Origin of the sequence: Burkholderia cepacia, assembly GCF_001718835.1 — a bacterium.
GTDB classification, from domain to species: domain Bacteria; phylum Pseudomonadota; class Gammaproteobacteria; order Burkholderiales; family Burkholderiaceae; genus Burkholderia; species Burkholderia cepacia_F.
In genome coordinates this window covers 2,759,837-2,817,507 of sequence record NZ_CP013444.1, presented here as the reverse complement: position 1 = coordinate 2,817,507, position 57,671 = coordinate 2,759,837, and the positions used below count along the sequence as shown (strand labels likewise).

47 protein-coding genes (2 of these 47 running past the window's edge) are annotated in these 57,671 nt (G+C 67.7%); 24 read left to right on the top strand and 23 right to left on the bottom strand.

Features of this window, described 5'->3' with window-relative positions:
- Positions 1 to 1,658, top strand: the 3' portion of a protein-coding gene (gene sctC / locus WT26_RS32340; RefSeq protein WP_069271627.1) for a type III secretion system outer membrane ring subunit SctC. It extends 154 nt beyond the left edge of the window; 1,658 of the gene's 1,812 nt are visible here — the last part of the coding sequence; the start codon falls outside the window, past its left edge; its stop codon occupies positions 1,656 to 1,658.
- 57 nt (positions 1,659 to 1,715) lie between these two features.
- Here the strand turns inward: sctC and arcC are convergent, their stop codons facing one another.
- The 7 genes from arcC to WT26_RS32305 all read right to left on the bottom strand — a co-directional run bounded on the left by arcC (position 1,716) and on the right by WT26_RS32305 (position 9,165).
- Positions 1,716 to 2,654, bottom strand: a complete 939-nt coding sequence (gene arcC / locus WT26_RS32335; protein ID WP_069271626.1) for a carbamate kinase — start codon at positions 2,652 to 2,654, stop codon at positions 1,716 to 1,718.
- Between the two features lie 58 nt (positions 2,655 to 2,712).
- Complete coding sequence (locus WT26_RS32330; protein WP_059894540.1) at positions 2,713 to 3,723, bottom strand: ornithine carbamoyltransferase; 1,011 nt, start codon at positions 3,721 to 3,723, stop codon at positions 2,713 to 2,715.
- A 64-nt stretch (positions 3,724 to 3,787) separates the two neighbouring features.
- Positions 3,788 to 5,044 (bottom strand): arginine deiminase, encoded by a 1,257-nt coding sequence (gene arcA, locus WT26_RS32325; RefSeq protein WP_060030564.1) that lies wholly within the window; start codon positions 5,042 to 5,044, stop codon positions 3,788 to 3,790.
- A 16-nt stretch (positions 5,045 to 5,060) separates the two neighbouring features.
- A complete protein-coding gene (arcD, locus tag WT26_RS32320; RefSeq protein WP_060078845.1) occupies positions 5,061 to 6,524 on the bottom strand; it encodes an arginine-ornithine antiporter in 1,464 nt (487 codons plus the stop codon).
- 156 nt (positions 6,525 to 6,680) lie between these two features.
- A complete protein-coding gene (locus tag WT26_RS32315) occupies positions 6,681 to 7,013 on the bottom strand; it encodes a hypothetical protein (RefSeq protein WP_042588942.1) in 333 nt (110 codons plus the stop codon).
- A 348-nt stretch (positions 7,014 to 7,361) separates the two neighbouring features.
- Positions 7,362 to 8,867, bottom strand: a complete 1,506-nt coding sequence (gene glnA, locus WT26_RS32310) for a type I glutamate--ammonia ligase (RefSeq protein ID WP_059822101.1) — start codon at positions 8,865 to 8,867, stop codon at positions 7,362 to 7,364.
- A 94-nt stretch (positions 8,868 to 8,961) separates the two neighbouring features.
- Complete coding sequence (locus tag WT26_RS32305) at positions 8,962 to 9,165, bottom strand: hypothetical protein (protein ID WP_059489236.1); 204 nt, start codon at positions 9,163 to 9,165, stop codon at positions 8,962 to 8,964.
- A gap of 749 nt (positions 9,166 to 9,914) precedes the next feature.
- On the opposite strand from WT26_RS32305, the gene WT26_RS32300 reads away from it, so the two are divergent.
- The 3 genes from WT26_RS32300 (at position 9,915) to pbpC (ending at position 20,608) form a co-directional block, all read left to right on the top strand.
- The gene (locus WT26_RS32300) at positions 9,915 to 11,807 is read left to right on the top strand and encodes a DUF3857 domain-containing transglutaminase family protein (RefSeq protein WP_069271625.1); all 1,893 of its coding nucleotides are present in this window, start codon (positions 9,915 to 9,917) and stop codon (positions 11,805 to 11,807) included.
- A 341-nt stretch (positions 11,808 to 12,148) separates the two neighbouring features.
- Entirely contained in the window at positions 12,149 to 18,145 is a 5,997-nt protein-coding gene (locus WT26_RS32295; RefSeq protein WP_069274849.1) for an MG2 domain-containing protein, read from the top strand.
- Between the two features lie 54 nt (positions 18,146 to 18,199).
- Positions 18,200 to 20,608, top strand: coding sequence for a penicillin-binding protein 1C (gene pbpC, locus WT26_RS32290; protein ID WP_069274848.1), 2,409 nt, complete (start codon positions 18,200 to 18,202; stop codon positions 20,606 to 20,608).
- Positions 20,609 to 20,815: 207 nt separating this feature from the next.
- Here the strand turns inward: pbpC and WT26_RS32285 are convergent, their stop codons facing one another.
- The 4 genes from WT26_RS32285 to WT26_RS32270 all read right to left on the bottom strand — a co-directional run bounded on the left by WT26_RS32285 (position 20,816) and on the right by WT26_RS32270 (position 25,600).
- Positions 20,816 to 21,130, bottom strand: coding sequence for a high-potential iron-sulfur protein (locus tag WT26_RS32285; protein WP_069274847.1), 315 nt, complete (start codon positions 21,128 to 21,130; stop codon positions 20,816 to 20,818).
- A gap of 88 nt (positions 21,131 to 21,218) precedes the next feature.
- Complete coding sequence (locus WT26_RS32280; RefSeq protein ID WP_069274846.1) at positions 21,219 to 22,427, bottom strand: c-type cytochrome; 1,209 nt, start codon at positions 22,425 to 22,427, stop codon at positions 21,219 to 21,221.
- 69 nt (positions 22,428 to 22,496) lie between these two features.
- Positions 22,497 to 24,218: a methanol/ethanol family PQQ-dependent dehydrogenase gene (locus WT26_RS32275; protein ID WP_059730797.1), complete on the bottom strand. Its 1,722-nt coding sequence runs from the start codon at positions 24,216 to 24,218 to the stop codon at positions 22,497 to 22,499.
- A 404-nt stretch (positions 24,219 to 24,622) separates the two neighbouring features.
- Complete coding sequence (locus tag WT26_RS32270; protein ID WP_069274845.1) at positions 24,623 to 25,600, bottom strand: alpha/beta fold hydrolase; 978 nt, start codon at positions 25,598 to 25,600, stop codon at positions 24,623 to 24,625.
- A gap of 315 nt (positions 25,601 to 25,915) precedes the next feature.
- On the opposite strand from WT26_RS32270, the gene WT26_RS32265 reads away from it, so the two are divergent.
- The 6 genes from WT26_RS32265 (at position 25,916) to pqqE (ending at position 31,432) form a co-directional block, all read left to right on the top strand.
- On the top strand, positions 25,916 to 27,934 hold the full coding sequence (locus tag WT26_RS32265; RefSeq protein ID WP_069274844.1) for a sigma-54-dependent Fis family transcriptional regulator: 2,019 nt from the start codon (positions 25,916 to 25,918) through the stop codon (positions 27,932 to 27,934).
- A 300-nt stretch (positions 27,935 to 28,234) separates the two neighbouring features.
- On the top strand, positions 28,235 to 28,309 hold the full coding sequence (pqqA, locus tag WT26_RS32260; protein ID WP_006485436.1) for a pyrroloquinoline quinone precursor peptide PqqA: 75 nt from the start codon (positions 28,235 to 28,237) through the stop codon (positions 28,307 to 28,309).
- Between the two features lie 61 nt (positions 28,310 to 28,370).
- Positions 28,371 to 29,294 (top strand): pyrroloquinoline quinone biosynthesis protein PqqB, encoded by a 924-nt coding sequence (pqqB, locus tag WT26_RS32255; protein WP_069274843.1) that lies wholly within the window; start codon positions 28,371 to 28,373, stop codon positions 29,292 to 29,294.
- A 2-nt stretch (positions 29,295 to 29,296) separates the two neighbouring features.
- Positions 29,297 to 30,016, top strand: coding sequence for a pyrroloquinoline-quinone synthase PqqC (gene pqqC, locus WT26_RS32250; RefSeq protein ID WP_059730786.1), 720 nt, complete (start codon positions 29,297 to 29,299; stop codon positions 30,014 to 30,016).
- On the top strand, positions 30,013 to 30,294 hold the full coding sequence (gene pqqD, locus WT26_RS32245; RefSeq protein WP_059730784.1) for a pyrroloquinoline quinone biosynthesis peptide chaperone PqqD: 282 nt from the start codon (positions 30,013 to 30,015) through the stop codon (positions 30,292 to 30,294). Before pqqC ends, pqqD begins: the two co-directional genes overlap by 4 nt.
- A gap of 1 nt (position 30,295) precedes the next feature.
- A complete protein-coding gene (gene pqqE, locus WT26_RS32240; RefSeq protein WP_069274842.1) occupies positions 30,296 to 31,432 on the top strand; it encodes a pyrroloquinoline quinone biosynthesis protein PqqE in 1,137 nt (378 codons plus the stop codon).
- A 174-nt stretch (positions 31,433 to 31,606) separates the two neighbouring features.
- On the opposite strand, the gene WT26_RS32235 is transcribed toward pqqE, so the two are convergent.
- Positions 31,607 to 31,945 (bottom strand): helix-turn-helix domain-containing protein, encoded by a 339-nt coding sequence (locus WT26_RS32235; protein ID WP_069274841.1) that lies wholly within the window; start codon positions 31,943 to 31,945, stop codon positions 31,607 to 31,609.
- A gap of 79 nt (positions 31,946 to 32,024) precedes the next feature.
- Between WT26_RS32235 and WT26_RS32230 the strand changes: the two genes are divergently transcribed.
- Both WT26_RS32230 and WT26_RS32225 read left to right on the top strand, forming a co-directional pair.
- Positions 32,025 to 32,924 (top strand): hypothetical protein, encoded by a 900-nt coding sequence (locus tag WT26_RS32230; RefSeq protein WP_069274840.1) that lies wholly within the window; start codon positions 32,025 to 32,027, stop codon positions 32,922 to 32,924.
- Positions 32,925 to 33,189: 265 nt separating this feature from the next.
- Entirely contained in the window at positions 33,190 to 33,420 is a 231-nt protein-coding gene (locus WT26_RS32225) for a hypothetical protein (RefSeq protein WP_042588508.1), read from the top strand.
- Positions 33,421 to 33,559: 139 nt separating this feature from the next.
- On the opposite strand, the gene WT26_RS32220 is transcribed toward WT26_RS32225, so the two are convergent.
- The 3 genes from WT26_RS32220 to WT26_RS32210 form a co-directional block, all read right to left on the bottom strand.
- Positions 33,560 to 34,462 (bottom strand): alpha/beta hydrolase, encoded by a 903-nt coding sequence (locus WT26_RS32220; protein WP_069274839.1) that lies wholly within the window; start codon positions 34,460 to 34,462, stop codon positions 33,560 to 33,562.
- 124 nt (positions 34,463 to 34,586) lie between these two features.
- Positions 34,587 to 35,315: an alpha/beta fold hydrolase gene (locus tag WT26_RS32215; protein WP_069274838.1), complete on the bottom strand. Its 729-nt coding sequence runs from the start codon at positions 35,313 to 35,315 to the stop codon at positions 34,587 to 34,589.
- Positions 35,312 to 36,106 (bottom strand): DinB family protein, encoded by a 795-nt coding sequence (locus WT26_RS32210; RefSeq protein WP_069274837.1) that lies wholly within the window; start codon positions 36,104 to 36,106, stop codon positions 35,312 to 35,314. The genes WT26_RS32215 and WT26_RS32210 overlap by 4 nt, the downstream gene beginning before the upstream one ends.
- An 833-nt stretch (positions 36,107 to 36,939) precedes the next feature.
- On the opposite strand from WT26_RS32210, the gene WT26_RS32205 reads away from it, so the two are divergent.
- Positions 36,940 to 37,218 (top strand): hypothetical protein, encoded by a 279-nt coding sequence (locus WT26_RS32205; protein WP_042588505.1) that lies wholly within the window; start codon positions 36,940 to 36,942, stop codon positions 37,216 to 37,218.
- 117 nt (positions 37,219 to 37,335) lie between these two features.
- Here the strand turns inward: WT26_RS32205 and WT26_RS39215 are convergent, their stop codons facing one another.
- A complete protein-coding gene (locus tag WT26_RS39215; protein ID WP_415868249.1) occupies positions 37,336 to 37,401 on the bottom strand; it encodes a (2Fe-2S)-binding protein in 66 nt (21 codons plus the stop codon).
- Positions 37,402 to 37,585: 184 nt separating this feature from the next.
- On the opposite strand from WT26_RS39215, the gene WT26_RS32200 reads away from it, so the two are divergent.
- On the top strand, positions 37,586 to 38,281 hold the full coding sequence (locus WT26_RS32200) for a hypothetical protein (protein ID WP_059946444.1): 696 nt from the start codon (positions 37,586 to 37,588) through the stop codon (positions 38,279 to 38,281).
- Positions 38,282 to 38,333: 52 nt separating this feature from the next.
- Here WT26_RS32200 and WT26_RS32195 read toward each other — a convergent pair whose 3' ends face one another.
- Positions 38,334 to 38,768 (bottom strand): YciI family protein, encoded by a 435-nt coding sequence (locus tag WT26_RS32195; protein WP_069275219.1) that lies wholly within the window; start codon positions 38,766 to 38,768, stop codon positions 38,334 to 38,336.
- 253 nt (positions 38,769 to 39,021) lie between these two features.
- Between WT26_RS32195 and WT26_RS32190 the strand changes: the two genes are divergently transcribed.
- Entirely contained in the window at positions 39,022 to 40,557 is a 1,536-nt protein-coding gene (locus tag WT26_RS32190; RefSeq protein ID WP_069274836.1) for a methyl-accepting chemotaxis protein, read from the top strand.
- Positions 40,558 to 40,570: 13 nt separating this feature from the next.
- Here the strand turns inward: WT26_RS32190 and WT26_RS32185 are convergent, their stop codons facing one another.
- The 3 genes from WT26_RS32185 to WT26_RS32175 all read right to left on the bottom strand — a co-directional run bounded on the left by WT26_RS32185 (position 40,571) and on the right by WT26_RS32175 (position 43,876).
- Positions 40,571 to 41,998: an MFS transporter gene (locus WT26_RS32185; protein WP_069274835.1), complete on the bottom strand. Its 1,428-nt coding sequence runs from the start codon at positions 41,996 to 41,998 to the stop codon at positions 40,571 to 40,573.
- A 160-nt stretch (positions 41,999 to 42,158) separates the two neighbouring features.
- Complete coding sequence (locus WT26_RS32180) at positions 42,159 to 42,920, bottom strand: ABC transporter permease (protein ID WP_069274834.1); 762 nt, start codon at positions 42,918 to 42,920, stop codon at positions 42,159 to 42,161.
- The gene (locus tag WT26_RS32175; protein ID WP_069274833.1) at positions 42,917 to 43,876 is read right to left on the bottom strand and encodes an ABC transporter ATP-binding protein; all 960 of its coding nucleotides are present in this window, start codon (positions 43,874 to 43,876) and stop codon (positions 42,917 to 42,919) included. Before WT26_RS32175 ends, WT26_RS32180 begins: the two co-directional genes overlap by 4 nt.
- 323 nt (positions 43,877 to 44,199) lie before the next feature.
- Here WT26_RS32175 and WT26_RS32170 point away from each other — a divergent pair, with 323 nt between their 5' ends.
- The 3 genes from WT26_RS32170 to WT26_RS32160 are packed head-to-tail and all read left to right on the top strand — an operon-like array spanning position 44,200 to position 46,445.
- Entirely contained in the window at positions 44,200 to 45,342 is a 1,143-nt protein-coding gene (locus tag WT26_RS32170) for an MGDG synthase family glycosyltransferase (protein WP_069274832.1), read from the top strand.
- The gene (locus tag WT26_RS32165) at positions 45,339 to 45,833 is read left to right on the top strand and encodes a hypothetical protein (protein WP_069274831.1); all 495 of its coding nucleotides are present in this window, start codon (positions 45,339 to 45,341) and stop codon (positions 45,831 to 45,833) included. Before WT26_RS32170 ends, WT26_RS32165 begins: the two co-directional genes overlap by 4 nt.
- 6 nt (positions 45,834 to 45,839) lie before the next feature.
- Complete coding sequence (locus WT26_RS32160; protein ID WP_069274830.1) at positions 45,840 to 46,445, top strand: dual specificity protein phosphatase family protein; 606 nt, start codon at positions 45,840 to 45,842, stop codon at positions 46,443 to 46,445.
- A 91-nt stretch (positions 46,446 to 46,536) separates the two neighbouring features.
- Here the strand turns inward: WT26_RS32160 and betA are convergent, their stop codons facing one another.
- The 3 genes from betA to betI are packed head-to-tail and all read right to left on the bottom strand — an operon-like array spanning position 46,537 to position 50,352.
- On the bottom strand, positions 46,537 to 48,237 hold the full coding sequence (gene betA, locus WT26_RS32155) for a choline dehydrogenase (protein ID WP_069274829.1): 1,701 nt from the start codon (positions 48,235 to 48,237) through the stop codon (positions 46,537 to 46,539).
- A 28-nt stretch (positions 48,238 to 48,265) separates the two neighbouring features.
- Positions 48,266 to 49,735 (bottom strand): betaine-aldehyde dehydrogenase, encoded by a 1,470-nt coding sequence (gene betB / locus WT26_RS32150; RefSeq protein WP_027789748.1) that lies wholly within the window; start codon positions 49,733 to 49,735, stop codon positions 48,266 to 48,268.
- Between the two features lie 32 nt (positions 49,736 to 49,767).
- A complete protein-coding gene (gene betI / locus WT26_RS32145) occupies positions 49,768 to 50,352 on the bottom strand; it encodes a transcriptional regulator BetI (RefSeq protein WP_059525173.1) in 585 nt (194 codons plus the stop codon).
- Positions 50,353 to 51,080: 728 nt separating this feature from the next.
- Between betI and WT26_RS32140 the strand changes: the two genes are divergently transcribed.
- The 6 genes in view from WT26_RS32140 to WT26_RS32115 are tightly spaced (at most 47 nt apart) and all read left to right on the top strand, a layout consistent with a single transcriptional unit that may run on beyond the window.
- On the top strand, positions 51,081 to 51,983 hold the full coding sequence (locus WT26_RS32140) for an alpha/beta fold hydrolase (protein WP_069274828.1): 903 nt from the start codon (positions 51,081 to 51,083) through the stop codon (positions 51,981 to 51,983).
- A 47-nt stretch (positions 51,984 to 52,030) separates the two neighbouring features.
- Positions 52,031 to 52,600: a methyltransferase family protein gene (locus WT26_RS32135; RefSeq protein WP_069274827.1), complete on the top strand. Its 570-nt coding sequence runs from the start codon at positions 52,031 to 52,033 to the stop codon at positions 52,598 to 52,600.
- 17 nt (positions 52,601 to 52,617) lie between these two features.
- The gene (locus WT26_RS32130) at positions 52,618 to 53,922 is read left to right on the top strand and encodes a glycosyltransferase (RefSeq protein WP_069274826.1); all 1,305 of its coding nucleotides are present in this window, start codon (positions 52,618 to 52,620) and stop codon (positions 53,920 to 53,922) included.
- Positions 53,919 to 55,505: a DHA2 family efflux MFS transporter permease subunit gene (locus WT26_RS32125; protein ID WP_069274825.1), complete on the top strand. Its 1,587-nt coding sequence runs from the start codon at positions 53,919 to 53,921 to the stop codon at positions 55,503 to 55,505. The genes WT26_RS32130 and WT26_RS32125 overlap by 4 nt, the downstream gene beginning before the upstream one ends.
- Positions 55,506 to 55,515: 10 nt before the next feature.
- Entirely contained in the window at positions 55,516 to 56,454 is a 939-nt protein-coding gene (locus tag WT26_RS32120) for a glycosyltransferase family 2 protein (protein ID WP_069274824.1), read from the top strand.
- Between the two features lie 20 nt (positions 56,455 to 56,474).
- Positions 56,475 to 57,671: the 5' portion of an efflux transporter outer membrane subunit gene (locus WT26_RS32115; RefSeq protein ID WP_420480958.1), read on the top strand. 606 nt of this gene lie beyond the right edge of the window; only the first 1,197 of its 1,803 coding nucleotides appear in the window; the start codon lies at positions 56,475 to 56,477; the stop codon falls past the right edge of the window.

Here is a 57,671-nt window from a genome sequence, read left to right as displayed (position 1 = left end):
AGAACATCGCGGCGAACGTCGCGCCCGGCGTGGGCGGTGCCGTCAGCGGCAAGATGAAGATGTCGCCGCAGCGCTTCCTCGACACGCTCGCCGCATCGTTCGGCTTCGTCTGGTACTACGACGGCACCGTGCTGTACGTGACGCCCGCGAGCGACATGAAGAGCACCCTCGTCAAGCTCGAGCGCGCGAACACCGGCGACCTGCGCGACCTGCTCGAACAGATGAAGATCGCCGACCCGCGTTACCCGGTCACCTACAACGCGCAGCAGCGCACCGCGCTCGTCGCGGGGCCGCCGCGCTACGTCGAGCTCGTGACAAGCGTCGCCGCTCGGCTCGACGAGAATTCCGCGCGCACGGGCGGCACGCAGATCCGCGTGTTCTCGCTGAAGCACGCGTGGGCCGCCGATCGCGACGTGAACGTCGACGGCACGACCGTGACGATGCCGGGCGTCGCGTCGTTGCTGAACCGGATGTATCACCCGGGCGACGGCAAGCGTGCGTCGCAGACGACGGTCGGCAAGCCGATCAGCCGCGCCGCGCCGATGACGGACCTCGGCGGCGGGCGCAGCGGCACGCCGCCGTTGCCGCCGCTGCCGCCGTACATGCAGGGCGCGCAGTCGGGCGAAGGCGCGGGCATGCAGGGCGGCGGCCAAGGAGGCGAGCCGCGTCCGAGCGGCATGCTCGCCGCGGCGATCGCGAACTCGGGCGCGACGCGCGCCCAGGGCGGCGGCGTGCTCGATCCGCTCGGCGGCGCGAGCGGCGTGCCCGTGGGCGCGGGCGATTCGGCCGACCTGCCGGTGATCCAGGCCGATCCGCGCACGAACTCGATTCTCGTGCGCGACGTGCCCGAGCACATGGCGCAGTACCCGGACCTGATCGCGCTGCTGGACGTGAAGCCGCGCCTGATCGAGATCGAGGCGCGCATGATCGAGATCGACGAAGGCGCGCTCAAGCAGCTCGGCATCGACTGGCGCGCGCACAACAGCCATTTCGACCTGCAGACGGGCACGGGGCTCACGTCGCAGAATTCGTATGCGAACGGCTCGCTGAATCCGACCTTCGGCTCGATCTCGCTGTCCGGCAACGACTCGGTCAGCGTGCCGGCAAGCCCGCTCGGCCTGTCGCTGACGGCCGTGCTCGGCGACGCGGGCCGCTATCTGCTCGCGCGGATCAACGCGCTCGAATCGGCGAACCAGGCGCGCACCGACGCGAGCCCGAAAGTCACGACGCTCGACAACGTCGAGGCGGTGATGGACAACAAGAAGCAGTTCTTCGTGCGCGTCGCGGGCTACACGTCGGCGGACCTGTACAGCATCTCGACGGGCGTGTCGCTGCGCGTGCTGCCGATGGTCGTGGAGGAGGGCGGGCGCACGCAGATCAAGCTCGACGTGCGGATCGTCGACGGCGAGCTGTCGCGACAGACGGTCGACAACATTCCGGTGATCGTGTCGACCGAAATCAACACGCAGGCGTTCATCGAGCAGGGGCAGGCGCTGCTGATCGCGGGCTACAAGATGGATGCGCGCTCGAGCACGCAATCAGGCGTGCCTGTGCTGTCGAAGCTGCCGCTCATCGGCGGGCTGTTCCGCTCGACCGACAAGCAGGACAGCCACAGCGAGCGGCTCTTTCTCGTGACGCCGAGGGTGATCGAGCCTTGAGCGGATGTCGATCGGCCGGCGCATGCCGCCGCCGGCCGGGTGTTCGTCAGGCCGCCGTCATTGCGGCTTGCGATAGCGGATTCCGTCGACCTTCGTGCTGATGCGCGTGCCGACGCGGCCTTCGGTGATCGCGACGATGCCCGCGAGCGAGCCGATCACGGCGTCCTGCCCGGTCTCGCGCGCGAACTCGATCGCCGCCTGGACCTTCGGCCCCATCGAGCCGGCCGCGAAGCCGAGCCGCTCGAGCGCGTCCGGATGCGCGGCCTCGATCAGCGCCTGCGTCGGCTTGCCCCAGTCGACGTACGCGCCGTCGACGTCGGTCGCGATCACGAGCAGGTCCGCGTGCAGTTCGCGCCCGAGCAGCGCCGCGCACAGATCCTTGTCGATCACCGCCTCGACGCCCGCGAGCTTGCCGTTCGCGTCGTAGCGCGTCGGAATGCCGCCGCCGCCCGCGCAGATCACGATCGAGCCTTTTTCGAGCAGCCACTTGATCGGCCGGATCTCGAAGATGCGCCGCGGCCGCGGGCTCGGCACCACGCGGCGGAACTTGTCGCCGTCCGGCGCGATGCGCCAGCCTTTCTCGCGCGCGAGCCGTTCGGCCTCTTCGCGCACGTAGACGGGGCCGATCGGCTTGGTCGGATGGTCGAACGCGGGATCGGCCGGATCGACCTCGACCTGCGTGAGCAGCGTCGCGAACGGTACGTCGGACGGCAGCAGGTTGCCCATCTCCTGCTCGATCAGGTAGCCGATCATCCCTTCCGTCTGCGCGCCGAGCACGTCGAGCGGGTAGGGGGCGACCGCGGTGTAGGCCGCGCCCTGCAGCGCGAGCAGGCCGACCTGCGGCCCGTTGCCGTGCGCGATCACGAGCTCGTTGCCGGCCGCGATCTGCGCGATCTGCGCGACCGCGATCTTCACGTTCTCGCGCTGCTGGGTCTCGGTCATCGGCTGATTGCGCTGCAGGAGCGCATTGCCGCCCAATGCGATGACGATACGCATCGTGTTTCTCCTTGAAGGTGCGCCCGGCGCGCGGTGGCACGCCGGGCGCGTGGACGCGTCAGATGCCGCCGAGCGTCGACACGAGGACCGCCTTGATCGTGTGCATGCGGTTTTCCGCCTGCTCGAACGCGATGCAGCGCGGGGATTCGAACACCTCGTCGGTGACTTCGATGCCGTCCTTCAGATGCGGATAGCGCTCGGCGATCTGCTTGCCGACCTTCGTCTCGCAGTTGTGGAACGCGGGCAGGCAGTGCATGAAGCGCGTGCGCGGATTGCCGGTCGATTCGATCAGCTTGCGGTTCACCTGGTACGGCAGCAGCGCCTTGATCCGCTCGTCCCACGCGTCGACCGGCTCGCCCATCGACACCCACACGTCCGTGTGGATGAAGTCCACGCCCTTGACCGCTTCGAGCGGGTCCTCGGTCAGCGTGATCCGCGCGCCGCTTTCGGCCGCGAACGCCTCGCACTGCGCGACGAGCTCGGCGGACGGCCACAGCGACTTCGGCGCGCCGATCCGCACGTCCATCCCGAGCTTCGCGCCGATCAGGAGCAGCGAGTTGCCCATGTTGTTGCGCGCGTCGCCGAGATACGCGTAGCTGATGTCGTGCAGCGGCTTGTCGCTGTGCTCGCGCATCGTCAGCACGTCGGCGAGCATCTGCGTCGGGTGGTATTCGTCGGTGAGGCCGTTGAACACGGGCACGCCCGCGTGGTGCGCGAGCTCCTCGACGATCTCCTGGCTGAAGCCGCGGTACTCGATCGCGTCGTACATCCGGCCGAGCACGCGCGCGGTGTCCTTCATGCTTTCCTTGTGGCCGATCTGCGACGACGTCGGGTCGATGTACGTGACGTTCGCGCCCTGGTCGTACGCGGCGACCTCGAACGCGCAGCGCGTGCGGGTCGACGTCTTTTCGAAAATGAGCGCGATGTTCTTGCGCACGAGGCGCGGCTGCTCGGTGCCGCTGTACTTCGCGCGCTTCAGGTCGCGCGCGAGATCGAGCAGGTAGCGCAGCTCGCGCGTGTTGTGGTGCATCAGGCTCAGCAGATTGCGATTGTGCAGGTTGAAGCTCATCTGGTTTCTCCGCAGGTTGTCGGGGTCGGCGCGGCGCCGGGACGCCGCGGTGCTCGTGTCAAGGTCAGTAGTCGATCGGATCGCGCAGGACCGGGCAGGTCATGCAGTGGCCGCCGCCGCGGCCGCGCCCGAGTTCGCTCGAGCTGATCGTGATCACCTCGATGCCGGCCTTGCGCAGCAGCGTGTTCGTGTACGTGTTGCGGTCGTAGCCGATGACGACGCCCGGCTCGACGCACACCATGTTGTTGCCGTCGTCCCATTGCTCGCGCTCGGCCGCGAAATCGTTGCCGCCGGTCTCGACGGTGCGCAGCGCGTCGAGACCGAGCGCCTGCGCGACGACGTCGACGAACGGCTGGTCCTCGCGCACGATGTCGATGCCGCCGTGCGCGTCGTCGCCGGGGCGCAGCGTGAACGGCACGATCCGGTTCACGACTTCCGGGAAAATCGTCACGAGATCGCGGTCGCAGAAGCTGAACACGGTGTCGAGGTGCATCGCCGCGCGCGAGGCCGGCATGCCGGCCACGATCACGCGCTCGGCCGCGCCCTTCGCGAACAGCGATTGCGCGAGCTGGCCGATGGCCTGGTGCGACGTGCGCTCGCCCATCCCGACGAGCACGACGCCGCGGCCGATCGGCATCACGTCGCCGCCTTCGAGCGTGGCCATCCCGTGATCCCGGTCGGGATCGCCGTACCAGATGTCGAACTGCGCGTCGGCGAACGCCGGATGGAACTTGTAGATCGCGGTGACGAGCAGCGTTTCCTGCCGGCGCGCGGGCCAGTGCATCGGGTTCAGCGTGACGCCGCCGTAGATCCAGCACGACGTGTCGCGCGTGAACATCATGTTCGGCAGCGGCGGCAGCACGAACGACGACTTGCCGAGATAGTCGCGGAACAGCGTGAGCACCTTCGAGCGCTCGGCGCCCGGGATGTCGCTCGCCGCGACGCCGCCGATCAGGAATTCGGCGAGCGTGCGCGGCTCGAGGCTTTCGAGCCACGCGCGCACCTCGGCGACGAGGCCCATGCCGACGCTGTCCGGCGTGAGCTTGCGATCGAGGATCCACTTCAGCGCGGCCGGGTTCTTGACGGTCTCGGTCAGCAGGTTGTGCATCTCCAGCACTTCGACGCCGCGCTCGCGCATCTTCGACACGAAGTCGAAGTGGTCGCGCTTGGCCTGGTTCACCCACATCACGTCGTCGAACAGCAGGTCGTCGCAGTTGCTCGGCGTGAGGCGCTGATGCGCGAGCCCGGGCGAGCACACGAGCACCTTGCGCAGCTTGCCGGCTTCGGAATGGACACCGACTTGAGGAATGGCGTTGTTCATATGGTTACCTTTTCGATCAAAGGGTGAGGAGCCCGCTATGGAGCGCGTAGGCCGCGGCGAGCGCGGCGGCGGCCACCGCCGCGAAGATCAGCTTTTCGGCGGCGGTGAAGACCGGCTTGCCGAGCTCGCGCTTCGCCTTCGCGAAGAACAGCGCGCCCGGCGCATAGAGGAGTGCGGACAGCAGCAGGTACTTGACGCCGCCCGCGTACAGCAGCCACACCGCGTAGAGCACGGCGAGCGCGGCGACGAAGCCGTCGTTGCGGCGCTGGCGCGGATCGCTTTCGTAGGTCTCGCCGCGCACGGCGAGCAGCAGCGCGTAAGCGGCCGACCAGAAGTACGGAATCAGGATCATCGACGTCGCGAGATAGATCAGCGACAGATAGGTGCTTTGCGAGAACAGCGTGATCAGCAGGAACACCTGGACCATCGCGTTGGTGATCCAGAGCGCGTTCGCCGGCACGTGGTTCGCGTTCTCCTTGCGCAGGAACGCGGGCATCGTGCGGTCCTTCGCGGCCGAGAACAGGATTTCCGCGCAGAGCAGCACCCAGGACAGCAGCGCGCCGGCGAGCGACACGACGAGGCCGACGCTGATGAGGATCGCGCCCCAGTGGCCGACGACGTGCTCGAGCACGGCCGCCATCGACGGGTTCTGCAGCTTCGCGAGCTGCGGCTGCGTCATGATGCCGAGCGACAGCACGTTGACGAGCACCAGCACGAGCAGCACGCCGACGAAGCCGATCACGGTCGCGCGGCCGACGTCGCTGCGCTTTTCCGCGCGCGCCGAGAAGATGCTCGCGCCCTCGATGCCGATGAACACCCAGACGGTGACGAGCATCATGCTGCGCACCTGGGTCATCACCGAGCCGAGCGACGGATGCGCGCGGCCCCAGATGTCGGTGCGGAACACGTCGAGCTTGAACGCGAACACGCAGATCAGGATGAACAGCGCGAGCGGGACGATCTTCGCGACGGTCGTGACGAGGTTGATGAACGCCGCTTCCTTGATCCCGCGCAGCACGAGGAAGTGCACGGCCCACAGCAGCACCGATGCGCCCGCGATCGCGGCGGGCGTGTTGCCTTCGCCGAACACCGGGAAGAAGTAGCCGAGCGTCGAGAACAGCAGCACGAAGTAGCCGACGTTGCCGAGCCACGCGCTGATCCAGTAGCCCCACGCCGACGAGAAGCCCATGTAATCGCCAAAGCCGGCCTGCGCGTATGCGTAGACGCCGCCGTCGAGCTGCGGCTTGCGGTTCGCGAGCGTCTGGAACACGAATGCGAGCGTGAGCATGCCGATCGCGGTGATCGCCCAGCCGATCAGGATCGCGCCGGCCTCCGCGTTGGCGGCCATGTTCTGCGGCAGCGAGAAGATGCCGCCGCCGATCATCGATCCGACCACGAGCGCGGTCAGCGCGCCGAGTCGTAGTTTGTGCGCGGCGGCGGGTTTCGCCGCGACGGCTTCGTTTTGAGTGATTTCAGCCATGATGTTTCCTCTCGATCGCGTTCGCGCAGGATCGCGGCGTGCGCGCGGCCATCGCGCTGCCGCCGGGATGGCGGGCGCGGTGTTTTGCCGCTGGCATGCGCGGTCCGGTGGAACGCGCGTGGTTGGAAAGTCGAAGAAGCGTGCCCGTTTCGGGCGCTATCGGCGGAGCGTCGTCATCGGTGCGCTCCCTGCGGGTTGCGTCCGGGCTTCCCGTTGACGCCGCGCCTCGGCGGCATCGCTGCTGTCCCAGAACGAAAAGAGCCAGACGCCGAGCCGGCGCCGTTTCCAGTACATGCCGTTCAGACGGCGGCGGATTTCCGCGAGCAGGCGCCAGTTCGCGCCGTCGACGCCGATCAGCGCGCCGGGCCGCAGGCCCGATTGGCCGATGAATTGAATGTCCGTGAACTGCTTGCCGGTGTACTTGAGTAGAAAATCCTGAAGCTCTTCTTTCGTCACTTCAGGCTGGAGATTATCGACAAAGATTCTCATCGCACTGCCTGCCTTGTTGTTCAATTCCGTTCTCGACCGCTTGTGACGATCGAATTTGCACACGCTCAGGAATCAAGCTGTTTTCCCGATTCCCGCGTGCGAAACGAGCCGATCAAACCCACACCGAATCCGTCGAATTTCGTGTTTGAATGTGTGCTTTCGTTGATTCAATTCTTCACGATGGCGTTGTAATTTGAAACAATTTAAACCGCACTTTCTGTCGTGGATCAAAGAACGCGGGAAGGTGGACGGGGGGCAGGCGGAGGGGGGGAATGCGAGCGAAACGGCCGTGTTGAAGGGGGGCGAGCCCGGCGGGATCGACGGTATCGATCCCGCGGGTTCGTTGCTTCAGATATCGAAATACAGATAGAACTCCCACGGATGCGGACGCAGCCTGACCGGGTCGATCTCGTGCGTGCGCTTGTAATCGATCCAGGTCCGGATCACGTCGTCGCTGAACACGTCGCCCTTGCGCAGGAACGCGTGGTCGGCTTCGAGCGCCCGCAGCGACGCATCGAGCGAATCCGGCACTTGCCGGATGTTGCGCGCTTCTTCCGGCGGCAGGTCGTAGATGTTCCGGTCGAGCGGGTCGCCGGGATCGATCCGGTTCTCGATGCCGTCGAGCCCGGCCATCAGCATCGCCGCGAACGCGAGGTACGCATTGGCGGACGGGTCGGGGCAGCGAAACTCGACGCGCCGCGCGTTCGGCGAATCCGAGTACATCGGGATGCGCGCGGCGGCCGAGCGGTTGCGCTGCGACATCGCGAGGTTCACCGGCGCTTCGTAGCCGGGCACCAGCCGCTTGTACGAGTTCGTCGTGGGCGCGCAGAACGCCATCAGCGCGGGCGCGTGCTGCAGCAGGCCGCCGATGTACCAGCGGCACAGGTCCGACGTGAGCGCCCAGCCGGCCGCGTCGTAGAACAGGTTGCGCTCGTCGTCCCACAGGCTCTGGTGGCAGTGCATGCCGCTCGCGTTGTCGGCGTAGAGCGGCTTCGGCATGAAGGTGGCGACCTTGCCGTGCCGGCGCGCGACGTTCTTGCAGAGGTACTTGTAGATCATCACGTTGTCGGCCATCCGCGTGAGCGGGGCGAAGCGCAGGTCGATCTCGTTCTGTCCGGCGGTCGCCACTTCGTGGTGGTGCACCTCGACCTGCACGCCGGCCTGCTGCAGCGTCAGCGCGATCTCGGAGCGGATCTCCTGCAGCGTGTCCTGCGGCGGCACCGGGAAATACCCTTCCTTGTAGCGCGCCTTGTAGCCGAGATTGCCGCCGCCGTAGGCGCCTTCGTCGCGGCCGGTGGTCCAGTCGCCTTCGGCCGATTCGACGTAGTAATAGCCGCTGTGCTGATCCTGCCCGAAGCGGATCGAGTCGAATATGAAGAATTCGAGTTCGGGCCCGAAATAGCAGGTCGTCGCGATGCCGGTCTGCGCCAGATACGCCTCGGCCTTTTTCGCGACATGGCGCGGATCGCGCGAGTACGGCTTTTGCAGCACGGGATCGACGACGTCGCAGATCAGCGACAGCGTCGGCGTGCCGCACACCGGATCGACGAACGCGGTGGCGGGGTCCGGCCTCAGCAGCATGTCCGATTCGTGGATCTCCTGGAAGCCGCGAATCGACGAGCCGTCGAAACCGATGCCGGCTTCGAACAGGCCTTCGTGAACTTCGGGGAGCGTAATCGAGAAGTGCTGCCAGAGTCCCGGCAGATCGGTGAATTTCAGGTCGACGATCTGGATCGCGTGCTTGTGCACCAGATCGATCACGTCGCTCACGCTTTCGGGGCGGGCGACGCGATAGCTGCCCGCATCGACGGATACCGGGGAAGAAGCCCCGGGGCTGGCTTGCGTATCGGGCATGGACGTTCTCCTCTTCCGGCCCTTCGCCTGTATTCCTGACTTGGTCTGCCCGCGCGCGAAACACAGCACGGGTCCATACACGCAAGCGCGCGTGTTACCGGTCCTCCCTCATCCCGGCCAGCCGGGCTTCGCCGGCGTCCCGCGCGGCGGCGGCCGTGCCGAACGTTTCGTCCGACACGAGTGCGCGCTTCACGTGCTGCGCGTCGAAATCGACGAGCGCGATGACCCAGACGAACGCGCCCGCATGCTCCGCGGTCTGCACGAAGGCACGGACATTGCTGCTGGTTTCCGCATTCATGGCGATCTCCTGAAAAAGGGGGCACTTCGAGCGGCCGTCACGCGAGGCCGGTGGGTACGACACATTGATTGTAGGCAATGGGAACCGGCGAATCGGGTCGGTTTTTGCGGCGCAGCGCGGCGGCGGCGACATCTCGTCGCAGGGGCGGGCCCAGATGCCCGGGTATGCCGGGCACGACATCAGGCAAGATCGTCGAGTCGAATCCATTGCCAGTCTATTTAATATGTTATGCAAATTAATGATCGATGATTTGGACGGAATGCGAACGGTCGTATTTGACCTTGAAAGTACATTTTGATACGATCGTCGCGTTTTAAAATTTCATCCTGTTCGATCAAGCGAATACCCATAGCAGTTCTACGGAATCAATGCGCCGCTTGCCCGCTTCGTTGAAGGCGGGCAACCGCGATTCAACGTGATTGCATCGCCCGCATGCAATCGCCATCGGTACAGCGACACTCGCCACGAAGCCCGCACACCTCGTCATGCGGCGCGCCCCTCTTTAGCCATGTCGTCAGCGTCCGTCTCGACGCGCATCCGTCCGATGCGCCGAGGACCTCGGACATACCGCCCGGGCGCGCTTTTGCGCGCCTGATATGCCATTCCTGAATCGATTCGTTCGCCGCCTCGATGCGAGCGGCGACGGCATTCATGCAATCGGAAACGACAAGCCCATGTGAAATCAGCAGATCCGTTCGAAAGGAAAGCAGCGTTTCAACCAGTCACGACCATTTTGAGGAGTCCAACCGATGACCTTCCGAACCCGATCGAAACATGTGCGCAGCGGCGTCAGCGCGGGCGTCGCCGCGCTGCTGTGCATCGCGTCCGCCGGATCGAATGCCGCGCTGCAGCCGAGCGACGAAGCGCCGGTGGCGCGGCGCACCGACATGACCTGCCGGCTCAACCGGGATGCGAGCAAGGACTGCACGACGCACGAAAAGCTGACGATCCTGCGCCCGGCCGGGCGCGCACAGCTGTCCCGGCTCGATTTCGACTTCCTGGACAACGATCGCCTCGAGATCCGCGATGCCGCGGTGATCCAGCCGGACGGCCGGCGCGTTCCGCTGTCGTCGAAGCAGATCGACACGCGCACCGCGCCGAACCCGGAGGCCGGCTTCCACCGCAAGCGCCAGACGTCGGTCGCGTTTCCCGGCTTGCGGGTCGGCAGCACCATCACGTACACGCTCGTCGAGCACGTCGCCGCGACGCCGAATGCGACGGAATTCCACGAGCGCGCGGTGTTCGGGCCGATGCCCGTCCGGCTCGACGCGTACCGCGCCGCGTTTTCCGCCGACCGGCCGATCGCATGGCGCGGCGAGCAGCTCGACGCATTCGACGTCGAGACGTCCGGGCAGGACCACCGTCTCGTCGTCACGCTGAAGGCGCCGCGCTATGTCAACCTGATCAACGAGGACGGCACGATGGCGCGCCGGGTGCCGCGCATCGAGCTGACCAGCAGTCTCGACCGGCAGGCGCACTTCGGCCCGTTCGCGGCGCGCTACAACGCGATTCTCGCCGCGCCGCTGCCCGCCGGTGCGGCGGGCGCCGTCGCGGCGGCGCGCGGCAGGCCCGAGCCCGAGCGCGTCGCCGCGCTGATGAAGCACATCAGCGCGCACTATCGCTACATGGGCGACTGGCGCATGAGCGAGCGCGGCCTCGTGCCGTTCGATCTCGCGCAGGTCGAGGCGAACGGCTACGGCGACTGCAAGGATCTCGCGGTGCTGCTGGCGGCCATGCTCGACGCGAGCGGCATCGACGCGCGGCCCGCGTTCGTGTTCCGCGGCGTCGACGCGGGCCCGCTGCTGGTGCCCGGCCTCGCCGCGCCGAATCATGCGATCGTGCGCGTGGTGGTCAACGGCGAGACCTGGTGGCTCGACCCGACCAATAACGTCTATCTGCCGGGCATCATCCCGCCCGACCTGCAGGAGCGATGGGCGCTGGTCGTCGAGCGCAACGGCGCGGTCGACGAGGACCGCATCGCGGCGCAGGCGCCGCGGGTGATCTTCGACGGCACGTACCATGCGAGCGTGCGCGACGACGGCAGCGCGCGCGTCGATCTGCGCGTCGACAAGGACGGGAACCTGCTGTGGGCGCTGATGGACGGCGACTATGCGCAGGGCGCGACGGCCGTCGATCAGCACCTGTGCAACACATGGTTCAAGGAGCCGGTCGAATGCCGGATCGACCGGCCGGACACGAGCGCCGCCGGGTTCGGCCGCTACCGGATCAGTGCGCACGGCGTGGACCGGCGCGCGCTCGACCGGACGTCGAGCGGCTACGTGTACAACGGCGGCGCCGGGTGGCGCGACAAGTGGGAGCGGCTGGTCAACTACCGGCGCAACGGCGACGTCGGCGATCTGTATCTGGGCGACCGGGAGGAAAGCCGGGCCGAGGTGCGGCTCGACGGCGTGCGCGCGGAGCAGCCGCTGGCCGCCTGCAGCGTGCGGTCGCCGTGGTTCGACCTCGACGTGACGCCCGAGCCGGCGGCGCAAGGCATCGCGTATCGCCAGCGCCTCGTGCAGAAGGCGCGCTGGCTGACCCACGATGAACTGACGAGCGACGCGTTCGGGCGCTTCCTCGACGACGCGCAGCGTTGCACGAACGCGTTGCGGCAGACGGTGTCGGTTGCGTCGCCGGCATAGCCGCGTGCCGGGAGCAACCGGCCCCGGAGCCACAATCATTGACACATTCGTGTCATCGGCCGGCATGCCCCATTGCCGGCCGTTCCCGCCCGCCGCGGCTGGCGGGCTGCCCTCGGCCCGCACCGCGTCGACCGGCGGGCAAACGGCAACCGCGCCGCAACAGCTAGCGCGATCCACACACGTTCCGCGATAATTCAGCGTCCCGCTGCGCGCCGCGCGCGGCGGGGCCTGCATCACGCATACCAAGCATCCACGGCGCAACTGGGCCGCGCCGTCAAAGATAACGATCCGGGGTACGTCGCCGAAGCCGGCCGCACGTCCTTGAACAAGGAAATAACAACATGGATTTGCTGCGCTTCCTGCTGCTCCTGCCGATTCGCGCGATCGGTTTCGTCTGGCGTCTGCTCGGCCACGTGCTGAGGCCGCTGGTCGGCGACGTGTCGTGGACGGCGCCCGCATGGATGGGCATCACCGTCGCGGCCGTGCGCCGCCGCCCGTGGCATGCCGGCGGCCTCGTGCTGCTCGGGGTCGCGCTGGCGGGCGGCTGGCACTGGTTCAAGCACCGCCCGAAGCCGCCCGAACCGGAAACGGTCAGCTTCACCGTGAAGCCGCCCGCCGTCACGAGCTACGACACCGACGAAAGCGGCAAGCCGAAGGTGACGATCCATCCGCTCGACGTCGTGTTCGCGCAATCGGCCGCGCCGATCGAGCAGGTCGGCAAGCCGGCCGGCGAGGGCATCGAGATGACGCCCGCGCTCAAGGGCGCGTGGGCGTGGGTCGACGACAAGACGCTGCGCTTCACGCCGGCGGCCGACTGGCCGGTCGGCGCGCACGTCGAGGTGCGTTTCGCGGTGCACCGGGTCTTCGCGCCGCAGGTGACGATGCACGACGACCGCTTCGCCTTCGACGTGCCGGCATTCACCGCGCAGACGGGCAGCACGCAGTTCTACCAGGACCCGGAAAACCCCGCGCAGAAGCAGGCGCTGCTGCAACTGCGCTTCAATTACCCGGTCGATCCGGCCGAATTCGAGAAGCGCATCGGCCTCGTGCTGGTCGGCCGCGACGGCAAGCATGCGACGCCGCTGCGCTACACGGTCAACTACGACAAGATGAAGACGAGCGCGTGGGTCTACTCGCAGCCGCTCGAGATTCCGCGCGATCCGCTGGTCGCACGGCTCGACGTCGACAAGGGCGTGAAGAGCGCACGCGGCGGCAACGGTACGCCCGACGCGCTGCACGCGGCGGTCGACGTGCCGGGGCTCTACAGCCTGTCGATCGACAACGTCGCGCCGACGCTCGTCGACAACGAGCGCTACGAGCCCGAGCAGGTGCTCGTCGCGGAAGCGTCCGACGGCGTGCGCAGCGCCGACCTCGCGGCGCGCGCGAAGGCGTGGGTGCTGCCGAAGCGCAAGCCGGGCGTCGATCAGGCGGACGACGATCCGCCGTACGAATGGAACGTGGCCGACATCAGCGATGCGGTGCTGAAGCAGTCGAAGCCGCTGCCGCTCGAAGCGGTGCCCACCGAGAACGATTTCGCGACGCTGCAGAGCTTCAAGTACCACGCGACGCCGGGCGAGCGCGTCGTCGTGCGGTTCGAAGGCGACCTGAAGTCGGCCGGCGGCTACCTGCTCGGCAAGCCCGTGACGACCGCGTTCACGGTGCCGGACTATCCGAAGCTGCTGCGCTTCATGGCCGACGGTTCGCTGCTGTCGATGAGCGGCAGCAAGCGCTTGTCGGTCGTGTCGCGCAACCTGCCGGGGATGAAGGTCGAGATCGGCCGCGTGCTGCCCGACCAGCTCCAGCATCTCGTGAGCTTCAACAACGGCACGTACGCGCGGCCCGAGCTGTCGTATTCGTTCAGCGAGGATCACATCGTCGAGCGCTTCGTGCAGACACGCGCATTCCCGGCCGGCGACCCCGGCCGTGCGCATTACGAAGGCGTCGATCTCGGCCAGTACCTGAAGGGCGGCAAGCGCGGCGTGTTCCTGCTGCACCTGACGAAGTACGACCCGGCCGCCGAGAAGAAGCACGCGGACGCCGCCCAGGGCGACGACGCGGCGGCGGACGGCAACGGCGACCCGGATCATGCCGACAGCGCGGATTCGGGCGGCGACGGCAGCGACGACGACAGCGCGCTCGGCGATACGCGCCTGATCGTCGTGACCGATCTCGGGATGCTGGTCAAGAAGGCGCTGGACGGCAGCCAGGACGTGTTCGTCCAGTCGATCCGCAACGGCCGCCCGGTTGCGGGCGCAACGGTATCGGTGCTCGCGGTGAACGGCCAGGCGCTGTTCACGCAGACGACCGGCGCCGACGGCATCGTGCATTTCCCGGCGTTCAAGGGGCTCGACCGCGAGAAGCGGCCGCAGCTGTACGTCGTGAAGAAGGACACCGACCTGTCGTTCCTGCCGGTGACCGGCCGCGATCGCCAGCTCGACTTCTCGCGTTTCGACGTCGGCGGCGAGCGCAACGCGACGGGCCAGGGGCAACTGTCCGCCTACCTGTTTTCGGATCGCGGCCTGTACCGGCCCGGCGATCCGTTCCACATCGGCCTGATCGTGCGTGCCGCGAGCTGGGCGCGCAGCCCGGCCGGCGTGCCGCTGCAGGCGGAGATCGTCGATCCGCGCGGGATCACGGTCGAGCGCAAGCCGGTGGCGGTCGATGCGACGGGCTTCACCGAGCTCGGCTATACGACGGCCGAAACGGCGCCGACCGGCACGTGGACGGTCAACCTCTACATCGTCAAGGACGGCCAGCCCGGCGCGGAGCCGATCGGCAGCACGACGGTGCAGGTGAAGGAGTTCCTGCCCGACCGGATGAAGGTCGACGCGAAGCTGTCGCAGCAGGTCGTCGAAGGGTGGGTGAAGCCGAAGGGGCTGAAGGGCGTCGTCGACGCGCAGAACCTGTTCGGCACGCCGGCGGAGAAGCGTCGCGTCGCGGCGACGCTGACGCTGCGCCCGGTGTGGCCGTCGTTTCGCAGCTGGCAGGGCTATCACTTCTTCGACGCGCGCCGTGCGAAGGAGGGCTACACGACGACGCTGCAGGACGGCACGACCGACGAGCACGGCCATGCCGAATTCGACCTCGACCTCGACAAGTACGCGGACTCGACCTACCAGCTCTACTTCCAGGCGAAGGCCTATGAAGCGGAAGGCGGGCGCAACGTCGCCGCGAACGCGCAGACGCTCGTGTCGAACAACGACTGGCTCGTCGGCTACAAGTCCGTCGACGATCTCGGCTACGTGAAGCGCGGCAGCCCGCGTACGGTGCGGCTCGTCGCGATCGATCCGAACGCGAAGGCGATCGACGTGAAGGGCCTGCGCGCGCAGCTCGTCGAGGAGCGCTACGTGTCGGTGCTGACCAAGCAGGATTCCGGCGCATACAAATACGATTCGCGGCTGAAGGAGGTGCCCGTCGACGAGAAGCCGCTGACGATCCCGGCGGCCGGGCTCGACTTCACGCTGCGCACCGACAAGCCGGGCAGCTATGCGCTCGTGATCCGCAACGCGGACGGCGCCGCAGTGAACCGGATCGAATATTCGGTCACGGGCGACGCGAACGTCACGCGTTCGCTCGACCGCAACGCGGAGCTGCAGGTGAGCCTCGCGAAGCACGACTACAAGCCGGGCGAGCAGGTCGAGATCGCGATCCGCGCGCCTTACGCGGGCAGCGGGCTGATCACGATCGAGCGCGACAAGGTGTATGCGCACGCGTGGTTCCATGCGGACACGACGAGCTCGATCCAGCACATCACGGTGCCGGCCGGCTTCGAAGGCAACGGCTACATCAACGTGCAGTACATTCGCGATCCGTCGTCCGACGAGATCTTCATGAGCCCGCTGAGCTACGGCGTCGTGCCGTTCTCGGTGAACCTCGACGCGCGCCGCAATGCGGTGAGCGTCGACGCGCCGGCGCTCGTGAAGCCGGGCGACACCGTCAACTTCACCGTGCATTCGGCGAAGCCCGCGAAGGTCGTCGTGTTCGCGGTCGACGAGGGCATCCTGCAGGTCGCGCGCTACAAGCTCGGCGATCCGCTGAAGTTCTTCTTCCGCAAGCGGATGCTCGAAGTCGGCACGTCGCAGATCCTCGACCTGATCCTGCCGGACTTCGAGAAGCTGATGGCGATGGCCGCGCCGGGCGGCGACGCCGACGATGCGATCGGCCGTCAGTTGAACCCGTTCAAGCGCAAGCGCGACAAGCCGGTCGTCTACTGGTCGGGGATCGTCGACGTGAACGGCGACACGCGCCTGAGCTACACCGTGCCCGACTACTTCAACGGCAAGCTGCGCGTGATGGCCGTGTCGGTGTCGCCGGACCTGGTCGGCACGTTCGAGGGCGCGACGACGGTGCGCGGCGACTTCGTGCTGTCGCCGAACGTGCCGACGATACTCGCGCCGGGCGACGAGGCCGACGTCAGCGTCGGTGTCTCGAACAACCTGACGGGCGCCGGCAACCAGCCGGTGCCGGTCGCGGTCACGCTGAAGACGGGCCCGCAGTTGCAGGTGATCGGGCCGGCCACGCAGAACGTCACGCTCGCGCCGCAGCACGAGGGTGTCGCGATGTTCCGCGTGAAGGCGACCGATACGCTCGGCTCGGGCGCGCTGTCGTTCGGCGCGCGCTACGGCGCGAAGGGCGCGCAGCAGCGCGTCGACGTGTCGGTGCGGCCGGCCGCCGCGTTCCGCACGCAGCTCGACATCGCGCGGCTCGACCCGGGCAAGAAGGCGAGCGTGCCGAACCTGCGGTCGATGTACGACGCGTATGCATCGCGCGACGCGAGCATCTCGACCGCGCCGCTCGTGCTGTCCGAAGGGGTGGCGTCGTATCTCGTCAACTTCGAGCACTACTGCAGCGAGCAGATGGTGAGCGCGGCCGTGCCGCGCGTGTTCGCGGCGAAGTGGCTGTCGGTGCGCGCGCTGACGAGCGCGATGCATGCGGCCGACGCCGGCGCCGACACGACGAACGCGGCGGCGATCGCGCAGTTCCTCGGCGTGCTGCGCGGCCGGCAGAACGCGCAGGGCGGGTTCGGCCTGTGGAGCGCGACGCCCGACGCCGACCCGTTCGTGTCCGCGTACGCGATGCACGTGTTGCTCGACGCGCGCGAGCGCGGCATCGCCGTGCCGAAGGACATGCTCGACGCGGGCAACCAGTATCTGCAGAAGCTCGCGGCGAACGATTCGCTCGGTTCGCTCGACCTGCTGCGCCAGCGCGCTTACGCGGTGTACTTGCTGACGCGCCAGGGCAACGTGACGACCAACAGCCTCGCGGCCGTGCAGAAGCGGCTGCAGGACGCATATCCGAACGACTGGAAGAGCGACCTCGCCGCCGCCTGGCTTGCGGCGTCGTACCAGCTGCTGAAGCAGGACAAGGAGGCCGCGGCGCTGATCGCGGGCCCGCAGGCGTTGCTCGAACGCAAGCGCGCGTCCGACGGCGGTTACGCGACGGGTTACTACCTCGATCCGCTGACGCGCGACGCGAGCGTGCTGTACCTGATCGCGAAGCACTTCCCCGAGCGCGTGCGCAAGCTGTCGCCGCGCGCGATGGACAACCTCGCCGCGCCGCTCGTCGACAACCGCTACAACACGCTGTCGTCGGCGATGACGATCCTCGCGCTCGATGCGTATGCGGCGTCGAGCGCGGGCCAGCTCGACCAGCTCGCGATCGACGAGGTGCGCGCGGGCGCCGCGCCGAAGGACGTGTCGTCGATCCAGGCGAACCTCGTGCGCTCGGGGACGTGGGCGGCCGGTGCGTCGCGCGTCGACTTCGTGAACGGCAGCACGCTGCCCGCGTGGTGGATCGCGAGCCAGTCGGGCTACGACCGCGGCACGTCGACGACGGCGATCAGGAACGGCCTCGAGATCGTGCGCGACTACACCGACACGGACGGCAAGCCGCTCGCGAAGATCACGCTCGGCCAGGAGATCGACGTGCACCTGAAGATCCGGGCGACGGGCTCGGCGAACGTCGGCAACATCGCGATCGTCGACCTGCTGCCCGGCGGCTTCGATCCGGTAATCGCGCCGCCGCCCGTCGCCGACACGCAGGACGGCAACGGCGATGCCGACGGCGCGGATGCGGCAAGCGCCGCGAATGCGCCGTGGCGTTCGCCGATCGGCGTAAAGGGCTCCACGTGGCAGCCGCAGTTCGCGGACGTGCGCGAGGACCGCGTGGTGATCTACGGCACCGCGACGACGGACGTGCGCGAGTTCGTCTACCGGATCAAGGCGAGCAACGCGGGCCGCTTCGTCGCGCCGCCTGCCTACGGCGAGTCGATGTACGACCGCCGCGTGCAGGCGCAGGCGCCGGGCGGCGCAACGCTTACGGTCGGGCGCGCGCGATGATCGCGGTGTGGCATGCGATGTGTGCGCCGCGTTCGGCGGAAGGTGGACGCGTGCATGGCTGACGGGTCCGCATTCCGCCGGGCGCTGCATCGCGCAGGCCGCTGGCTGCATCGCTGGCAGAACTGGATCGCCGGCGTGCTGCTCGTGTTCGGTGCGCTGGCCGCGTGCCGCCTGTGGCCGCATCCGCCGCTGCGCGACTGGAAGCCGTCGTCGGTCGCGGTGCTCGACGCACAGGGCCGCTTGCTGCGGCTCACGCTGGCGAAGGACGACCGCTACCGGCTGTGGGTGCCGCTCGACCGGATGTCGCCGCAGCTCGTCGAGGCCGTGATGCTGCACGAGGACCGCTGGTTCCGCTGGCATCCCGGCTTCAACCCGTACGGCCTCGCACGCGGTGCGTGGATCACGTATGTGCGCGGCGGCAATCCGCAGGGCGGCTCGACGCTGACGATGCAGCTCGCGCGCTCGCTGTGGCGGCTGAACACGCGCACGCCGGCCGGCAAGCTCGAGCAGGTGGCGCGCGCGGTGCAGCTCGAGCTCTTCTATTCGAAACGGCAGATCCTCGAAGCGTATCTGAACGATGCGCCGTACGGCCGCAACGTCGAAGGCGCAGGCACTGCGAGCGTCGTCTATTTCGACCGGATGCCCGACGCGCTGACGCTGCCCGAGGCGCTCGCGCTCGCGGTGATTCCGCAGGACCCGGCGCGGCGCGTGCGCGGCGGCCAGGACGAGATCAACCGCGCGCTGGCCGCGTCGCGCAACCGGCTGTATGCGCGCTGGCTCGCCCGCCATCCGCGCGATGCGGCATCGAGGCCGCTGTTCGCGTTGCCGCTCGCGATGCGGCCATTGTCGGCGCTGCCTTTCGATGCGCCGCATGCGGTCGACCAGGCGCTGGCCGAGCGCGACGCGTGGCGCACCCGTGCGGGCGGGGACGATGATGAACGCGACGACGCGCGCGTCGTCACGTCGCTCGATCTCGACCTGCAGCGCACGCTCGAACGGCAGATCGCGCGTTATGTCGCGCGCAACGACACGCGCGGCGTGCGCAATGCGGCGGCCATCCTTGTCGATACGCGCGACATGGGCGTGAAGGCGCTGGTCGGCTCCGCGAACTTCTTCGACCGGACGATCGACGGGCAGGTGAACGGCACGCTCGCGCGGCGCTCGCCGGGCTCGACGCTCAAGCCGTTCATTTACGCGCTCGGCTTCGACCAGGGCGTGCTGCATCCGCAAACGGTGCTGCGCGACGTGCCGACCGCGTTCGGCCCGTATGCGCCGGAAAATTTCGACGGGCATTTCCTCGGGCCGATCACCGCGACCGACGCGCTGAACCGCAGCCGCAACGTGCCGGCCGTGTGGGTCGCGTCGCAGCTCAAGTCACCCGACCTGTACCGGTTCCTGCAGGAAGCCGGCGTGCGCCGGCTCGCGAGCGCGCAGCACTACGGGCTCGCGCTCGTGCTCGGCGGCGGCGAAGTGACGATGCAGGATCTCGCGGCGCTCTACGCGATGCTCGCGAATCGCGGCGAATTCCGGCCGCTGCGGCTGCGCGCGGACGAACCGGCGCTGCCCGGCCGGCGCCTGTTGAGCGCGGAGGCGAGCTACATGACGATGGACATGCTGCGCCAGCATCTGCGCCCCGACGAAACGAGCGGCGCGCAACCGTCGAGCGCGCCCGTCTACTGGAAAACCGGCACGTCATGGTCGTTCCGCGATGCGTGGACGGCCGGCGCGTTCGGCCCGTACGTGCTGGTCGTGTGGGTCGGCAATTTCGACAACTCGACCAATACGGCGTTCGTCGGCGTCGACGCGGCCGCGCCGCTGTTCTTCCAGGTCGTCGACGCGTTGAATGCCGAGCGCACGCTCGTCGAGCCGCCGCGCGCGGTGCCGCCGCGCCTGAAGCGCGTGCGGATCTGCCTCGCGAGCGGCGACCTGCCGAACGAGTGGTGCCCGCAGCAGGGCTGGACGTGGTTCATTCCGGGCACGTCGCCGATCCGCGTGAGCACCGTGCACCGGCCGGTCGTGATCGACGACGCGACCGGCCGCCCCGCGTGCCCGCCGTACGACGGCAAGCGCACGCATACGGAGATCTTCGAGTTCTGGCCGTCGGATCTGCAGCAGGTGTTCGCGCAGGCCGGCATTGCGCGCCGGCGGCCGCCGCAGAACGCGGACTGCCGCGACGCGGGGCAGGTCGACGGCGATCCGCCGCGCATCACGTCGCCGCTGCGCGGCAGTACGTATGCGATGCGCGTGAAGAGCATGGAGGAGACGCGCATCGCGTTCAACGCAACGGCCGATGCGAGCGCGCATGCGCTGTACTGGTTCGTCAACGATGCGTTCGTGGGGCGCAGCGCGCCGGGCGATGCGCTGTTCTGGCAGCCGCGGACGGCGGGCAGCTATACGGTGCGCGTGGTCGACGATCACGGCCGCAGCGATCAGCGGCCGCTGGCGGTAGGGCTCGAACAGTAGCCGGCGAGCCGCCGGCGCTCATTTCCACGCCGGCGGCAGCGCGGGCGCTTCCATGCGCGGAGCCGCTCATGCTCGCCGTCGCGCCGAGCAGCGCCACGCAGATCGTCCATGTCCTGCTCTTCATCGTCTGTCTCCGTGTTGTCGAGTGTCGTAATCGGTATGGCCAATCAATTCCGATGAGGCCGCGGCGCGGTGTCGTGCCCGCGCTCAGGCACGCTTCGCATAGACGTTGCACCAGCCTTCGGCGGCCACCGCCTTGCCGCCGAACATCGGACACGTGCCGGAGGATTCGCCGGCGCCGGCCTTGTAGAAGCGGCAGTTCGAGCACGTCTGGCCGGCCTGGTACTTCGGGAACTTGCCTGTGTCGACGGTCGTCGCCTTCGCGCGGTAGCCGAGCGTCTTCGCGGCCGCGTCGTTTTCGTCGACGAGCAGCGCTGCCGCGAATGCGCCGGTTCCGGCTGCGAGTGCGGCACACAGGCCGGCGGCCTGGACGATGAAGGTTCTGCGAGTTCGGGAGATCATGTCGTTTTCCTAAATGAAATGAAATAAGTCGCCCCGCCGCGCCGGAATGCTTGCCGGCGCGGCGGGTCTGCCGAAACGAAAGGGGGCGTTATTTGCGCGGGCCGGCGACGAGCGGTGCCTTCGACGAGGTGGCGACATCGGCGGTCAGCTTGCTCTTCGACGCGTCGTAACCGTTCGAATAGAGCAGGAACGCCATCAAGTCCTCGTATTCCTGTGCCGTCATCTTGCCGGGGCGATCGGCCGGCATGTTGTTCGACATGTACTGGAAGATGCCGCCGACTGTGATGTGCGACTTGCCCTCGGGCGCGAAGGACTCCCCGCTCAGCGCGGGGGCGGTATTGCCTTCGAGCTGGTCGCCGTGGCATTTCGCGCAGGCATCGATATAGAGCTTCTTGCCGTGCTGTGCCTGCGCATTGTCGAACGACGGCACGCCGCTGTCGTCACTCGCCGAGATCTTGATGAAGCCGCTCTTCGCCGGCTGCTGCCGGGCGGATGCGACCGCGCCGTCGAGAAACCGGCCGGGCGCAGGCGCCCCCGCTGCTTGCGCGACCGTCTCCGGCAGTGCCCAGCCGCGTGTGAGCGCGGCGATCCGGCCGTTGGCATTCAGCCGCGACAACGCCGCGTCGATGCGCTTCTGCAGCGCTTCCTTGCCTGGCCCGAATGCGAACGACAACTGCCAGTCCGAGTACGGCGACGACGTGGCCGCAACCTGGAACCGCTGTTGCGGGTGCGCGTGCTCATACGCCACGACGCTCGGATACCAGACGATCGCGCGCTGTGCGCGACCGGTCGCGAGCGCGTCGATGGTCTTCTCGGACGTGTTCTCGAGATCGAAGCGGGCGTTCGCCGCCTGTGCCGCGATCAGTTGCGACGGGCTGGAGTACGTGGCCGCGATCGTTTCCTTTCCGGTGGACGATGCGTGCGCGTCGCGCAGCGTCACGCTGACGTAGCTGGAGCGCAGATACCCCTGCGAGTACGTCATTCTGGACCCCGACGCATCGGCGATCGCCGAGCGCGGGAAGCCGGCGATCATGTCGCAGTCGCGTTCGAGCGATTGCTTCAGTTCGGCGGCGGAGATGCCGTCGTCGCCGCCGTCGTCGTCCACACCGCGCCGGTTGAACGAGGCGACGATGCCGGCGGTGCGGAACACTTCGCGCGCAACGGCTTTGTCGAGCGCCGTCGTCGGGCTGCCGGGCAGCGTGCAGATGCGTACGCCGGCCGACGCGGATGCCGGCGTCAGCGCCACGCCCGCGGCGAGCAGACTGGCGAGGGTCAGGGGAGCGAGTCGAGTCTTCATGGTCGTGTTTCCTGTTGAAGCTGTTGGGGCGTCGCGCCCGGATCGGGCGCATGCGGGCGCGACGTGCGTTCAGTCGAGCGCGAATACGTAGAGCGTGCCGCCGCGCGGAACGTCTTTCGCGACGTCGGCCATCGGGCCGCCCCAGATCGGGTTCGCGCCGCCGTATCCGGCGAGCACCGCGACGTATTCCTTGCCGTCGACCTCGAACACCGACGGCTGCGCGATGATGCCGCTCGCGAGCTGCGGGCTCTCCCAGAGCACCTTGCCGGTCGCCGTGTCGAAGGCATACAGGTGGCCGTCGAGCGAGCCGCTGAACGCCAGGCCGCTCGCGGTGGTCGCGACGCCGCCGTTCCACGGCTTCTTCGACCAGTGGCCCCACAGTTTCTTGCCCGTGTTCACGTCGATGGCCTGCAGTTCGCCATAACCCTGGCTGCCCGGTTCCGGCTTGATCTCGAAGCCTTCCCCGAGATACGGCAGGCCTTCCATGTAGCTGACCGACTTGCCGGACAGGCTCATGCACGCGTGAAGGGAGGGTACGACCGCGATGTGGCGCGCGGGGTCGTACGACACCGACCACCAGTTCTTGCCGCCGAGGAAGCTCGGGCACGTGTCGATCGTCGTGCCGGCCTTCGGGAACTTCGACGGGTCCGCGATGGGCTTGCCGTCGGCCGTGTAGCCGGTGACCGACGTCGCCGTGACGAACGGCTCCGCGTAGATCAGCTTGCCGGTCGTGCGATCGATCGCGTGGAAGAAGCCGTTGCGGTCGGCGTGAATGATCGCATCGTAGTCCTTGCCTTTGTACTTGACGTCCGCGAGGATCGGCGTGTTGACGCCGTCGTAGTCCCACGTGTCGTTGCTCGTGTACTGGTAGTGCCACTTCAGGTTGCCGTTCTTCGGATCGAGCGCGAGCAACGAGTCGGAATACAGGTTGTCGCCGGGACGCAGCGCCGCGAGCCACGGGCCCGGGTTGCCGACGCCCCAGTACAGCGTACGGCTTGCCGCATCATACGTGCCGGTCAGCCAGGCGGCGCCGCCGCCGTGCGCCTGCATCCCGTCGGGCCAGGTCTCCGCGCCTTTTTCGCCGGGGCTCGGGATCGTGTAGCGCTTCCAGACCAGCGAGCCGTCTTCGGGGTTCAGCGCGGCAATGTACCCGCGAATCCCGTATTCGCCGCCGGAGGTGCCGACGATGATCGAGCCGTCCAGCGCGAGCGGCGCGAGCGAGAACGCATAGCCGAGGCCCGGCTCGAACATCTGCTTCTTCCAGACGAGATTGCCCGTTTGCGCATCGAGCGCCACGACCTCGCCGCTCAGCATCGCGACGTAGACGTTCTTGCCGTACAGCGCGACGCCACGGTTGACGACGTCGCAGCAAGCGGTCTTGAACGATGCCGCGCCGAGCTTCGGTTCGTATTTCCACAGCTGCCTGCCGCTCTTCGCATCGAATGCGTAGACGTTGTCCTTCGGCGTGGTCACGAACAGGTAGTTGCCGTTGACGATCGGCGTGGCTTCGAAGCCCTGCTTCAGCTCGGCGGGGAACTTGTAGGCCCACACCTGCTTGAGTTCCTTCGCGTTCGACGCGTCGATCTGCTTGAGCGGCGAATGCGACTGGCCGTCGTAGGTGCGGTAATAGGTCAGCCAGCCCGGATCGGTGTGCGCATCGGTCAGCCGCTGGTAGGTCACGGCCGGGTAGTCCGCGGCCGCTTCGACGAGGCCGGGGTTCAGCGCGACGGCCGCCGCCGTCGCGATACCGATCGTCGCCAGCCGGCTCGCTGAAGCCGAGAGTTTCTTCATGGTTGTCTCCTTGGTCATTGTGGTCGCACCGCCGCGAACGGTTCGTCGCGCCGGCACGGTGGGGATTCCGGGCCGAGTGCGCTGCCGTTCACGCAAGTCGCATGCCATCGCGGCGCGAAGCCCGCGCGGTGCGGTATACGGGCGCATCGCGCGCTGCGCGGCATCGAAGACGCGGTGCGGCGGCGTCGACGCAGGTGTTGCATTCAGGTACACCCCCGCGCGCGCAGTGTTGCCAAACATGACAGGCGGCGGCTCGCCTGTGTCAGCGTGCCGCTGCGTAGATGCGTACCGCGTGGAACGGGTGCACCGTGCGGCAGAACACGAACAGGAGACAAAGGAGAATGATCAGGAGACCCAATGCATTGGGTCATGACGGTGCGAAGCGGGGCCGTCGGCATGCGCGGTCACGCGCACGGCATCGCCGCGAACATCGCATGGATGGCGCGGGCGATGCTGCGTGCCAATGCCGGGTCGCCCGCCAGATGCCCGGCCGGCACGCGCTCGATCCGGGCGGCGGGCACGGCACGCGCGAGGCGGGCGACGTTGGCGGCCGGGCAGACGGGATCGTGCATCCCGTGCGCGGCGAACAGCGGCACGCCCGCGTCTGACGCGCGGCATGCGAGCGCGAGCACGCGGCGCTCGCCTAGCCAGCAGTCGCGCCGCAGGTAATGCGCCTGGATCCGGTACTTGTCGATCAACCGGAGGACGTCCGGGTGCGAGCGGATCGTGCGCGCATGCGAACGGCGCGATTGCGGCGACGCGAGGATCGCGTCCTCGTAGGCGTGCCAAGCCAGCGCCACCGCCCGCTGCCGGGCCGCGCCCGCGCCGGGTTGCAGCCGCCGCGCGCAGCACGACAGCAGGCGATCCGGCTGGCTGCAGCCGGCCGCCGCGTACAGGCGTCGCCATTCGCGGGGCGCGCGTGTTCGCGACGTCGTGAACAACCGGCGGACTTCGCGTCGCGACGTCAGGAACAGCCCGCGCAGCACGACGCCGGTGACCCGTGCGGGATGTGTGCCCGCATACGCGAGTGCGAGCGCCGCGCCCCACGAGCCGCCGACGACGCCCCAGCGCGCGATGCCGAGCCGCGCGCGTACCGCTTCGAGATCGTCGATCAACCGCGCGGTGTCGTTGTGGCGCGTGCCGCCGCGTGGCGCCGACGCGCCCGCGCCGCGCTGGTCGACGAGCACGACGCGCACCCGCGTCAGGTCGAACAGCCGCAGGATGCCGGCCTGGCTGCCGCTGCCGGGCCCGCCGTGCAGCACCACGACCGGATGGCCGTGCGCCGCGCCGGCGACGGAGAACGCGATCGATTGCGCGTCGCAGCGGATGCGCCGGCGGTCGGGCGCCGCATGCGCGGCGGGTCGGAGCGGGGCAGGCGTCATGTCGGTTCGGCTCGGGAGCGGGTGTCGGGCGATGGCCGCGTGATCGGAATGAAGCAAAGCCAGAAACGCGCCAGCCGCAAAGATCGGGATTTGCACGAGTAGCGGCAGCGTTGCGATCGCGGTATCAGGAAATCTCACCCATCCGGCGGCTCGGCGCGCGACTCCCCGGATCACGCCTTACAACCGTCTTTCATGTATGGCCGCGAATCCGGCGCCGGACGTCCGTCCGCACCGCGACGATCGTGTGGCCCGATGCTTGCTTGCAATGACGGCAAAGAGTCCGGCAACTGACCGGAAGGATCCCCGGAGGAGACAATGCGCGATGACGTAGAGCAGGCGGCCGGATCGCGGGCCGCGCATCCCGCCGGCTGGCCCGCGCCGTCGATCCAGAAAGCCCATGAGCGGTCCGAGACGTTCGGCCTGCAGGTCTCGGCGCGCCCCGACTACGACGTGCTGTCGAGCGCGGCGCTGGTGCTCAAGCGCGAGCAGAGCCGCGTGCTGTGCGCGCATGCGATGCCGGTGATGGAGACGCTGCACGAGCAGATCGTCAACACGCAGAGCATGATCGTGCTGACCGATGCGCAGGGGTTGATCCTGCATTCGATCGGCGACGACGATTTCCTGCGCCGCGCGGAGAAGGTCGCGCTGCGCCCGGGCGCGAACTGGGCGGAGGATCGGCAGGGCACCAACGCGATCGGCACGGCGCTCGCCGAGCTGTGCCCGATGGTCGTTCATGGCGACCAGCACTTCCTGGCGGCGAACCGCTTCCTCACCTGTTCGAGCGTGCCGATCCTCGATCCGTACGGCGATGCGATCGGTGTGCTCGACGTGACCGGCGATCACCGCAGCTACCACCAGCACACGATGGCGCTCGCGAAGATGTCGGTGCAGATGATCGAGAATCATCTGTTTACGACGACCTTTCAGGAGACGCTGCAGGTGTCGTTCCACGGTCGTCCCGAGTTCCTCGGCACGCTGATGGAGGGGATCGTCGCCTTCACCGCCGACGGCCGTTTCCTGTCGGCCAATCGCAGTGCGCAGTTCCAGCTCGGGATGCCGCTCGCCGCGCTGCGCGCGCACACGCTGTCGTCGCTGTTCGACGTCACGAGCGCACAATTGATCGACCGCATGCGCGCGAGCACCGACCGGCACCTGATGCTGAACCTGGGCACCGGCGCCGTAGTCTGCGCGCGCGTGCATTTCCGGCGCGCGACGCTCGCCGAAGGCAGCCGGCCGACGGACGTTCACGATGCGGGCGTGCCGGCCGCGCGCGCGAACGCGGTGCCCGCGCCGGCGGCCGGCACGTCGGCCGGCCTGTCGCGGCTCAACTACCTCGATACCGGCGATCCGCAGGTTGCATGCGTGATCGCGAAGGTGCGCAAGGTGATCGGCAAGGACATCCCGATCCTGATCACCGGCGAGACCGGTACCGGCAAGGAGCTGCTCGCGCAGGCGATCCACAACGATTCACCGCGGCGCGATGCGCCGTTCGTCGCGGTCAACTGCGCGTCGATTCCGGAGACGCTGATCGAGTCCGAGCTGTTCGGCTATGAAGAGGGCGCCTTCACCGGCGCGCGCCGCAAGGGCTCGATCGGCAAGCTGCTGCAGGCGAACGGCGGCACGCTGTTTCTCGACGAGATCGGCGACATGCCGTATCCGCTGCAGGTGCGGCTGCTGCGCGTGCTGCAGGAGCGCCTCGTCAACCCGCTCGGATCGACGAAGACGATCGCCGTGGACATCGCGATCATCTGCGCGACGCACCGCGATCTGCGCGACATGATTGCGCAGAACCGCTTTCGCGAGGATCTGTACTACCGGCTGAACGGCCTCGTGGTACGCCTGCCGCCGCTGCGCGATCGCACGGATCTCGCGGTCGTCGTGCAGAAGATGCTGCAACGGGAAGCCTACGCGGGCCCGGGCCGGCCGCCGCTGTCCGTCGCGCCGGACGTGATGGCGCTGTTCGTGCGCTGCGCGTGGCCCGGCAACTTCCGCCAGCTCGGCAACCTGCTGCGCACGGCGGCGGCGATGGTCGACGACGACGGCGAGATCCGGCGCGAACACCTGCCGGACGATTTCTTCGACGACCTGCGCCGCGACGATACCCGGGCCGAGCCGGCCGCCCACGATCCGTCGGGCGCGGCATGGACCGCGGACGCGCTCCCGGCGGGCGACGCGCGGCTGCAGGATGTCGCCGCCTCCGCGATTGCCGCTGCGCTGGCGCGCCACGGCGGCAACGTGTCCGCGGCGGCGCGCGCGCTCGGCGTGTCGCGCAACACGATCTACCGGAAGATGCCGGCCGCCGACCCGCAGCGCCAGCCGCCCGACGAAAGCTGACACGCACGCTGAGGGCCCGCCTGTCACAGCCGGTGTGTCAAGTTGCAACACCGGTGTTCAACGATTCAACACCTGTCACCGCCCACGCGCATCGTGCGGCCGTGACGTCGAACCGCATTCGCGCCAATCTCGTAGGCAAATCGTAAGGATTCCGTCCCGATGCCCGGGCGAGGGCCGCGTATCGCTGTCCGGCCGTCGAAGCGCGGCCTCGGCACGCTCCTTGCTGAAGAGGAACCGACCGCTCGATTGCCGCGGTTGTTCTCACCGACGCAACTCATCAACTCGATCAGGAGACACATCATGCAGTGGACCACCCCGTCATACACCGACCTGCGTTTCGGCTTCGAAATCACGATGTACATCGCCAACCGCTGATCGCTGAGCGTGCCGCCCGTCTTGCCGTGATCGGCGCGGGCGGCGTCGGGAGCTGACGACCATGAAGATCAAGATACTCGGCTCGGGAGCCGGCGGCGGCCTGCCGCAATGGAACTGCAATTGCGCGAACTGTCGCCGCGCGCGCAGCGGAAGCGGCCACGTGCTGCCTCGCACGCAGTCGTCGATCGCGGTCAGCGACGACGGCATCGACTGGATCCTCGTCAACGCGTCGCCCGACATCCTTTCCCAGTTGCGCGCGGATCCGGAACTGCAGCCGGCGCGCGCGATGCGCGACAGCGGCATCGCCGCCGTCGTGCTGTGCGATGCGCAGATCGATCACGTGACGGGCCTGCTGATGCTGCGCGAGCGCTCGGCGCCGCTGCCGCTCTACGCGAGCGCGCCGGTGCTCGACGACCTGTCGACCGGCTTGCCGCTCGTGCCGCTGCTCGGCCATTACTGCGGCGTCGACGCGTACACGATCGCGCTCGGCGAGCCGTTCACGGTGCCGGCGGCGAGCGGCATCCGCTTCACCGCGATTCCCGTCGACAGCAAGGCACCGCCTTATTCGCCGCGGCGTGCGTCGGCCGCGCCCGGCGACAACATCGCGCTGTCGATCGAAGATGTCGCGAGCGGCCGGCGCGCGTTCTATGCGCCGGGGCTCGCGGCCGTCACCGACGACGTGCGCGCGGCGATGGTCGGCGCCGATCTCGTGCTGGTGGACGGCACGTTCTGGCGCGGCACCGAGATGATCGACCTCGGCCTGTCGGGCAAGCACGCGGCCGACATGGGGCACCTCGCGCAGTGCGCGGAACCCGGGCGGCCCGGCATGATCGACTGGCTCGATACGCTGCCCGCGCGCACGCGCAAGGTGCTCACGCACATCAACAACACGAACCCGATTCTCGATCCGCATTCCGTCGAGCACGCGCACCTGCGCGCGCATGGCATCGACGTCGCGCATGACGGCATGCAATTCCAGGTCTGACCATGAACGCACCGATTCCCGCTACGGCATTGCATCCGACGCCCTGGAGCGCAGCCGAATTCGAGGCGCGCCTGCGCGCGCTCGAATCGCGCTATCACATCCATCACCCGTTCAACCGCCGGCTCAACAGCGGAGCCTGTTCGCCCGCGCAGATCCGCGGCTGGGTCGCGAACCGCTTCTACTACCAGATCAACATCCCGCTCAAGGATGCGGCGATCCTGTCGAACTGCCCCGACCGCGACACGCGGCGCCGCTGGATCCAGCGGCTGATCGACCACGACGGGCAGGGGGACAACGAAGGCGGCATCGAGGCGTGGGTGCGGCTCGGCGAGGCGTGCGGTCTCTCGCGTACCGAATTGTGGTCGCTCGAGCACGTGCTGCCCGGCGTGCGTTTCGCGGTGGACGCGTACGTGAATTTCGCGCGGCGCGCGCCATGGCAGGAAGCCGTATGCTCGTCGCTGACCGAGATGTTCGCGCCGCAGATCCATCTCGACCGGCTCGCGGGCTGGCCGTCGCATTACCCGTGGATCGAGCCGGGCGGGCTGCATTACTTCCGCAGCCGCGTGCCGCTTGCACAGCGCGACGTCGAGCATGGGCTCGCGGTTACGCTCGCGCATTTCACGACACCGGACGCGCAGCAGCGTGCGCTCGGCATCCTGCAATTCAAGCTCGACATCCTGTGGTCGATGCTCGACGCCGTCGAAAAGGCCTACCCGCAATGAACGCGATCGAAGCTGTCAGCGGCGTGCCGCTGCGCCCCTGCCTCAGGGGCATGTACCGCCTGCAATGGGAGGCGGCCCAGGATGCGTACGTGCTCCTCTATCCGGAAGGGATGGTCAAACTCAACCCGAGCGCCGGCGAGATCCTCGCGCGCTGCGACGGTACGCGTGAGCTGGACGACATCATCGGCGAACTCGAGCGCCTGTTCAGCCAGTCGGACCTCGCGACCGACGTGTACCGTTTCCTCGATCATGCGCGACTGCGCGGCTGGCTCGACTGACATGGCCCCCGACACTCCCCGTCCGTCCGCACCGTTGTGGCTGCTCGCGGAACTGACGTACCGATGCCCGCTGCACTGCGCGTTCTGCTACAACCCGGTCGACTTCGCGACGCACGGCGCGGAACTCGACACCGATGCGTGGCGCACGGTCATCGGCGATGCGCGCGCGCTCGGTGCCGCGCAGATCGGTTTCTCGGGCGGCGAGCCGCTGCAGCGCGACGATCTCGAGACGCTCGTCGCGCATGCGCGCGGGCTCGGCTTCTATACGAACCTGATCACGTCGGGCGTCGGGCTGAACGTGACACGCATCGAGCGGCTCAAGGCGGCCGGGCTCGACCATATCCAGCTGTCGCTGCAGGACTCGACGCGCGAGCTGAACGATTTTCTGACGAGCACGCGCACGTTCGAGCTGAAGCGCGGCGTCGCACGGCTGATCAAGGCGCACGGCTACCCGATGGTGCTCAACTGCGTGCTGCATCGTTACAACCTGCCGCACGTCGGACAGATCATCGAGATGGCGCTCGACCTTGGCGCCGATTACCTCGAGCTCGCGAACACGCAGTACTACGGCTGGGCGATGGTGAACCGCGACCAGCTGATGCCGACCGTCGAGCAGGTGCGCGAGGCCGAGGAAACGGTCAACCGCTATCGCAAGCTGATCGGCGAACGCTGCCGGATCCTGTTCGTCGTGCCCGACTATTTCGAGCAGCGCCCGAAGGCCTGCATGAACGGCTGGGGTTCGGTGTTTCTCGGCGTCGCGCCGGACGGTACCGCGCTGCCGTGTCATGCCGCGCGGTCGCTGCCGGGGCTCGCGCTGCCGAACGTGCGCGACCGGTCGCTGAAGGAAATCTGGTACGACAGCGACGCATTCAACGCGTATCGCGGCGAGGACTGGATGCGCGAGCCGTGCCGCACGTGCGACGAGCGGCATGTCGATCACGGCGGCTGCCGATGCCAGGCGTACCAGCTGGCCGGCGACCCGGCGCAGCCCGATCCGGTGTGCGCGAAGTCCGCGCATCACGGGCAGGTGGAGCAGGCGGTGCGGCTTGCGCGGCAACCCGCGCGCCGCGACGAACGACCGCTGGTGTTTCGCAGCAAGGAAAATTCGCTGGCGCGCTGCGCGGCCGCGTGCGATTGAGCGAACGCGCCGGGCCGTCAGCGCAAACCGCGATCAGCCTGACCCGCCATTGACGCCGCCGCCGCGCGCGTCAGCAGCGAAACACGCATTGACCTCGCCGCCATGCGACGCGGGCGGTGACGACACTCGATCGTCACCGCCCGCGTGATGTTGCTGCGCGCCTGCCACGCGCCGTCATCCGTCGTCCGCCTTTGCCTGCAATCCCTTCAACCCCTGGATCACGACCAGCAGCGCGCGGCCGTGCTCGTCCGATCCGTCCCACGCGTCGACGATCGCGTCGCGCAGCAATTCGTTATAGCGGCGCCGCGACGGATGCACGTCGACGCCGTAGAAACTGCATAGCTTATTGAATGGCGCGCTGCGGCGCAGCCGATGCCCGTTCGACAGCCTCAGGCGCGATACGGTCGGCTGGCTGACCCCGGAGAGTCGCGCGATTTCGCTGGACGAGCGTGTATCTGCCAGCAGGCGGCGCAACAGGTCTTGAACGGGAAAATCTTGGTCCGGGGCTTCCATGCGATGCATTATACCTATACAGTTACGGCTGTTGAATGACTTGCTGAAACTGGCAAGCGGCTGCGCCCTGAGAAAGTTGATGACACTGAAACACCTCCCCCCCACGTTCTGCTGGACCAAGATCGGTACCGAGTCCGGCGAGGAACTGCCGACCGTCGTGCTCCGCAAGGAATGGGAGCGCCGGCTCGGGGGCGGGCGTTTTCTGTGGGGCATCAACCAGCCGCTCGGCAACAGCGCGCAAATTGCTGCGCATCGCACGGGCTCGCTGCTCGCGCTGTTCTCGCCGGTCGCGTCGCGTCCGCGTGCGGGCGAGCGCAAGGACGCGCTGCTGTGGAATGCATGGGTCGACGCGAGCGGGCAGGTGCGGCCGTTGCCGCCGCATACCTTCATCGCGAGCCGCGCGAAGCTGCCGTCCGGCCGTCCGCGCGAGCATCACTACGCGCTCGTCTGCGCGTCCTCCACCGCGCTGACGGTCGGCACGCAATTGCGCGTGTATCCCGATCACCTGCGCAGCGTGAGCACCGGCAAGGCGCTCGGTGCCGCACAGGGCGCGGTGGTCGTCGACTCTGTCGGCCGGCCCGCGGAGCAGGGCGGCAAGAGCTATCCGCTCGCGCTGTCGGTCGAGCTCGAGGCGCCGTATTTCGTGCGGCTCGCCCAGCCGTGCGTGCTGAAGGCGCGCGATCTCGCGGAAGTGAACAAGGCGACGCGCGCCGGTGATTTCGATCGCTTCGTCGAACTCGTCGCGCGCTTGCGCGGCCGCTCGCCGACGGACGCCGTGCGCGGCGTCACGCGCGATCTGTTCGACGTGCCGCCGATCGAAACGGCGGCCGCGTATGTTGCGCCGGCGCATGCAACGCGCCTGCGCAGCCGTCCGGCAGCCGAGGATGCGCGCGGCGTCACGCGCGATCTGTTCGACCTGTCGCCGGGCGAAGCGGCGGCGTTCGGCGGGCTGACGCATCCGCGCGTCGGCCGTGCGTAACGCGCGCGGCGGTTGAACAGGGCGGGAGCGTTTCAGGAAGGGCTGCGCGATTGATGCACGTGGGGCGGGCGTTGCGCTTCACGCAAGAATTTGTTGCAATCTCGCCATAGCGGAGCGGCGAGTGCAGAGGGACAATCGGCTCGAAGCGCGCTGCGCGGCGGCCGATGCGTTGACCGGCAGTTGGCTTTGTTCATGCCGCCGACATGCGCACCACGCACACTGGGTGTCGGCGTGCTTCACACTGCAACCTGAGGGAGAAGTGTCGATGTCGACCCACATCTGTTCGCGGGAAGCCCGGGCCGCGCAACGCTTCGTCGAAGCGACGCGCAACGTCGATCAGGCCTTTCGCGCCGTGCGCGGCGAAGCCGACGACGACGTGTCGTCGGTCGAATATGCGATGGCGATGTCCCGGCTGGATCGCGCGCTCGACGAGCTCGCGCGCGCACAGGAATTCTTCGACCGGGTCGTGAGCGCCGACGCGCGCGAGCGCAACTAGCTTCCCCCGATTTCCCGATTTCCCGATTTCCCGCTTGCATGGCGTCGATCGCAATGATCGACGCGTTCATCTACATCCGTATGCGGCGCTGATGGCCGCGCGCCAAATCGCTTCGCTTGCGCGCGATGCGCAGGGGGCGTCAGCCGTCGCGCGACGTGGTGGCGGTCGCGCGGCCTGCGACGTCGGTGTGCCGGTGGAATGCGTAGCCGCTGCGCTGGAACGAGGTCGCGAAGAACCGCATCTGGTAGCGGATCGCATTCGCCCAGTAATCCCACGTATGACCGCCGGGCCGCTCCGTGTAGTCGTGCGGCACGCCGAGCGCGAGCAGTCGTTCGTGGAGCGTGCGGTTCGAGCCGACGAGGGAGTCGTCGGACCCGCAGTCGATCGTCAGGTCCATGTGCAGGTGCGCGAATGCGCGGGCGCTCTCGACGATCACGTTGCGGTTCCAGAATGACGAATGGCGTTCGGGATCGCCGAACACGTGATCGATGCCCGGCTCGTCCGCGCAGCAGCGCGGATCGACCGCGCCGCTGATGCTGCCGACCGCGCCGAACGTGTCGGGCCGGTCGAGTGCGATGCGCAGTGCGCCGAAGCCGCCCATGCTGAGCCCGGTGATCGCGCGCGCGTGCTGCGTCGCGATCGTACGGAAATGCAGGTCGACGTAGGACACGACTTCATCGCCGATGAAGGTTTCGTAGCGGCTGCCCGAATCGAACGGGCTGTCGATGTACCAGCTTTCGTGCCCACCGTCGGGCATCACGAGGATCACGTGATAGCGGTCGGCGAGCGCGGCGATGTGCGTGTTCGACGTCCAGTCGGTATGGTCGCCGCCCGAGCCGTGCAATACGTAGACGGCGGGGAAGCGGTCGGCGCGGGTACTGTGCGTGTAAGCGTTGGGCAGCACGACGGTCGCCGCGAACGATTGACGCATCGTCGCGCTGGGAATCGTGATCACGCGCGTCTGGAACGCCCAGGCGGGGCTTGCGATGGCAAGCAGCAGAAACAGCTGGAGGGCGCGCGCCAGGTTCGTCGATCGTCGCATTCGTCGTGTCCGCCAAATGGTCGGGCATGCCCGGAAACCCTATGTGGAATGACTGTAGCAACGGGGCCTTTCATTCAAATTTCGGTGGCGCCTACGGGTTTGTCAGGTTGGCGGGGCAGTCGCTTTATGTCAGGCAGCGCTCGATCGATGCGCGGAAGGCGTCGTGCTGTTCCGTCGTCGTCAGGTGCTCGCCGCCGCCGATGATCTCGATGCCGGCGCTGCGCGCCAGCGCCCAGGCCGGCACGTGCCAGCCGTCGCGCGAACGTTCGCCCGCGATCAGGTAGACCGGATGGCGTTCGAACACCTGCGCCAGTGAGTTCAGGTAGCCGGGTTCGCCTGTCGTCGCGACGACGGAGCGGCCCATCGCGCGCAGCGTCGATGCAGGCTGATGCGCGAGCCAGCGCGTGGCCGTGGCTGCCAGCTCCGGCGCGGGATCGGCGATGGCGCCGCGCAGCCACGCGAGCGGATCGGCGCGCAATGTGTCGAGCATCGCCTCGGCTTCGCCGGGCGTCATGCGGCCGACCGACGCCGACCAGAACGCATCGTCGAGCGTGAAGTTGCCTTCGACGTTGACGATCCGCCGTACGCGTTCGGGGTGCGCCTGCGCGAACAGCATCGCGATCGCGCCACCGACCGAGTGGCCGACGATGTCGACCGGTGCGTCGCCGAAGTGCGAGTCGATCGTTTGCCGCAGGTGTTCGACCTGTGCGGCGAGCGTGATGGTGTCCGGCGATGCTGCACGATGTGCGCCGTAGCCGAGCAGGTCGGGCGCGAGATGCGGGCCGTTCCATCCGCGCACGTCGAGCGTGCCGATGAAACCGTGAATGAAGACGACGGGGGTGTGGAGGTTCATGCGGGGCGCGGGGACGGGTTCAGTTCGGCGAGCAGTTCGTCGAGTTCGAGTACGTGCGTTCGGTCGTGATCGAGCAGCTCGCGCACGAGTTCGTCGAGCGACATGCGGTGGATGCCGTCGCGCAGCCCGCAGCGTGTCAGTTCTTCAGGCGCGAGCGTCGTGAGTGTTGCGCACAGCCGTTGCCGCATGGTGCGGAACGCATCAAGTGCTTCGTCGAGATCCTGATGCACGTAGTCGCGCTGTTCGGCGAGTGCGGTGCCGTCGACGGACGCGATCACCGGCAGGTCGAGCGTGCGCACGGCGTCGATGCGCTCGGCGAACACCGCATCGAGATCGCGCAGGTGGCACGCATGCTCGACGAGCGAGAAGCCCGTGCCGTCGGGGCGTTGGGCTCTCAACGCTGTGGGTACGCCTGCGATGAGTGCGGCGAATGTGTCGGGCATGCGCGCGAGTTCGCTGACGATGTCGGAAAAAGGCAGCAGTTGCGGGTGCGGGCTGAATACCGCGCCGTAACTGAACAGCGTGCCGCCGAGCCGCCCGCGCGCCTGCACGACGTGGTGGCCGTGGCGGCGCATGACGTCCGCGACCATCGCGCCGCAGAACTGGCGGGCCGTCGTGTCGGTTTCGATTTCGGGGAATTTCAGCGCGATCTCGTGCTGGATTGCGCCGATCGCGGCGACGCCCACGCGTGACAGCGCCGCGAATTCGACGTAGCGCTCGGGTTGAGCGATCAGTGCTTCGAGCTGCGCGCCGAGCGCGGTGGTGCGGAAGCGGTCGAAACGGGAATGCATGTGGGGCAGCGCCTCAAAGTAACGTATCAAAACGATACGTTACTTTGAGGCGCTGCGTCAATCCGAAGCACGCCTGCGCGCACGTTGCGTAGTTGAAACATTTCTGGTGGCTCGCCAGCCATTCATATCGTCGGATCGAAGGCGTGCCGCCGATGCGCTTTCCGCTTTTCCGGCCGATCCTTATCTGGCCTGGCATTCCGCCCCCAACCCGGAGACCCGACGTTACACGGTTGAAACAAGGCGGCCTCCGGAATGTTTCACCGCCATATCGTTGGCGATGGCCGCCCCGGATCCATTGGCATCTCCAGAACTGGTCCGCAACTTGCTCCATTTCCCGTGCACACCAGAATCCGCACGGCCAGCTGGCTCGATGCGGGCGACAAACAACCATCAAGCGGGGTCGGGGAAATCATGTCCAAATACCTATCGGCCGTCATGCGGCTGCTGTCTCGCATCAATGTTCCTGTTGCGCATTGCATGACGTCGTCGGCGCGGCCAGCCCTCGTCGGCGTCAGGTGCGTCAACACGGTCCGCGCATTCGCCGAACGTCGCGAAGCCTCCGGGCGATAGCCGAATACCAGAAAGCCTGTTCCGGTAGCGCGCGCCACGTGACGCTTCAGATACCGCGTTTGTCGCTCACGCTTGCGCCAGCATGCGTCGTGGCGCATTGCCGGGCGCACGCACGCCGGGGCGATCGCCTGCGATGCGGGGGTGTCGGAGGCGCGTGGAATCGGGCTGGAGAAATGTAGTGGCGGCCGCGCGCGTTCGGGCGGGCGCGCGGCCGCTTGCAGTTGCCTGATGCGGGTTCGTCCATTATCTCGGGGGAGGTCAACATGATGAACTGGATCAATCGTTGGTCGATGCGCCACGCACCCACGCCGGAAAAAACCGCTGCGTCGATGCTGGTGACTGCGCGCATGGAGTTGTTCACTGCGGAGCAGCGTGTCACCGATGCGATATTGCAAGCGGATTACTGGCGCACGCGCGTGGCGTTTCTCGAAGAAGTGCAGAAGCTCGGCATCGATCCTTGGGTCAGCACACGACCGTTGCATTGGACCGAGGCCGAGTCTGCGCCCCGCAACACGGGCCCGCGTCTTGCCGCCAGCACCTGATTGCAGACGCTCGAGACTGCTTCAGCTCGGGAACTGCCTGCGACGCGAGGTCGGGGCGAACGTCTGCAACGGCTCGTTCCGCGTCTCGACACATCTACTCGCGCGTGCTGACACCCGTCAGCGCGCGCACCCTACGCAATACCCCGCTTTGGGGACCGTGTACCAGAGGCATGGCGCAAGCACTTCAAGCGGTCGGTCCCCGTCAGGGGTTCATCCCAGCTTTACCCCGCCGCTCCCCACCGCCCACAATGCCTGATCGGCATCACAGACCGGATCGCCCTGCGCGCGGACTGACAAACCCGCCCCGAGCAACCCGGAACAACGCGCACCGCCGCCCGGGGAATGCACCGCCAATCGTGGGGGAGCCATGTCACCGCGCGCTTATTTCGTGCTCGTTCTAGCGATCGGCTGGCTCGCCGCCATCCCCGGCCGTGCATCGGCCGACGACAGCCGCCTGCACTTCGAAGCCCACATCGAGGCTCCCCACAACCAGCTATCGGACCGCCCGACCGAAACGGACGAACCGCACCACGTCCTCGTCATCCAGGGCCGCAAGGACCCGAAGGTCGAGCTGTGGCTCGGCATCGATTTCGCGTCCACCCATCCGCAGTGCCGGTCGCAAACATGGGTCGGCCGCCTGTTCGGCGCGCCGGACCTCCCGCAGGTCGTCACGGACAATATCCGCTTGCCGGCCGGCAAGGACCGGTTCGAGGTTCGTTTCTACGTCGATCGCTACGACCCTGGCCGTTGCGGATGGCAGCCGCTGGGCATTCGCCACGCCGAGTTCGTCCCCGCCGTCAGCAACGGCCCGAGCGGATGGAGCGGGCTGATCGCATTCAGCGACGCGGGCCGGCGCGAAGCGACCCTCGCCTGGTCCTGCCAGCTCGGCGTATCCAGCGCGTCGCCGACCGCTCTCGGCTGCCTGACGAGAACGCGCGGCGCCGGCGCGATGCGGATCTCCAGCGAGGGCGGCACGGTCAACGTGACGTTCGAGCTGTTGCCCCGGTCGCCGCTGCCGCGCGGGCTGCAGGCCGAAGGCGGCGGGAAGGCGATCGGAAGCTGAGCGCGGCCGCGGCGGGCATGCCGCCGCCATCCGCCCCCATCCGCCGCCGCCGTCAGTGCTTCTTCTGCGCGGCCTCGATCTCGGCCCGCAGCCGCGCTTCCTGCTCCTGCAGCTCCGGCGTGAATTCCGCGCCGAAGTCTTCCGCTTCGAACACCGGCCGAATCTCGATCTCCGAGTCGCCCTTCATCGGGTTCGGGCAGCGCTTCACCCATTCGACCGCTTCGTCCATCGACTTCACCTGCCACATCCAGAAACCGGCGATGAGCTCCTTGGTCTCGGCGAACGGCCCGTCGATCACGCTCCGGCCCGGTCCCGAGAAGCGCACGCGCTTGCCGCGCGAACTCGGGTGCAGCCCTTCGCCGGCGAGCATCACACCCGCCTTCACCAGTTCTTCGTTGAACCGGCCCATCGCGGCCAGCAGTTCGGTGCCCGGCATCTCGCCGGCCTCGGATTCTTTCGTCGCCTTCACGATCACCATGACGCGCATGTTCATTTCTCCTTGAGTGGGGAAAGATCGCTCTCCTGCCGACAGCCATTGCGTGTCGATGAGCGCCTCCGACACTACGACGAATCAGGATGCCAGAAATCGACACGCGGCCGTCACGCGCATGCATCGCCGACGGATCGTCCGGCGCTCCGCCGCGCTCCGGACTGCGGGTTTACGCCGAGGCGACGCCGCTTAAGTCTCGCGGCCGGATGTCGTTATCTGTACCGGTTAGTTAACGAATCGGGGCGTTCGCATGAAGTTGTCCACCAAACTGCTGATGCTCGTCGCCGCGGCGCTGCTCGGCGTCGTCCTGCTCGCCGCGTTGTCGCTGCACACGCTGCGCGACGCGCTGATCGACGGCCGGCGCGAGGAAATCGTCATTCTCCTGACGAAGGCCGAGCATCTGGTCGACTCGTATCGCGCGATGCAGACGAGCGGCACGCTCACGCAGGAGCAGGCGCAGCAGCAGGCCAAGGCCGCGCTGGCGGCGCTCAACGCGAATACCCGCAGCTATTACTGGGTCACGACGGCCGACGGCGTCAACCTCGTGCATCCGAACGCGAAATTCATCGGCACGCGCGCGAAAGGCAACCGCACGACCAGCGGCCTGACCGACAGCGAGGCGTACCGCGCGGGCATGGCGCAGTCGCATTTTGCGCTCGTCGACGTGCTGATCAAGCGCAGCCCCGACGCGGACCTGGAGCCGAAGCTGCAGGGCGTGGTCGCGATTCCCGACTGGAACTGGTGGATCGGCACGGGATTTTTCTACGACGACATCGACGCCGCATTCTCGAAGCTCGCCGTCGTGCTCGGCGCGATCGCGCTCGGCATCGCGGCAAGCCTCGGCGCGATCGCGTGGGCGATCCTGCGCAGCATCAAGCGCACGCTCGGCGGCGAGCCCGCGCATGCGACGCAGATCGCGCGCGCGATCGCGACCGGCAACCTGAACGTGCCGCTCGACGTCGCGAAGGCGGCGCCCGGCAGCCTGCTCGTCGCGCTCGGTGACATGAAGGCGGGGCTCGTCGGGATGATCGCCGAAATCCAGTCCGCGACGCACTCGATCGCGATCGGGGCCGGCGAAATCGCGCAGGGCAATCTCGATCTGTCGCAGCGCACGGAGCAGCAGGCCGCGTCGCTGCAGGAAACGGCCGCGAGCATGGAGCAGATCACGTCCACGGTCAAACAGAACGCCGACAACGCGCGCCAGGCCAACGGGCTCGTCGCGACGGCCAACGATGCGACCGAGCGCGGCGGCGCGGCGGTCGAGGAAGTGGTGTCGACGATGCAGCAGATCGCGCAGCAGTCGGAGCAGATCGCCGACATCACGTCGGTGATCGAAAGCATCGCGTTCCAGACCAACATTCTCGCGCTCAACGCCGCGGTGGAAGCCGCGCGGGCCGGCGAGGACGGGCGCGGGTTCGCTGTCGTCGCGTCGGAAGTCCGCTCGCTCGCGCAACGCAGCGCCGCGGCCGCGAAGGACATCAAGGGATTGATCGACGCGTCGGTCGAGCAGGCCGGCAGCGGCAGCCGGCTGGTCGGCGTCGCGGGTGAACGGATGACGGCCATCGTCCAGTCGATCCGCCACGTCGCCGGCATCATGGGCGAGATCACGGCGGCGTCCGACGAGCAGAGCACCGGCATCGAGCAGGTGAGCCTGGCGGTCGCGCAAATGGACGAAGTCACCCAGCAGAACGCCGCGCTCGTCGAGCAGGCCGCTGCCGCGGCGTCGTCGCTCGACGAGCAGGCAACACGCCTGCGGGCGGCGGTGTCGGTGTTCAGCGTCGGGTGACGTACGGGTCAGGTCACGACACCTTGTCCGCCGCGGCCGCTGCCGCATACCGGCCGCCGCCGCCCGCTTCGTCGCCCGCCGCGAGCTGTTCCAGCGCGAGGCCCTTCGTCTCGATCCCGAGCGTCCACACGGCAATGGCCGCCGCGACGAACGACAGTGCGCCGAGCGTGAACACGCCGCCCTGGCCGAACACCGGCAGCACGACGCCGACCACATATGGCCCGATCAGCGAGCCGACGCGCCCGATCGCCGACGCGAAGCCCGAGCCGGTCGCACGCGCACCGGTGCCGTACAGTTCGGGCGTGTACGTGTACAGCGCGGCCCACATCCCGAACAGGAAGAACTGCATCGCGAGGCCGGTGACGATCAGCAGCGTCGTACTGCCGCCGTACAGCGCGCTCTGGCCGTATGCGTACGCCATCGCGCCACCGCCGATCAGCGACGCGATGCAGGTCGGCTTGCGCCCCCAGCGTTCGACGAGCCACGCGGCGCACAGGAAGCCCGGCACGCCGCCGAGCGAGATCAGCACCGTGTAGAACACCGATTTCGTGACCTCGAAGCCGGCCTGCTGCAGCAGCGCGCCGAGCCACGACGTGAGGCCGTAGAAGCCGAGCAGCGCGAAGAACCACAGCAGCCACACCATCACCGTGCGGCGGCGGTACACGCCGCTCCAGATCTCGCGCAGCGCACCGTGGCCGCGTGCCGCGACGGGTTCCGCGAGCCGCGATGGCGGCGGCAGCGTCGTGACGCCGGCCGAGCGCATCACCTTCGCCTCGATCGTGTGCATCACCGTGTCGGCTTCCGCGTGCCGGCCCGCATGCTCGAGCCAGCGCGGCGATTCGGGCACGATCCGGCGCACGACGAGCACGAACACCGCGGGAATCGCAAGCAGCGCGAACACCGTGCGCCAGCCGAACTGCGGCAGCACGAAATACGCGACGATGCCGGCCGTGATGAAGCCGAGCGGCCAGAAGCCGTCCATCAGCGCGATCAGGCGGCCGCGCTTCTCGGTCGGCACGAATTCGGACAGCAATGTTTGCGCGACCGGGAATTCCATCCCCATCCCGATCCCGAGCAGCACGCGGTAGACGATCAGCGCGTCGACGCTCTGCGCGGTCGAGCACAGATAGGAGGCCGCGCCCCACAGCACCATGCTCCACTGGAACACGGGGCGGCGGCCGAAGCGGTCGGCGAGCAGGCCGGCGACGGCCGCGCCGAGCACCATCCCGAAGAAGCTCGCGCTCGCGACGAGGCCGGCGGCCGCGGACGACAGCCCGAACTCCTTGCGGATCGAGCCGAGCACGAACGTCATCGTGCCGAGGTCGACCGAATCGAAGAAGAACGCGATCGCGATGATGAAGAAGATCCGCTTGTGATAGCCGGAGAACGGCAGGCGTTCGAGCCGGGCGGCGGCGGAGGCGGGAGCGGTGGCGGCGGGCATGGCGTCCTCTGAAATGAAAAGGGGCCGCGAAGCGCGTGCTTCGCGGCCCCGATGCTTCGTCTTCAGTAGACGCGACCACAAACTGGCGCATCAGAGGAAAAACGCCGCCTGCTTGCCCAAATGCGTCATCGGCGGCGGCGCGGGGCGTGGCCGCCTTGCGTCAGTTCTTCAGCTTGTAGCCGGTGCGGAACATCCACGCGACGATCGCCAGCAGGATCAGGAGGAACAGCCCGGTCGCGGCGAGGCTGATCCACACGTGCACGTCGGCGAGCCCGTAGAACGACCAGCGGAAGCCGCTGACCAGGTAGACGATCGGGTTGAACAGCGTGATGACGCGCCACGCGGGCGGCAGCATGTCGACCGAGTAGAAGCTGCCGCCGAGGAACGTGAGCGGCGTGATGATCAGCAGCGGCACGAGCTGCAGCTTCTCGAAGCTGTCGGCCCAGATGCCGATCACGAAGCCGAACAGGCTGAACGTGACCGCCGTCAGCACGAGGAACAGCACCATCCAGAACGGATGCAGGATGTGCAGCGGCACGAACAGCCCGGCCGTGGCGAGGATGATCACGCCGAGCAGGATCGACTTCGACGCGGCCGCGCCCACATACGCGATCACGATTTCCCAGTAGGACACGGGTGCGGAGAGGATCTCGTAGATCGTGCCGGTGAAGCGCGGGAAGTAGATACCGAACGACGCGTTCGAGATGCTCTGCGACAGCAGCGACAGCATCACGAGCCCCGGCACGATGAACGAGCCGTAGCCGATCCCGTTCACGTCGCTGATGCGCGAGCCGATCGCGGAGCCGAACACGACGAAATACAGCGACGTCGAGATCACCGGCGCGATGATGCTCTGCATCAGCGTGCGGCGCGTGCGGGCCATTTCGGCGCGGTAGATCGCGCGGATTGCTTGGAAATTCATGCGAGGGTTGCCTCTCGTGAGCCGTTGCGGCGGTTGTCGATCAGGCTGACGAAAATGTCCTCGAGCGAGCTCTGCGTCGTATGCAGGTCGCGAAAGCCGATGCCGGCCGAGCCGAGCGCATTGATCAGCGTCGCGATGCTTGCGTCGTCGCGCTGCGAGTCGTACGTGTAGACGAGCGCGGCGCCGTCGTCCGCGCGTTCGAGGCCGAACGGCGCGAGCGCGGGCGGCACGTCGGCGAGCGGGTGCTCGAGCTGCACGGTGAGCTGCTTCTTGCCGAGCTTGCGCATCAGCTCGTGCTTCTCCTCGACGAGCACGAGCTCGCCGCCGAGGATGATGCCGATCCGGTCGGCCATTTCCTCGGCTTCCTCGATGTAGTGCGTGGTCAGCAGGATCGTCACGCCGCTTTCGCGCAGCGAATCGACGAGCTTCCACATGTCGCGGCGCAGCTCGACGTCGACGCCGGCCGTCGGCTCGTCGAGGAACAGGATGCGCGGCTCGTGCGACAGCGCCTTCGCGATCATCACGCGGCGCTTCATGCCGCCCGACAGCGTCATCAGCTTGTTGTCGCGCTTGTCCCACAGCGACAGCGCCTTCAGCGTCTTCTCGATATGCGCGGGATCGGGCGCCTTGCCGAACAGGCCGCGGCTGAACGACACGGTCGCCCAGACGGTTTCGAACGCGTCGGTCGTCAGTTCCTGCGGCACGAGGCCGATCATTTCGCGGGCCGCGCGGTAGTGATCGCGAATGTCGTGGCCGCCGACCGTCACGCGGCCTGCGGTCGGCGTGACGATACCGCAGATCGAGCCGATCAGCGTCGTCTTGCCGGCGCCGTTCGGCCCGAGCAACGCGAAGATCTCGCCGGGGCGGATGTCGAGGGTCACGTGCTTCAGCGCCTGGAAGCCGGACGCGTAAGTCTTGGAGAGGTCGGAGACGGAAAGGATCGGGGTCGTGCTCACGGGCGAGGTCCGGTAGGAGAGAGGGCGGGCGCCGGCGCGGCGGCGCGCGGGCGCGAAGGGCGGAAAGTGGCGCGGGCAGGCGGCATCGGGCGTTCGATCGGCGTTCGTCCAAGCGGTGGGATCGCTATCTTAGCAACGACGACCGGAGTTTGCCGGGGGCGCGACAGCCGCGCGAAAACCCTGTCGATTGTTCGGTGTGGCCGAACAAACGGCGATGACGACGATCGTCCGCCAGCGGGCGATCCGCGAGGATTGGCTTCTAGGTTGATGGCGTGTTATGCCAAACTCGCATCCGGATCACATCAATCAAATCGATCAATCAGATGTCGACACAAAACAAGAAGATCCTTCTCCTGAGCGTCAGCGCCGGCGCCGGCCATACCCGAGCGGCCGAAGCGATCCGCGCATTCGCCGATCACCATCCCGCCGGCATCGAAGCCACCCACCTCGACGTGATGGATTTCGTGTCCACCGGCTTCCGCAAGCTGTACACCGATCTCTACATCAAGCTCGTCAGCAGCCAGCCCGCGCTGTGGGGCTATCTGTACCAGAAGACCGACGAAGTCGATCCCGCCGCGCCGTCGCAGAAGATCCGGCGCGCGATCGAGCGGCTCAATTGCCGGAAGCTGCTCGCGGAGATCGAACGCCAGCGCCCGGACGCGATCATCTGCACGCACTTCCTGCCGGCCGAACTGCTGTCGCGCGAGATCCGCAAGGCGCGCGTCGACACGCCGGTGTGGGTGCAGGTCACCGATTTCGACCTGCACAGCATGTGGGTCGTGCCGAACATGCGCGGCTACTTCGCGGCCAACGACGAGATCGCGTGGCGCATGCATGCCCGCGGCATGGCGCCCGAGACGGTGCACGTCAGCGGCATCCCGATCATGCCGGCGTTCGGCCAGCCGCTCGATCGCGCGGCCTGCGCGGCGGAGTTCGGCCTCGATCCCGCGCGCCCGACCTTCCTGATGATGTCCGGCGGCGCGGGCCTCGGCGGGCTCGACGTGCTGGCGGGCCGCCTGCTCGAGATGGATGCCGACTTCCAGCTGATCGCGCTGGCCGGCAAGAACAAGTCGATGCTGGCGTCGTTGCAGGCGTTGGCGGCGCAGCATCCGGGCCGGTTGTTTCCGCAGGGCTTCACGCAGCAGGTCGAGCGCCTGATGGCGTGCGCCGACCTCGTCATCACGAAGCCGGGTGGCCTGACGACGTCCGAATGTCTCGCGATGCAGTTGCCGATGATCGTCAACTCGCCGATTCCGGGCCAGGAAGAGCGCAATGCGGATTTCCTGCTCGAACAGGGTGTCGCGCTGAAGGCGATCGACGACGACGCGCTCGTCTACCGGATCCGCGCGCTGCTGCAGGCGCCGGAACGTCTCGCCGACATGCGCCGCCGTCTCGCGCCGCTCGGCCGGCCGCTCGCCGGCCGCTTCGTGCTCGATCGCGTGCTGGGCCTGGAGCCCGCCGCATGAGCGTGTCCTGTCTTTTTCCGACGCGCCGCACGCTCGCGCTCGTCGCATGGGTCGTGTTGCTCGCGTATTTCTTCGCGAACGTGGAGATCCAGATCGAAGGCAGCGCGGGCTGGGCGGCCAACCTGCCGACGTGGCGCATCGAGCATCACTGGCTGCTTGACATCTTCTGGGGCGGGCGGCCGATGACCGGCTACCACGCGTGGGTGTTCCCGTTCGTCGCGCTGTTCTTTCACTGGCCGGCCGTGTTCAACGGGCGGTGGTCGTGGCGCATCGAAGCGCGGATCGTCGCGTGCATCATGGTGTTCTGGCTGACCGAGGATTTCCTGTGGTTCGTGCTGAATCCGGCCTACGGTCTCGCCCGCTTCAATCCGGCCAACGTGCCGTGGCATATCCACTGGTTCGGTGTGGCACCGACCGACTACTGGACGATGAGCGCCGCCGCGATCGTGCTGTTCATTCTTTCCCGCGCGCGGGAACGCACATCCTTCTGAACCGCCATGAAAATTGCCGTCATTGCCATGATTGCCGTCACGCTCGCCGTGCTCGTGCAGCCGGTCGGCGCGCAGCCGTCTTCCGATGTCGCCGCGCGACCGCTTCAATGGGCGCAAAGCGTTCCCGATGCGCGCTTGGACAACCTTCATCGCATCACGCCGACGCTGTACCGCAGTGCGCAGTTGTCGCGCGCGGATGTGCCGGAACTGCAGAAGCTCGGCATTCGCAAGGTCATCAGCTTCCGTTCGTTTCATGCGGACGACAGCATCCTGGCCGGCACGCAGATCAAGATGCAGCGCATCCGGATCAACACGTGGGACATCCGCGACGAGGACATGGTCGCGGCGCTGAAGGCGCTGCGTACGGCCGACCAGGACGGCCCGGTGCTGATCCACTGCCAGCACGGCGCCGATCGCACCGGCCTCGTGTCGGCGTTGTACCGGATGGTGTACCAGGGCTGGACGCGCGAGCAGGCGCTCGACGAACTGCAGCATGGCGGCTACGGGTTCCATCCGATCTGGCAGAACATCACGAACTACCTGAAGCGGGTGGATGTCGAGCGCCTGCGGCGGCAGGTCGACGAACGAACCGGCGTAGCGAACGCAGGCTGAGCGGCAAGGCCGCGTTGGAAGCGCAAACGCCGCTGACGGCGACGGTCAGCGGCGTTCGGAAGGCAACGGCCGGGCAGTGGGCCCGCGCCGGTCAAACCCTCTCAGGCTGCCTTGCCGCCTTCGCGACATTCCGCGCCATCGCCCCGTTCGCGACGAAATAAGGCACGTCCACGCGCGCCAGCGGCTGCTTGCCACGAATCTTGTCCGCGATTTTCTCCGCGATCATGATCGTCGGCGCATTGAGGTTGCCGGTCGTGATGATCGGCATGATCGACGCATCGACCACACGCAGCCCTTCCAGCCCGTGCACGCGACCCGCTTCGTCGACCACCGCCATATCGTCGTAACCCATCTTGCACGAGCACGATGGATGGAACGCGGTTTCCGCGCGGGCCCGCACGAACGCATCGAGTTCCTTGTCGGTCTTGCAGTCCGCGCCCGGGTTCAGCTCGCGGCCGCGATAGCGGTCGAGCGCGGGCTGCCGCATGATTTCACGCGTCGCGCGGATCGCATCGCGGAACTCGCGCCAGTCGAGCGCTTCGGCCATGTAGTTGAACAGGATGCTCGGATGCTGGTTCGGATCGCGCGAGCGCAGCTTCACGCGGCCGCGGCTCGGCGAGCGCATCGATCCCACGTGTGCCTGGAAGCCGTGCATCTCGATCGCGTTCGAGCCGTTGTAGTTGATCGCCACCGGCAGGAAGTGGTACTGGATGTTCGGCCACAGGTCGTCATCGCGCGTGCGGATGAAGCCGCCGGCTTCGAAGTGGTTGCTTGCGCCGAGGCCCGTACCGTTCAGCATCCATTCGAGGCCGATCTTCGGCTGGTTCCACCACTTCAGCGCCGGGTACAGGGAGACGGGTTCCTTGCACTCGTACTGGATGTACATCTCCAGGTGATCCTGCAGGTTCTGGCCGACGCCGGGCAGGTCGAGCACGACGGGAATGTCGAGTTCCTTCAGCCACGCGCCGGGGCCGACGCCCGAGCGCTGCAGCAGTTGCGGCGACGCGATCGCGCCGCTGCACACGAGCACCTCGCGGCGCGCATGCGCGGTCGCGCGTTCGTTGCCGCGCAGGTACGTGACGCCCGATGCGCGCTTGCCGTCGAACAGGATGCGATCGGCAAGCGCGTGCGTGACGATCTCGAGGTTCGGCCGTGCACGCGCCTGGTCGAGATAGCCGCGCGCGGTGCTCGCCCGGCGGCCCTTCGGCGTGACGGTGCGGTCCATCGGGCCGAAGCCTTCCTGCTGATAGCCGTTCAGGTCGTCGGTGCGCGGATAGCCGGCCTGCACACCCGCGTCGACCATCGCCTCGAACAGCGGGTTCACACCCGGCTTGCTGGTCGTGACCGACACGGGGCCGCTGCCGCCGTGATAGTCGTTCGGGCCGACGTCGCGCGTCTCGGCCTTCTTGAAGTACGGCAGGCAGTCGAGATACGTCCAGTTCTCGAGGCCCTTGTGCGTCGACCAGTTGTCGTAGTCGAGCGCGTTGCCGCGGATGTAGCACATCCCGTTGATCAGCGACGAGCCGCCGAGCCCCTTGCCGCGCCCGCATTCCATCCGGCGGTTGTCCATGTGCGGCTCGGGGTCGGTTTCGTACGCCCAGTTGTAGCGGCGGCCCTGCAGCGGATAGGCGAGTGCCGCCGGCATCTGCGTGCGGAAGTCGAAGCGGTAGTCGGGGCCGCCCGCTTCGAGCAGCAGCACCGTCACGTCCGGATCTTCCGTCAGGCGCGTTGCGAGCACGTTGCCCGCGGAACCCGCGCCGCAGATGATGTAGTCGTATTCGCGCGTCGTCATGACGGTCAACAATCTCCTTTCGTGATCCTTAAAACACCGGGTTGTAGCGGCCGAGCTCGACCTGCACCGACTTGATTCGAGTGTAGTGCTCGAGCGTCGTGATGCCGTTCTCGCGTCCGACACCGGATTGCTTGTATCCGCCAACCGGCATCTCGGCCGGCGATTCGCCCCACGTGTTGATCCAGCAGATGCCGGCTTCGAGGCGATGGATCGTGCGGTGCGCGCGCGACAGGTTCTCCGTCACGACGCCGGCCGCGAGACCGTAGTGCGTGTCGTTCGCGCGGGCGATCACTTCGTCTTCCGATTCGAAATCGAGGATGCTCATCACCGGCCCGAAGATTTCCTCGCGGACGATCTTCATGTCGTCGCGGCAATCGCCGAACACGGTCGGCGCGACGTACTGGCCGCCGCCGAAGTGGCCGTCCGTCAGGCGCGTGCCGCCCGCGAGCAGCTTCGCGCCTTCGGCCTTGCCGCTTTCGATGAAGCCGAGCACCTTGTCGAGCTGCGCGGCCGATACGAGCGGGCCGAAGTTGGTGTCGGCGTCGGTCGGCTTGCCCACGCGGATGCGCTTCACGCGTTCGAGCACCTTCTGCGTGAACGCGTCCTTGACCGAACGGTGCACGAACACGCGCGTGCCGTTCGTGCAGACCTGGCCCGAGCTGAAGAAGTTGGCGGTGACCGCGATGTCGGCCGCGCGGTCGAGATCCGCATCGTCGAACACGATCAGCGGCGACTTGCCGCCGAGCTCCATCGTCACTTCCTTCAGCGACGATGCGCCGGCCAGCGACATCACCTTCTTGCCGGTCTCGACGCCGCCCGTGAACGACACCTTTGCGATGTCCGGATGGCCCGTCAGCAGCGCGCCGACCGAGCCGTCGCCCTGCACGACGTTGAACACGCCGGCCGGCACGCCGGCTTCCGTGTAGATCTCCGCGAGCTTCAGCGCGGTGAGCGGCGTGACTTCGCTCGGCTTGAACACCATCGCGTTGCCGGCCGCGAGCGCGGGCGCCGTTTTCCAGCATGCGATCTGGATCGGATAGTTCCATGCGCCGATGCCCGCGCACACGCCGAGCGGCTCGCGCCGCGTGTAGACGAACGATTCGGCGCGCAGCGGCACCTGCAGCCCTTCGATCGCGGTGGCGAGGCCCGCGTAGTACTCGATCACGTCCGCGCCGGTGACGATGTCGACCGCGAGCGTCTCGGCGATCGGCTTGCCCGTGTCGCGCGTTTCCAGCGCCGCGAGTTCGTCGTTGCGCTCGCGCAGCAGGTCGACCGCGCGGCGCAGGATGCGCGAGCGCTGCATCGCGGTCATCGCGGCCCATTCACGCTGGCCTTCCTGCGCGGATGCAACCGCGCGATCGACGTCGGCCGCGCTCGCCTGCTGCACCTGCGCGAGCAGTTCGCCGGTGGCGGGATCGAAGGTGTCGAAAGTCTTGCCGCTCGTGGCGTCGACGTAACCGCCACCGATGTAGAGGCGCTGCAAACCGAATACGGACATGAGGATCTCCTTGAGGGCGACTGCGTCGCGCGTCAGTCGGACGCGAGCAGCAGGTCGATGTAATCGTGGGCGAGCTTCAATGCAGCCCGGGTGTCGATCGGGCCGCCGGCGAGTGCGCCGCGCAGCCACAGGCCGTCGATCAGCGCGGCGAGGCCGCTGGCGGCTTCGCGCGCTTGCGTGCGCGGCAACGCCTTCGCGAATTCGGCGCACAGGTTCGAATGGAGGCGCCGCGTGTTGACGTGCTGCAGGCGCTTGAGCATCGGGTCGTGCATGCTCTGCGACCAGAACGCGAGCCACGTCTTCATGACGGGCGCGCTCACCTGCGTGTCGTCGAAGTTCGCGGCGACGATCGCGCGCAGCCGCGAGCGCGGATCCTTGCGTGCCGCCGCGCGGCGGCGCGTGGTGGCCGACCACAGGTCGCGCAGCACGTGCCGCATCGTCGCTTCGAGCAGGCCGTCCTTGTCGCCGAAGTAGTGGCTGACGATACCCGTCGAGATGTTCGCGCGCTGCGCGACGGACGCGAGTGTCGTGCCGGGCAGGCCCGCTTCGTCGATCGAACGCAGCGTGGCGTCGATCAACTGTGCGCGGCGAATCTCCCGCATTCCGACTTTCGGCATCGCGACTCCCTGTGCACGGACGGCGGATGGTTGGAAGTCGAGAGCTTAGCGGTTTTTTATTGATCGTTCAATCAACAAAAAATCGGGGTCGGAGGGAACGCGCGGAGGGTGGTGGGCGACCGATGCGGCGCAAGCAATGTGCGGTTGCGGAAAATGAAATCGTAAGATTTTTAAATAAGGCGAAGTTTGTTTAAAACAGGATTCTGAATTGAGCGAGATGGTTAACGAATGGCGGGATATTTGCGGATCGCTTATCAATGAAAGAATGTTGATGCGACCGATTTTAGCGGCGCTGCGGAAAACGAAGAAACATTCGAATGGAAGAGGGACGGATGAGGTGCGTTGCGGAAACTCGTTTAAAACGTTGTAACGCATTGAATAGTAACGAATATTGATGCTGTTGCCGGCGTGGCGATGCTGCAATGGAAACGATTTACGGCCAGCGTCGTGCCATTCCGCATACCATAAAAAATGCGGAAAAAATTTGAATCAGGCGTATTTCCTACCTGAGTAGAGGGGATATTTGATGCGGCTTGAGCAATCAATTTGACACGTATTAACATTGCGCCGCATTGACGTGAATCAATCGACGCGGCCGAACCTGACGCAGTGCGTCGGCGACGGCGCGATCGAGGCTCGCGCCGGGGGGGCCGGCGCGTCGCCGTCGCGCACTTGTGCGCGTGCAGCACGCAACCATGCCGAGACGCCGCATCCACCGGAGAACGACGATGCTGACCGAAAAACACGTGGTCCCGCTGCCGAATGGTCTGAAGGTCTACGTCGAACGGAACGTGTTCGACCCGGCGTTCGACACGGCGATGCTCGTCAACGGCGCGCTCGCGACGACCGCGTCGTTCGGGCAGACCGTCCAGTATCTCGGCGAGCGGATGAACACGATCTGCTTCGACCTGCCGTACGCGGGGCAGTCGCGCCAGCACAACCCGGGCTGCTTCATCCTGACGAAAGACGACGAAGCCGCGATCCTGCAGTACCTGGTCGAGCGCTTCGCGCCGGCCTACCTCGTGTCGGTGTCGTGGGGCGGCGTCGCGTCGCTGTTCGCGCTCGCACGCGGCTGCCCGAGCGTGCGGCGCGCGGCGATCTGCTCGTTTTCGCCGTTCCTGAACGACGCGATGGTCGACTACGTGACGCGCGCCCGCGACCACATCGCGGCCGGCGAGAACCTGAAGGCCGCGCAGTTGCTGAACGACACCGTCGGCCGCTACCTGCCGCGCATCATGAAGCTGTACAACTACCGGTATCTCACGCGCCTGCCGCGCGACGAGCAGGACCAGGTCGCGTTCCACGTCGACCAGATCCTGTCGCTGCAGCCCGAGCGCTACCTCAGCGAGTTCTCGAACATCGGCTGCGAGCTGCTGTTCCTGAACGGCGAACGCGACGAATACACGACGCCCGCCGACGTGCGCCAGCTCGGCGCGCATGTGCCGCGCGCGCGGTTCGCGACGGTGCCGGATGCCGGCCACTTTCTCGACATCGAAGGCCGCGCGCAGCGCGAGAGCACGCGCGCGGAACTGCTCGGCTTCCTCTGCGGCGCCGCGCAGGCCGCGGCCGGCGAGTCGCCCGACGTGCCGCAGGCATGCGTGAACGCGCCGTGGCCCGCGCTGTCGTCGTGACGCCGCGCAGCCATCCGTTTCTCCACTCCACACGAGGCAGGCCAGCCGTGAATATCGTTCAGACCATCGCCATCGTCGTTCCGTGGGCCGCGTGGCTCGCCTACTGGATCGCCACTTCGCAAGGCGTGAAGGCGACCGTGCGCAAGGAAGCGTCGCGCTCGCGCACGCTGCAGTCGATTCCATTGATCGTCGGCGGCGCGCTGATCATCCTGCCCGATCCGTCGTGGCAGGCACTCGTGCCCGACTGGCAGCGCTTCGGCCTGCAGGCGCAGCGCGGGCTCGCGGTGCTGGTCGCGGGCCTGTTGTTCTCGGTGTGGGCGCGGCTGCATCTCGGCACGAACTGGAGCGTGTCGGTCACGCTGAAGGAAGACCATGAACTCGTGCGCACCGGGCCGTACGCGCTCGTGCGTCACCCGATCTATACGGGCTGCCTGATCGCGCTCGTCGGCGCCGCGCTGATCGGCGGCGAATGGCGCGGCGCGATCGGCGTGCTGCTCGTGTTCGCCTCGCTCGCGTACAAGGTGCGCGTCGAGGAAAGCTGGCTGACCGGGTATTTCGGGCCGGCATACACGCAGTATCGCCGCGAGGTCGCGGCGCTGATTCCCGGCTTCTACTGATCCCCGCGAGGCGCGCGATGGCGAAGATGATCGTGACCGCGATCGGCTCGGCGGGCGACGTGCATCCGCTGCTCGGCGTCGCGCGCACGCTCGCCGCGCGCGGTCACGGCGTCGTGTTCTGCACGCACGCGCCGTTCGAGGCGGCCGCGCGGCGCTTCGGCTTCGCGTTCGTGCCGATCGGTACTGCCGCCGAATACGAGGCCGCGATGGCGAACCCCGCGCTGTGGGATTCGCGCACGTCGTTTCGCACGCTGTGGCAGGTGATCGCACCGACGCTGCGCCCGCACTACGACGCGCTGCGTGCGCTGGCCGACGGCGATACGGTGCTCGTCGGCACGCTGTGGGCGTTCTCCGCACGCTTCATGCAGGAGCTGCACGGCACGCCGTACGTGTCGGTGCAGGTGTCGCCGTCGACGCTGCTGTCCGCGCATGCGCCGCCGACCCACCCGCGCCTGACGATTCCCGCGCGTTGGCCGCTGCCCGTGAAGGCGGCGCTGATGACGCTGATCGAGCGCCAGGTGCTCGATCGCACGTGCGGCCCCGCGCTCAATGCGGTGCGCCGCGATCTCGGGCTCGCGCCCGCGCGGCGCGTGCTGGGCCGCTGGCTGCATTCCACCGACGGCGTGCTGTGCCTGTTTCCCGGCTGGTTCGCGCCGCCGCAGCCGGACTGGCCGTCGAATCATCTGCAAAGCGGCTTTCCGCTGTTCAACGACATTGCGACGCCCGACGACGATGTGGCACTCGATGCGTTTCTCGCGGCCGGCGAACCCCCGGTCGTGTTCACGGCCGGTTCGACACGCGTCGATCACGCGGCATACGCGCGCGCGGTGGCGGACGCGCTGCGCGCGACCGGCGCGCGCGGGATCCTGCTGACACCGGCGGATGCGTCGACTGATGCGCTGCCGGGCGACGGCCGCCTGCTCGTGCGCCGCTTCGTGCCGATGCGCACGCTGCTGCCGCGCTGTCGCGCGCTCGTGCATCACGGCGGGATCGGTACCGCGGCGCTTGCGTGCGAAGCCGGGATCGTGCAGGTCGTCACGCCGTTCGCGCACGACCAGTTCGACAATGCGCAGCGCATCGCGCAGAGCGGCTGCGGCGTGCGTGTCGACGGCCCGGTCGACGGCGCGCGGCTCGGCGCGACGCTGCGTCGCGTGCTCGACGATCCCGGGTTCGCGGCGCAGGGCGCGCGGGTGCGGGCGCGGATCACCGGCGCGGCGGACGGGTGCGAGCGCGCGGCGGATTTCATCGAGCGGTTCGCGCCGGAGCCGAGCCGCATGCCCGGGCCGTCCGCGCCGGCCGCCGTCGCCGCGGCAGGCGCATGAGCACCGCTTCGTCGCGGCACGCCGCGAGCGCAGCCTCGCCCGCAGCGCCGGCGGCGCAGGCCGCGCGGCCGCTGCGCGGCGCGCGCCTTGCGCTGCTGACGTTCGCGCTGTCGCTCGCGACCTTCATCGAGGTGCTCGACTCGACCGTGACGAACGTCGCGGTACCGGCGATCTCCGGCAGTCTCGGCGTATCGAACAGCCAGGGCACGTGGGTGATCAGCTCGTATTCGGTCGCGGCCGCGATCGCGGTGCCGCTGACGGGCTGGCTCGCGCGCCGCGTCGGCGAGTTGCGGCTGTTCGTCGGCGCGGTGCTGCTGTTCACGCTCACGTCGCTGCTGTGCGGGCTCGCGCGCGACCTGCACGTGCTCGTGATCTGCCGCGCGCTGCAGGGGCTGTGTTCCGGGCCGATGGTGCCGCTCTCGCAGACGATCCTGCTGCGCACGTTCCCGCCGGACAAGCGCACGATCGCGCTCGCGCTGTGGGCGATGACGGTGCTGCTCGCGCCGATCTTCGGGCCGGTGGTCGGCGGCTGGATCGTCGACAACTTCTCGTGGCCGTGGATCTTCCTGATCAACCTGCCGATCGGGCTGTTCTCGTTCGCGGTCTGCACCGCGATGCTGCGCCCCGACGCGCAACGCGGCACCGCCGGCCCGATCGACGTGCCGGGCATCGTGCTGCTCGTGATCGGCGTCGGCTCGCTGCAGGCGATGCTCGATCTCGGCCATGATCGCGGCTGGTTCGGTTCGCCGCTGATCGTCACGCTGGCGGTGGTCGCGGGGCTCGCGATCGTGTCGCTGCTGATCTGGGAGGCGGGCGAGGCGCATCCCGTCGTCGACCTGAGCCTGTTCCGCGATCGCACGTTCTCGTTCTGCGTGCTGATCATCTCGCTCGGGATGATGAGCTTCTCGGTGGTCGGCGTCGTGTTTCCGCTGTGGATGCAGGCCGTGATGGGCTACAACGCGTTTCACGCGGGGCTCGCGACGGCCTCGCTCGGCGTGCTCGCGCTGGTGTTCTCGATCCTCGTCGGGCTGCATGCCCATCGCTTCGACGCGCGCGTGCTCGCGACCTTCGGCTTCCTCGTGTTCGCGGCCGTGCTCGCGTGGGACGCGCATTTCACGCTGAAGATGACGTTCGCGCAGATCGCCGCGCCGGGGCTGATCCAGGGGATCGGGCTGCCGTGCTTCTTCATTCCGCTGACGGCCGCGACGCTGTCGCGCATCCCGGACGACCGGCTCGCCGCCGCGTCGAGCCTGTCGAACTTCCTGCGCACGCTGTCGGCCGCGTTCGGCACCGCGATGAGCGTGACGCTGTGGGACAACCGTGCGACCTATCACTACGATGTCGTGTCGCAATCCGTCACGCATGCGTCGGCGAACACGCAGCGCTTCGTGCACACGCTGAACGCGATGGGCGTGGACGGCGTGCGCGAGCTGACGACGCTGCACCAGGTCGTGATGCAGCAGGCCTACATGATGGCGACCAACGACATGTTCTGGATGGCGAGCATGACATGTCTCGTACTCGCGGCGATGATGTGGCTGACGCGGCCGAAGCGTGGTGCGGCCGCGTCGTTCGGGCATTGAGGAGAGGAACATGACGACACTCGGCGCACTCGTGATCCTGTATCACCCGAGCGACGCGCAGCTCGACGCGCTCGGCACCTGGCGGCACGCGTGCGACACGCTGCTCGTCGTCGACAACACGCCGCAGCCGGATGCGCGGGCCCGCGCACTGTGCGCCCGCGAGGGCATCGCGCTGCTGCATCACGGCAATCGTGGCGGCATTGCGGGAGCGTACAACGCGGGCCTCGCGGCGCTGTTTCGCGACCGCGTCGATGCGGTCGCGCTGTTCGACCAGGATTCGTCCGTGCCTGCCGCGTATTTCCCCACGATGCGCGACGTCTGCGCAGGGCTCGCGGGGCGTGCGTTCCTGGCCGGCCCGCGCATTTTCGACGAGAACGCGCGCAGCTTCCTGCCCGAACTCTCGACCAACGGGATCGGGCTGCGCCGCCTGCGCATCGAGCCGGGCGCGCCGCTGCAGCGCTGCGCGTTCCTGATCTCGTCGGGCTGCGTCGTGTCGCGCGATGCGTTCGACGTGCTCGGCCGCTTCGACGAGACGCTGTTCATCGATCACGTCGACACCGAGTACAGCTTTCGCGCACTGGCGCGCAACGTGCCGCTCTATGTCGTGCCGTCGCTGGTGCTGCCGCACCGGATCGGCGCGAAGCAGCGTCACGCGATCGGCCCTTTCGAAATGACGTCGATGAATCACTCGTGGCAACGGCGCTACTACAGCGCGCGCAATGCGGTGCAGCTCGGGATGCAGTACGGGCTGCGCTTTCCGGTGGCGATCGTGCCGAACCTGCTGACCGTGTGGCAGGTCGTGCAGATCGCGCTCGTCGAACGCGACAAGCGCGCGAAGCTCGCCGGCATCCTGTTCGGCGTCGCGGACGGCCTGTTCGGCCGGCTCGGCCCGCTCGAGCGCACGCGGCCGCGGCTGGCCGAGCGTGTGCCGCGCGTGCGGCAAGGGTGAGGGCGGCGATGCGGCGATCGATGAGGATGACCGGCTGGACGGCCGGCGTGCTGGCGGCATTGCTGGCGTTGGGCGGATGCGTGCCGACGGGCTTCCTGCCGTCGCTGTCGTTGCGCGCGCCGGCCGACGATGCGCTCGCGCAGACGGCCGGCCCCGGCGTGAACGGCGCGTGGCCCGCGCCGGACTGGGTGAAGCAGCTGCAGGATCCGCAGCTCGACGCGCTGGTCGCCGAGGCGTCGCAGAACAACCCCGACCTGCAGGTCGCGCAGGCGAGGCTGCGGATCGCACAGGCGCAGCTCCAGCAGTTCGATTCGTTGACGGGGCTGACGGGCACGGCCGGCGCAACGGTCAGCCGCGCGCGGATGCCGAAGCCGGGCGACGTCGCCGACGTGACGATCGGCGGCTACAAGGTGCCGGTGCAGATCTTCGGCGACCCGGCCGCGTCGCCGTCGTCGGTGTTCGTCGGGCTCAACTACCAGCTCGACCTGTGGGGCAGGAACCGCGCCGCGACGAAGAGCCTGATGTCGCTGCGCGAGGCGGCGCGGGTCGAGGCCGAGCAGGTGCGGCTTGCGATGTCGACCGCGATCGTCACCGTGTATTGCCAGCTCGACCAGGCGTATGCGACGCAGGAGCTGCTGCAGCAGAAGCTGAAGGTGAGCCAGCGCGTGACGACCGTGCTGCGCGAACGCACCGCGCGCGGGCTCGACAACGCGTACGACGCGAGCGATGCGTCGATCAAGCGCAGCAAGCTGCTCGCGCAGATCGCGCAGAACGACGAGCAGATCAAGCTCGCGCAACTGCAGCTCGGCGTGCTGTCGGGCCGCGGCCCGGAGCGCGGGCTCGCGCTGCAGCGGCCCCACGTCGGCAAGTTCGACAAGTTCGATGATGCGGCGCTGCCCGCGCGGCTGCCGGCCGGCCTCCTCGGTCGCCGGCCCGACATCGTCGCCGCACGGTTGCGTGTCGAAGCCGCGTTCGCGAATGCCGACTCGACGCGCGCGCAGTTCTATCCGGACGTGAACCTCGTCGCGCTCGGCGGCGTGTTCGCGCTGACGCCCGCGTCGCTGTTCTCGCGCGACGCGCTCGCCGGTTCCGTCGGCCCGGCGATCTCGCTGCCGGTTTTCGATCGCGGCCGGTTGAAGGCGAAGCTCGGTGCGGACGTCGCACAGGCCGACGTGGCGATCGGGTTGTACAACAAGACCGTCGACGACGCGCTCGGG

Coding starts and splice junctions, on each gene's coding strand:
- arcC (WP_069271626.1), bottom strand. CDS start 2,654: ATGCGTATCGTCATCGCATTGGGCGGCAATGCGCTCCTGCAGCGCAAT.
- WT26_RS32330 (WP_059894540.1), bottom strand. CDS start 3,723: ATGAGCTTCAACCTGCACAATCGCAATCTGCTGAGCCTGATGCACCAC.
- arcA (WP_060030564.1), bottom strand. CDS start 5,044: ATGAACAACGCCATTCCTCAAGTCGGTGTCCATTCCGAAGCCGGCAAG.
- arcD (WP_060078845.1), bottom strand. CDS start 6,524: ATGGCTGAAATCACTCAAAACGAAGCCGTCGCGGCGAAACCCGCCGCC.
- WT26_RS32315 (WP_042588942.1), bottom strand. CDS start 7,013: ATGAGAATCTTTGTCGATAATCTCCAGCCTGAAGTGACGAAAGAAGAG.
- glnA (WP_059822101.1), bottom strand. CDS start 8,867: ATGCCCGATACGCAAGCCAGCCCCGGGGCTTCTTCCCCGGTATCCGTC.
- WT26_RS32305 (WP_059489236.1), bottom strand. CDS start 9,165: ATGAATGCGGAAACCAGCAGCAATGTCCGTGCCTTCGTGCAGACCGCG.
- WT26_RS32300 (WP_069271625.1), top strand. CDS start 9,915: ATGACCTTCCGAACCCGATCGAAACATGTGCGCAGCGGCGTCAGCGCG.
- WT26_RS32295 (WP_069274849.1), top strand. CDS start 12,149: ATGGATTTGCTGCGCTTCCTGCTGCTCCTGCCGATTCGCGCGATCGGT.
- pbpC (WP_069274848.1), top strand. CDS start 18,200: ATGGCTGACGGGTCCGCATTCCGCCGGGCGCTGCATCGCGCAGGCCGC.
- WT26_RS32285 (WP_069274847.1), bottom strand. CDS start 21,130: ATGATCTCCCGAACTCGCAGAACCTTCATCGTCCAGGCCGCCGGCCTG.
- WT26_RS32280 (WP_069274846.1), bottom strand. CDS start 22,427: ATGAAGACTCGACTCGCTCCCCTGACCCTCGCCAGTCTGCTCGCCGCG.
- WT26_RS32275 (WP_059730797.1), bottom strand. CDS start 24,218: ATGAAGAAACTCTCGGCTTCAGCGAGCCGGCTGGCGACGATCGGTATC.
- WT26_RS32270 (WP_069274845.1), bottom strand. CDS start 25,600: ATGACGCCTGCCCCGCTCCGACCCGCCGCGCATGCGGCGCCCGACCGC.
- WT26_RS32265 (WP_069274844.1), top strand. CDS start 25,916: ATGCGCGATGACGTAGAGCAGGCGGCCGGATCGCGGGCCGCGCATCCC.
- pqqB (WP_069274843.1), top strand. CDS start 28,371: ATGAAGATCAAGATACTCGGCTCGGGAGCCGGCGGCGGCCTGCCGCAA.
- pqqC (WP_059730786.1), top strand. CDS start 29,297: ATGAACGCACCGATTCCCGCTACGGCATTGCATCCGACGCCCTGGAGC.
- pqqD (WP_059730784.1), top strand. CDS start 30,013: ATGAACGCGATCGAAGCTGTCAGCGGCGTGCCGCTGCGCCCCTGCCTC.
- pqqE (WP_069274842.1), top strand. CDS start 30,296: ATGGCCCCCGACACTCCCCGTCCGTCCGCACCGTTGTGGCTGCTCGCG.
- WT26_RS32235 (WP_069274841.1), bottom strand. CDS start 31,945: ATGGAAGCCCCGGACCAAGATTTTCCCGTTCAAGACCTGTTGCGCCGC.
- WT26_RS32230 (WP_069274840.1), top strand. CDS start 32,025: ATGACACTGAAACACCTCCCCCCCACGTTCTGCTGGACCAAGATCGGT.
- WT26_RS32225 (WP_042588508.1), top strand. CDS start 33,190: ATGTCGACCCACATCTGTTCGCGGGAAGCCCGGGCCGCGCAACGCTTC.
- WT26_RS32220 (WP_069274839.1), bottom strand. CDS start 34,462: ATGCGACGATCGACGAACCTGGCGCGCGCCCTCCAGCTGTTTCTGCTG.
- WT26_RS32215 (WP_069274838.1), bottom strand. CDS start 35,315: ATGAACCTCCACACCCCCGTCGTCTTCATTCACGGTTTCATCGGCACG.
- WT26_RS32210 (WP_069274837.1), bottom strand. CDS start 36,106: ATGCATTCCCGTTTCGACCGCTTCCGCACCACCGCGCTCGGCGCGCAG.
- WT26_RS32205 (WP_042588505.1), top strand. CDS start 36,940: ATGATGAACTGGATCAATCGTTGGTCGATGCGCCACGCACCCACGCCG.
- WT26_RS32200 (WP_059946444.1), top strand. CDS start 37,586: ATGTCACCGCGCGCTTATTTCGTGCTCGTTCTAGCGATCGGCTGGCTC.
- WT26_RS32195 (WP_069275219.1), bottom strand. CDS start 38,768: ATGCGCGTCATGGTGATCGTGAAGGCGACGAAAGAATCCGAGGCCGGC.
- WT26_RS32190 (WP_069274836.1), top strand. CDS start 39,022: ATGAAGTTGTCCACCAAACTGCTGATGCTCGTCGCCGCGGCGCTGCTC.
- WT26_RS32185 (WP_069274835.1), bottom strand. CDS start 41,998: ATGCCCGCCGCCACCGCTCCCGCCTCCGCCGCCGCCCGGCTCGAACGC.
- WT26_RS32180 (WP_069274834.1), bottom strand. CDS start 42,920: ATGAATTTCCAAGCAATCCGCGCGATCTACCGCGCCGAAATGGCCCGC.
- WT26_RS32170 (WP_069274832.1), top strand. CDS start 44,200: ATGTCGACACAAAACAAGAAGATCCTTCTCCTGAGCGTCAGCGCCGGC.
- WT26_RS32165 (WP_069274831.1), top strand. CDS start 45,339: ATGAGCGTGTCCTGTCTTTTTCCGACGCGCCGCACGCTCGCGCTCGTC.
- WT26_RS32160 (WP_069274830.1), top strand. CDS start 45,840: ATGAAAATTGCCGTCATTGCCATGATTGCCGTCACGCTCGCCGTGCTC.
- betA (WP_069274829.1), bottom strand. CDS start 48,237: ATGACGACGCGCGAATACGACTACATCATCTGCGGCGCGGGTTCCGCG.
- betB (WP_027789748.1), bottom strand. CDS start 49,735: ATGTCCGTATTCGGTTTGCAGCGCCTCTACATCGGTGGCGGTTACGTC.
- betI (WP_059525173.1), bottom strand. CDS start 50,352: ATGCCGAAAGTCGGAATGCGGGAGATTCGCCGCGCACAGTTGATCGAC.
- WT26_RS32140 (WP_069274828.1), top strand. CDS start 51,081: ATGCTGACCGAAAAACACGTGGTCCCGCTGCCGAATGGTCTGAAGGTC.
- WT26_RS32130 (WP_069274826.1), top strand. CDS start 52,618: ATGGCGAAGATGATCGTGACCGCGATCGGCTCGGCGGGCGACGTGCAT.
- WT26_RS32125 (WP_069274825.1), top strand. CDS start 53,919: ATGAGCACCGCTTCGTCGCGGCACGCCGCGAGCGCAGCCTCGCCCGCA.
- WT26_RS32120 (WP_069274824.1), top strand. CDS start 55,516: ATGACGACACTCGGCGCACTCGTGATCCTGTATCACCCGAGCGACGCG.